Raw genomic sequence first — 40,697 nt, forward strand, 5'->3', positions numbered from 1 at the left:
ACGTGCACCTGAGCACCCTTCTAATACGGCAGGGGATTCCATCCCCTACAACCCCTCTTTTTTTATTGTCTTCCAATATTTTCTCTAACTACTAACCCTTGTATTTATCAATAGTCTAAAACTTTTGTTAAATTAACTTTCCTAGACAATAAAAAAGTCATTTCATTATGAAATGACTTTTTTACCTACACCTGGATATGTTGGCTTATCAGGGTCCGTATCTTCAACTATATAATTGTATGTATATTCTTCTGGTTTAATACCTAAATATTTTAATCCTTCATTTCCAAACAACACATTAAATTCCAATATATAATATTTCCCATCAACTTCAACTACATCAAAACCTGCATGGTTTATTCCTAAAGTTTTTGCTACCCTATCTATTAAATCTACAGCTGGTAATGGTATATTTTCAAAAGAATAACTGCCACCTTGAGCTATATTATTATGAAATTTACCTTCTGCAGCAATTCTCCAATATGCAGATATAACATTATTTCCTATATAAACAATTCTTAAATCTCTATCTATTGGTAAATATTCTTGTATATATATAATATCATTTTTTTCTAAATATCTATTTAAATCACTTCTATTTCTTATCAAAAATACTCCCTGTCCCATAGAATTTTTTATTTCTTTAGCAACTACAGGATATCCAAATTCTTCTTCAACAATATCAGTGGTTGAACTATTTTTGCCCATAATTTTTGTATAAGGTGTATTCTCAGGATATGTTGCAATTAAAGCTCTTGTCATCTCTACTTTATCATGACCTAAATGAAAAGTATTTATATTAGGAAATATTTTTTTCTTAAGTCCATATACTAAGGAATTCACCTGCCAATACTCAGGAAACAAAATGTAATCAGCTTCCTTAATCTTATCTATCTCCTTAAACATATTTTCTGGCTTTATATAAGTTATATCTTTCATACCTATAGTTCTAAATGGATTAAATGATATGATTTTCATTTACAGACCTCTTCTCTATTCTTTAGCATGTAAATATATTACAGAGATTTCTATAAGTTGTCAATACAATTCTTCTTTATTTTCTACTTTATTTAAATAATACTTATAATAATATAATATTTGATTTTTCGCATATATCAATCATTTCCTTAGGCCATATAGAAGACTGAACTTCACCTATATGTGCTTTCCTTAAAAAGAACATGCATAATCTTGATTGTCCAATTCCCCCTCCAATTGTATAAGGAAGTTTATTCTCCAATAATAATCTATGATATTCTAATTTCTTTTTCTCTTCACACTGTCTAGCCTTTAATTGTTTTTCTAAAGCCATTTTATCTACTCTAATTCCCATGGAAGAAAGTTCTAATGCTCTTTCAAGAACAGGATACCAAAATATAATGTCTCCATTTAAATTCCAATCATCATAATCAGGTGCCCTTCCATCATGGGGTTCTCCTGAAGCCAATATATCTCCTATTTCCATTATAAATACAGCACCCTTTTCTTTTGCGATAGCATTTTCCCTTTCTTTAGAAGATAAATCAGGATATTTATCTTCTAATTCTTGAGAAGTAATAAAGAAAATCTCTTCTGGTAAAAATTTTGATAATTTATTATATGACTCATATAGATAATCTTCTGTATCCTTAAATACTTGATATATTTCTTTAACTATTTCCTTTAATGTCTTCTTATTTCTGTCTTCTTTACTAATTATTTTCTCCCAATCCCATTGATCTACATAAATAGAATGAGCATTATCAAAGTCCTCATCTCTTCTTATTGCATTCATATCTGTATAAATTCCTTCTCCTACTTTAAAGTCATATCGCTTCAAAGCCATTCGTTTCCATTTAGCTAGAGAATGTACAATTTCTACTCTTACACCTTTATCACATTTTATATCAAATGATACAGGTCTTTCTACACCATTTAAATTATCATTTAATCCTGACTCTTTTCTCACAAATAAAGGAGCAGAAACTCTTGCTAAATTTAATCTTTCTGCCAATTTCTTTTCAAAAAAATCCTTCGTCTTCTTAATTCCTATTTCTGTTTCTCTCAAATCTAATATCGAACTATAATCTTTGGGTATTATTAATCTTTTTAACATTTTTATCCCTTCCTCCTATATTTTTAAAATAAAAAAAGTCTATCATCTCTATTAAATATAGAGACGAAAGACTTAACTTTCGCGGTACCACTCCAGTTGGTATAAAACCCACTTTATCAGTACAGAAATATATATAAATTTCGATACTGCCCAATCTATAACGGTTTGGCTCCGTCTAAGCCTACTCTCTTAAAAAGATTTCAGTTAGAAATTCAAGGATGTTCTTCATTATAAGTATTATATCGGACTTTCACTATAACCGACTCGCTAATATAAGTTCTTATAATTACTCTTCCCATCATAATCTTTTTCAAATATATTAGTTTTTATATTTAAACTAAATTATAATAATAAATACATTATATGTCAAGAATTTTCTTAATTTATTTTTACATTTAATAAAGCTATATCATCTTGAGGTGCATCATAATGAAACTCATCCATTGCATCTTGAATATGATCAATAAGATTACCTTTTTTATCTTCTATACTATTTTTTAATCTATCTATTCCAAATTCTTCTCCAAATCTATTTCTAAGTTCTATAATTCCATCAGTATAGAAAAGTAATTTATCATTTTTCTTTACCTCTATGGTTTTTTCTTCATATTCTATATTATCAAATAAATAACATATAGGATATCCAGAGTTCTCTAAAATTTGAACTCCTTTTTTGTTTATTAATAAAGGTAAACTATTATGTCCAGCATTGGCGTAAGTAAATGTTTTATATTTATTATCCAATACTCCATATATCATTGTAAAATATTTATCATCATCAAAATTTAAATCTAAGAAACTCTGATGTAACTCAGACAATACTTTTGATGGTTTAGTTGTAGTATCCATTATAGCTTTCATAGTTTGTCTCACAAACATAGTTAAAATTGAAGCAGAAACCCCATGACCTACCACATCACTTATATATATTCCAGTATATCTATTATCTATATTAAATATATCAAACATATCTCCACTTAATACTTCTGATGGTTTATATATATAATCTATAGACACAGATCCATAATTTCCTTTAGCAGGCAACATCTTTTTTTGTATTGCCCTAGAATATTTGAGATCTTTATTCATTTTTTTATTTCTTTTTAATACTTCTTTTTCAAGATTTTTTTCTCTAGTAACATCTCTAAAAACTTCCACAACAGCATATATCTCTCCATTAGAATCCTTTACAGGAGAACTCTTTATAGAAAACACTCTATCTCTAATAACTTGCTCTTTCTCAGATATAGCTCCAGTAGCAAAAGCAGTTTCAGTTATACATTTTTTACATGGACATGATTTTCCTAGAGAAAAATGACATGATTTTCCTAAAGAGTTAAATCCTATTTCTTTTCGCATAGTCTCATTTTCATATATAACTATTCCATTTTTATCTATAACCCTAACCCAATCAGCCATACCATCTAATATATCATGAGACAATTTATCATGTATTTGTTCTTCTTTATTTAAAACCATTTCTGCACTATTACTCATCTTATTACCCCCTCGGATAATATGCCTTAAATCAATATGCGTATTCAATATAACAATTATAACATATAAAGAATTTTATTTATATTATAAATATATTTGAGATATAAAAAATTAAAATTTAATTCTAAAATAAATATAATGGGAAAAAATAAATTAGTAAAGTATATCTTAAAAATGATTTTAGATATTTTTTAATGGGTATAAAATGAATATTATTAGGAGGTGTTTAGTATGAGGGTGTATACAAGAACTGGAGATAAAGGCAAAACTAGTCTCTATGATAGTAAAAGAGTATTCAAAGATAGTGCAAGAGTTGAAAGTTATGGGACAATTGATGAATTAAATTCTACTTTAGGATTAGCTAAAAATTTTATTGATGATAAAAAAATGTATGATTTAATACACAATATTCAAAGAAAATTATTTGATGTAGCAGCAGAATTAGCTACAGAAGATAAAGCTAAATTAAAATTTCAAATTACTAAAGAGGATGTTAAATTTTTAGAGAACAAAATTGATGAATATTTAGATTTAATTAAGACACCAGATCATTTTGTTATACCTGGTTCAGGAAAGGCTGCAGGGTATATGCATGTGAGTCGTACTATATGTAGAAGGGCAGAGCGTAGAATAATAACATTAGCAAGAGAAATAGATGTAAATGAACATTTATTGAAGTATATAAATAGGTTATCAGATTTAATTTATTCTTTGTCTAGATATTTAGAGAATGAATACGAAGAAGTAAAATTTAATAGATAATTAAAACTTTTATATTGATAGGTAAAACAAGTTGTATTTCATTAATGTTACTGGTATAATTTTTGTGTGTTAGTTTATTTATTGGCATATTTAAATTATACACGAAAAACCGGACTCATTTAAGAAAAGCTCCTTGTCCTATATTATATAGGACAAGGAGTTTTTCTTAAGGCCTTAACCATTAAATCTCCCTTGTATATTTTTTTAACCACTCTACTTCTTCTTCATCTAAATATGGGGAAATCTTTTCAAATACAGTCTTATGATAATCGTTTAATAACTTTTTATCTTCATCAGACATGATATCTGGATTTATTGCATCTAAATCCATAGGGATATATGTAATTGGCTCAAAATACATAAACTGTCCATATTCATTCTTATCTCCCTTATGAACAAGAAGCTCATTTTCTAAACGAATTCCATGAGATCCCTCGATATAAATACCTGGTTCGTTTGTAATAATCATATCTTCTTCAAAAGGATGAATTTCATTTGCACGATACTGCCAACGGAAACCTGTTGGACCCTCATGTATATTTAGAAGATAACCTACACCATGTCCCGTTCCATGATTAAAGTTCAATCCTCTATCCCAAAATGGTTTTCTTGCAATATAGTCAAGATTCATACCTGTAACTCCATGTAAAAATTTCGCATTTGTAAGCTGCATATTACTAATTGCTACCAGTGTAAAATGATCTTTTATTTTCTGTGGAATATCTCCTAAAGCATATGTTCTGGTAATGTCTGTAGAACCTTCATAGAATCCGGCACCTGTGTCTGTTAAGAATAAAGCCCCTTCACGTAATTCTACATCTGTTTCTGGAGAAGATGAATAGTGAACAATTGCTGCATGTTCTCCAAAAGAACAAATCGGCTCAAAACTAGGACGTATAAAGTTTCCTTGTTCTTTACGGAACTCATTCAATTTATCAGATGCACTCATTTCTGTAATTGATATATTTCCAACATTCTCTTTTAACCATTTCATAAATTTCACATGTGCCACACTATCTTTAATCTGTGCTTTACGAATATTTTCAACCTCAACTGGATTTTTCATTGCTTTAAATAGTACTTCTGGATTTCTCTTTTCTACCTTTTTAACTTCCTCTGGAATATTATTATAAAGAGCATAATTCAATTTATCTGAATCAATTAAAAGAACTTCTTCTTTACTAGTTCCTTTAATATCTTCATATATATCATTATAAGGATGAAATACAACACCATCTTTTGCAAGATCAGATCTAATTTCATCACTTAATTTTGCTTCATTTATATATAAGTCCACCTTATCCATTTTAATGATCGCATAGGATAATACAAGTGGGAAAAATTCGATATCATTTCCACGAATATTTAAAGTCCAGCAAATATCATCTAATGTTGTTAATACATGAGTAGTGGCACCATTTTCTTTCATAGCTTCACGAATACGCTCTAACTTACTAGAAACCGTTTCCCCAGTATATTTTAAATCCAATGAAAAAACAGATTCTTCAGAAAGCACTGGACGATCTTCCCAAATTTCATCAATTAAATCATAGTCATAAACAATTTTTCCATTTTTCTCATTTATAATGGCTTCATATCTTTGTCCTTCTCCCATGGCAACAACACGTCCATCAAAACCTAATGTTACATCTGTAGAAACTACTTCAGAAAGATATTCTTCTATAGTAGGAACTCCTGGTTCTCCCATTTTCATCAATCCAATTGTAGAACCTTCCAATTGTTTTGCAGCCTGAATAAAATATCTTCCATCTGTCCAAAGATATGCCTCATTTTTTGTGATTACTGCCGTTCCAGCAGAACCTGAAAATCCAGTAATGAACTTTCTTGCTTTAAAATGTTCTCCAACATATTCACTTTGATGGAAATCTGCGGTAGGAACCACATATATATCAATACCTTTTTTCTCCATCAATGTGCGTAATTTCATTAAATTTTCAGTTGCAGTCATTAAAATAACCCCCTTTATATACTAAATACATTATATATTATATCACACTATATATTCATAAAAAATTAACAAATATTAAAGTCTAGGTCCTCAATTTCCTCTATAAAAAAGGCATACCAATTTCATTACGAAATCAGTATACCTTATACCATGTATCATTAATCTTCATATTCTGGTATATAGTTCTCATCTTGATTTTTAAATGCTGATCTAAACATTGTAATTGAAGTATAAAGCACAACCAAAATCACTAGGTAAGTTAATATCTGTAACGGTAAAGATTTAACAATATAAGCTGCAATAAATACTCCAACTAAACCACCTAGTGTAATTCCCAATGCAGCTTTTCTATTATAAGCTCCTTCTTTTATAAATTTAACTGAAGCAACTGGCATTAAGAATGCACAAGAACCCATCATAATTGGAAATGCAACCCTTGGTGACATTCCTAATAAATACACAAGAGCCATACAAGGTGCATATAGACCTATACCAGCAGTCATAAGAGCTCCTAATACAAAGTTAACTATTATAGCTATAACTAATTTTGTGCCACTTACTCCTACTGGTACTCCAACCATTTGTCCATCAACTTCCATATTTCTATATACTAAATTATCTCTTACTCCCTCAAAAGTTTCATTTAATGCAACACCACCACCAGGCATCCAACCAAATTCTCCTGCTGCCATTAGAAAAGCCGTTATTAATAATGCAATTCCCATTATTAATTGTACTTTCTTCTCTGGAAGTTTAGATACTACTCCAGCTCCTACCCAAGCACCTATTGTTGCTGCTGCAAGCATAGCGATCAATGTTACAATATCTACATTTATTACAGTTATAAATATAAAAGCTTCTGCAATAACTGGTAATGAACAACTAACATTCAAAGTTCCAGGTATTACCCTATCTTTTACTTGTTTAAATCCTCTTAATAATGCAGTTGTCGGTGCAAAACTTCCTATACCTAATGTATCAAAAAAGTTAGTAAGAAATCCTATTGTAGATACCTTTATCCATGAATTATCTTCAAAATTTTCCTTATTCTGGACTAAATCCTTTCCAAATATAATAGCAAACCATACTGCAAATGCTCCTAAAACTCCTGTAATAGCACCTACCATCTTAACCCTCCTATGTTTTTTAAATCTATTTTTATTTTTGTTTGAATATTCAAAATGTATCTAATATTATAAAAGTGAACTGCAATTTTAGATGAAATTGTAATTCACTTTTATAGTAAAATGTTAAAAAATATACAAAATCATGTAACAAAAACTAACTTGCATTTTTTATAATGTAAATCCATACTTAACTGGATCATCTTCATCTATTACATATTGGTTTAACCCTGTAATATATGCAGAACCAGTAATCTCAGGTATTATAGCATCAAAATCTCCTACCTTTGTAGTTCCAACTATTTTACCTTTGAATAAAGTCCCCGTGATACTTTCATAAGTGAAAATTTCATTTTCCTTAAGTTCACCTTTAGAGTGTAATGTAGCTAATTTTGCAGAAGTACCTGTTCCACAAGGAGACCTGTCCACTTGACCTTGTCCAAATATAACTACATTTTTATAATCAGCCTCTGGATGAGTAGGCTCATCATATATCTCAACTAAATCAACAGTATTTATATGGCTTAATTCAGGGTGTTTAATTTCTATTGTTTCATTGATTATGTCCCTAATCTTTAAACCAATTTTTAATAATTCTTGACTATATTTAGATTCTACCTTTAAACCTAATTCATTTACATTAACTATTGCAAAGAAACTACCACCAAAGGATATATCTAATTTAATAGTACCGATTTCTGGAACTTCAATCTCAACATCCTTCTTATAGTGGAATGCCGGCACATTAACAACAGAAACTTCCTTAGCCTTTCCATTCTCCACTTTAACCTTACCTGTTACAATACCTGCTGGTGTGTCCATTGTTATTTCAGTAAATGGCTCCTTTGCTTCAACTATTCCACTTTCTACTGCTACTGTCATAGCACCTATTGAACCATGACCACACATATTTAAGTATCCGCCACCATCCATAAATACTATTCCAAAGTCAGCCTCATCATTTGTTGGTGAAGTTAATATTGAACCAAACATATCCCTATGTCCCCTTGGCTCTAACATCAATGATGTTCTTAAATGATCCAGTTCATTTTGTAAATACTCTTTTTTTTCTGCCATTGTTTTTCCTGGAACTTTAGGTATTCCACCAACTACAATTCTTGTAGGTTCACCCATTGTATGGGAATCAATAGCATTAATACTTCTTATAAACTTCATTACTTAGTCCTCCTTTTTTTGCATCTTTAATTTTAAAAAGGCTAACGCTTTCTTAGAATCTAAACGATTTACGTTATTTTCACCTACAACTTCTGTTTCTATCCCTTTTTTAGATTTATTAAAATCTACTATTGTGTCCATATATTTATTCGATACTACAAATTTTGCTTGATTTCCTATAAAACTCAATCCTACAACTGGTATGTTTTTCTTTCCAATTTCTTCTATAGTATTTGCATAGTCCACATGAGAATTGCCCCAACTATCTACAGATATAATAACTCCATCGGCTCTCATTGACTCCATCCATTGAGCTAATCTCTGTCCTACAAAATACTTACTTACATTATCTTGAGGCGTGCCTACTACTACTACTCCTAAAAGATCTATATCATCATCCTGTGAAACAACATCTAACAATGGGTCTCTAAAATGATGTAGTGTAGTTTCTTTAGTAGATGGACCTATACCCATTTTTATCACCATCCTAAAATTTAAGTCATCGCTCTTAAAGCGCCATCTCTGTATTCATTTGGAGATAATATCATCGGTACATTACCTATATCTATAATAGACTTCCCACCAGCAAAGCCACTGGGATCATCTGCTAATATAATATTATCACTCATAGCTCCCTGTCCTGCTATCTGTTTAACGATTACTACCTTTTTCTTTCCCGGTCTCATCTTGTCATAGTACTCATGTGATTCACTGGCACTTCTGCCATCTATTTCTCTGAGGATCTCTCTAAAATCTTGAATAAACTTATCGCATACTGTATGAGCTGCTAATGGAAGCTTTCTCTCAAAAGGAATTCCTGCTCTTAAAGTCACATCAACATGAATAATATAATCTTCCTTTGAAGGGGTGCCAGCCCTTCCAAATACCATCTGTTCCTCTAGTATTCCCTCTGATGAACCAAATTCAGCCATTTGTTTTCCCTCTGCATCTATCCCGGTAAGCATCACATATACACCAGTTAAAGTATGGGTGACTCCGTCTCCTATTCTTCCCAATACTTTCGTTGATATAGGTATTATATCCATAATACTGTTTACAAACTTGTCATGTTGTCTTGGTTTGATTATGTCAATTTCTATTCTGTCTATCAAATCTTCTGATTCAACCAGTTCACCTAATACATTCCTATCTATAGTGAGCTTATTATCATTAATTGAGTTTTTTGAACCAAACTCTACCTTATTAATATGAAAACACTTAATTACAAGTCTCCTCAATAGTTTTTCTCCATCCACACTTTCACCTTCTTTTAACCCTAACTCAAGACTACTGTAATAAGTTTAAATTTTATAACTTGTCCCCAGTATACTGGAGACAAGTTATATTTTACACTTCAGCTATATATTCATATGGAAGATTAACTATTCTTCCAGGTGTTTGAATTTCAACTAATTGAGCCAAAGTATCCTTTACTATAGCTGTTTGCATTTCTGGATTATTTGGTTCTCCAGCATTTGCTCCCATTGGTACCAATGGTGCAACAACCCTTGGAGCACCATTTTGACGTACTACTGGAGGAAGGGCTGCAATTATTATTGTTGCAATTCCAGCTTCCTCAATCGCTCTCTGCACAATCACGGCAGAGCGGTGGCAAGTACCTCAGCCAGCAGTTAGAAGTACTGCGTCTACTCCCTCTTCTTTTAATTGTCTAGCTATTTCTGGACCTGTTTCTTCAGTAAATACAGAAACATCTCCACCGCCTCCCATAAAACCAAAGTTTATAGGTGCAAGTTCTTTAATATATCCCTCTTCAGCTAATTCTTTCATTCTATCTATTGGGAACATACAATTAATATCCTTATTAACATCTCCATTGTCATATCCTCCGTGGGATACCATTAATTCTTTACTATCAACATCTCCTGGTATCATTCTAAATGAAGTGTCTCCTGCTAAGTTAAATCTTTTATCTGATTTTAAATGCACCCCAGCAGCAGTAGCTAATGCAACTCTCATTTCACTTAGTGGTTTTTCGACAGGAGTCCATACTACTAGAGGTGTAATTGGAACAAATATTTCAGACTGTAATCCTTTTACAACTGTTAAACTCATTGATTTACCTCCTTCAAAATTTTTACTATTTTTCATTTCTTTTTTCTGCTTTTCTTCTTGCTTCAAGTTGTCTTTTGGCACTTTCAGCATAGTCTTCGTCAATTTCTTCACTTATGACTTCAGGGAAAGTCATTAAAAATCCAACTTGTTGACCTACCTTTAAATCATTATTACTAATAACCATTCTTCTAGGTACTTTTAATTGTCCTAGTCTACCTTTAAAATCTATCACTACCGCTGCATCTGTTACTTCAATAATTATTCCTTCATAATAACTTTCTGTAGAGATATATTTTAATTTATCCATTTGGATATCTCCTAACCTATAATTATTTATTAATCATTTTCTACTTCGTATATTTCTCTTCTCTTTTTACTCTTTGGAAGGGACTGCTCATTTTCTTCTAATTCAATCTTTCTTCCAGTTTCCTTCTCTATTAATTCTACATTGTTTAACTTAACATTTGGATTCCATTTTCTTTCAGGTTCCTTTATATCTTCTCCAGCTATTTTAGCCTTAAGCATAGCAACAGCTCTTATAGCATCTTCTGGTGCAAGACAGTTATTTGAAAGTATTTCATTTTCTATACCTTGACTTGATTTATTATTGTCAATCATAGCATCCATGTACTCATTACCAACTACAAGCTGTCCTTGTACTGCTGAATAAGTCACACCTACTACTGGTACTCCTCTCATGCCAACTTGCTCGATATGGCTTGCAAAATCAACATGGTTATTACCAAATCCTTCTGTTGTTATAATGGCACCATCAACATCCATTGCTTCTATAGTCATACCTAAGAATCTAGATACATAGAATTTTTCAGAATTAGCTTGAGGTGAACCCACAAAGATTACTCCTGCTAAGTCTATTTCATCGTCATTCATAGCTTCAATTACTAATGGTTCTCTCCAATAATGTCTTGAAGTTTCTTTAGATGCTGGTCCTATACAAGTTAAAGCATGGATACATCCATCTAATACTTGTAATGGAGATGTAACTACCGGAACATTTCCAAGATCCACATTAGCTTTAGCTCCTATAGTTCCAATTGGTTCAGTAGGCATAATATAATTATCATGCATAGCTCCTTGACCCATAATTTCTTTAATAATAACTACTTTCTTTCTTCCTGGCTTACGCTTTTGAATAAATTCTTCAGAATCAACCACTAAACTTTCATCTGCTTTTTTAAGAGCTTCTCTTATTTCTTGAGTAATTACATCAGTGGCATCGTGAGCAGCCATAGGTCCTGGTCTTTCCATACCTTTACCTGCTTTTATTTTTACTTCAGTCTTGATGAATATTTCACCTTTTTCAGGAGATCCTGGTCTTCCCCACATAATATTTCTATCCATTGAACCTTCTGAAGAACCAAATTCACCTATTTGTACTCCATCTTCATCAGTACCAGTTACAATAACAACTACTCCATCTAAAACTCTAGTAACACCTTCACCAATTTCTCCTTCTTCTTTAGTAGCAATCGGTTGTACATCCATTATAGTTTCACTATATTCACTATATCTATCTTTATCTATGATATCTAATTTCATATCTACAACTAAATTTTGACTGTCTATAGCACCTTCACAAACGTCTTTTCTTATATAAAGAGTATTACCATCTACTTTTGTCTCTTCTGCTAATTCAACCTTATCTATCTTGAAGTGCTTTCTCACGAGTTTTCTTAAAACCTTCTCTTGAGCTTCAGCCTTCTCTTCAGCTTTATCTTCAAAAGTGGTAGTCATCGCTTGATTACTTGCTGACTGATTAATAGATCCTGCTATTGAAAGAGGTATCTCTAAGTTAATATCTCTTCCTTCTCCAATGTGAATCTTAACAGTTTGTCCTGAAAGGTTTCCAATTGGTGCAACTGGTTCAACTGGAGTTACAGGATCAACACTTTTCTCCTCTTCCATTGAAGTATACCCCTCTACCACATCTGGAGTTATTGGAGTTAAAGCGTCAAGAGTTTTAGTTAATTTTGCCCCTAAAACTTCTCCTATCTTTAAGCAATTTTCTGGTATCTCTAATAATCTTGAATCTTCTAAATCTGGAATTATATTTGGGTCTTCTAAATTAGAAGGCTCAACCACTGTTCCAGCTTCAAATCTACAACAAGTTATAGCATTGTCTTTAGCATGCTGCTTTGCAGTCTCGTTAGTAATTGACATATAGTATCCTCCTTTTATTGAATATATATTAAAAATTAATCTTCTTTTTTCCTTCTATAAAGTTTATGTCCTGTTGCTCTCAAGACATGATCTGTACTGTGATATACCGGAACTCCTAACCTAGGAGCTACATTCATAACTGTGTTAGTTCAATCCTCACAAGTTCCAGTTATTATAACCTCTGCTCCTTGTTTTTTCAAAGACAGTACCTTTTCAGCTTGCCCTGGGCAAATTCCTGGTAAATCACATCTATATCTACCATCTACTTCAGTCATTCTCTTACATCTAGTAGAAGCTACAACTTCTCCACCCATTCCTTCTGCTATTTCTTTTAATCTGTCTTTCTGAGCACCACATTCACATTCTAAAACTCCAATTTTTCTTGTTTCATTAGGAAATGGCATTCCCACAAGTATTCCACCTAAAGTTTTGGATACTGGAGTATTTTCTTCTCCATGTCTTCCAGTAAATGGTCCTCCTAAAACAATTTCCCCATGGGGCTCTACATATCTACCACATTCTTCAATGTAATTTACTATAGGCATCCCAATAGGTACATCTAGTATAACTCTTCCATCATGGGCATCTTTGATTCTACCTGCTAATGTGATGTCTTTAGTTATAACAGGTTTCCTCTCTTCTATTGCTAACACCACATTTTTTAATGTCTCCACATTAGAGATGATAGACTTTGCCTCTAGTGGTAATTGTCCAGGCTTTAATTCTACTCCTAACAATTCCCTAACTATTACCCTCTCATCTCCCGCAGGATACATATTTGGTAAGAATTTAACTTCAATATCTTTTTCCCTCTCACATAACTTCTCTAATACCTTAACTGCCTTTTCGTTTTTGGCCTTAATAGCAATGTATCCCTTTGAAGCATTAGAAATCTCCATTACATATTTAATTCCTCTAATGACTATTTCAGGGTTTTCTTCAATCACCTTTATATTGTGTTTAAGATTTGGTTCACACTCTGCAGCATTTGCGATAACATATCCACCGTCTAAGTCCGCATTGTATTTAATATGAGTTGGGAAACCAGCTCCTCCTGCTCCAACTATACCTGCCTCTTTAATTGCTTCAAGATTGTCATCTGTATCCTTGATTCTCACATACTCTTCAGATTGTTCTTTATCAAGCTCTATTACAATTCTGTCTTCTGTAATCTCCACAACTTTACCATATACGCTTGAGTGTATATTTGCCCCTAATCCATTGGGTTCAGCTACTAATTGTCCTTTTTTCACTTCTTCTCCTTCTTTTACTATTGGATTACAAGGTCCTCCCACATGTTGTTTCAATAGTAATTCAATATTCACCCTTTCCACCTCCTTAGTCAAAAATACTTAATAACTATTTCAATTTATGCTTCAACTTTGTTTGTTAAAACATTCACTTATATTAACGCAATATTTATGCCAACTTTTTAAAAAATACTTTAAAATGGCTCTAATACTACTTTATAAAATATAATTATATTAAATATATACTTATCATTTTTATCTATATATTTATTTATAATCAATATAGTCAATTTTTTGACACCATTTTTAAAATTTAATCCTATTAAAGACATGAGATTAACCGCCTTACAATAAATTTTTAAAAAAAATGTCGAAAAATAGACTTAAGTCTATTTTTCGACACTTTTTTTGTCTCATTCTTTTATATCATATTGATTTATCTTATAATGAAGAGTACTTCTTGGTATTTTTAGTAATTTTGCCGCCTTTGCTTTATTCCCTGAAGATTTATTTAAAGCTTTACTAATTAATTTCATTTCTAAATTTGATAAATATTTATTTAAGTCAAAAGATTGTTTTATTTTTTCTTCACTATCTTCTATAATATCTTCATCACTCTTTATATCTTTTTCAACCTCTTCTAATATATGCTTAGGTAACATATCTTCATGAATAATATCATCATTAGATAATACTAAGAGATGTTCTATTGTATTCTTTAATTCTCTTATATTGCCTTTCCAACTATATTTTTTTAATATATCTAAAACCTCTGGACTTATTTCTGGTATCTTTTTACCATTTTTTTTCGATAATTCTTTTAAAAAGTTATATACTAACAATATTATATCTTTTCTTCGCTTTCTTAATGGTGGAAGTTCTATTTCTATTACATTTAATCTATAAAAAAGATCTTCTCTAAAAGTCCCTTTTTTAACCATATCTAATAAATTTTTATTTGTTGCTGAAATAATTCTGACATTTGTATTTATAAACTTTTCTCCACCGACTCTAGTGAATTTATTATCCTGTAGTACCCTCAGTAATTTAGCCTGCATAAACATTGGTAAATCACCAATCTCATCTAAAAACAAAGTCCCATTATTAGCTAATTCAAAAAAACCTATTTTCCCTTTTCTATTTGCTCCTGTAAATGCTCCTTGATCATATCCAAAAAATTCACTTTCAAATAATTCACTTGGAATAGCACTACAATTTACTGGTACAAATAAACCTTTCACTCCACTATGGTCATGTATAGCTCTTGCAAATACTTCCTTTCCAGTTCCACTTTCTCCAGTTACTAATACTGAAACCTCAGTTTTTGCTACCTGTCTAGCAACTTTAATTTTTTCCATCAACTTTGGACTTTTACCTATTATGTTTCCAAAATTATCGCTTTTAAATTTTTTCACTTCATCTTCCAAAAATTTTAATGTATCATTTGCTTTTTCTAATTCATTTAATAAGTTTGTAACTTCAGTTATATCCCTATCTGTAGTCAATACTCCTTCAAATTTATCATTTATAAATATTGGTAAAGCATTTATAATAACTCGATAATCTGCTTTGGGTGAATGACATATGTTATTCATTATTTTTTTTGTTTCTAATACCTTTGAATTTATAGCATCAGGGAAAAAATCTCGTATATTTTCACCTATTATTTCTTCTTGAGATACATCATATAATTTTTCAGCATTTTTATTCCATATTAATACTTTACCATTCTTATCTATTAAGCATAAAGCCTCATGGATATTTTCCACGATATGATGTAGCATTATGCTGATCCTCTCTAAATTCATATAAAAGTGATCTCTTATCTGTTCTACCCTTATTACCCCTATCAATTTGTCATCTTCCATAACGGGTAGTCTTCCAATTTCATTTTCCATCATTATATCTCTACATTCCAATAATCTATTATCTTTAGATATAGTAATAAGATTATTTACAATAAATCTCTTTAATAAGATATCTTTACTTAAATCATCATATACATTAGATATATCAGCTAAAGTTACAACACCTTGTATTTTATTATTCCTATTTTCTATAAAAATTTCTTGGATATTATTCTCAAGCATAAGATTTATAGCTTCTTTAAGTGTATGATCTTCTTTTAAAGTAATATATTTACTGTCCATAACATCCTTAACAAGGACCTCCTGAAATTCAAACAGCATAACCTACCCACCTTTATTTAAACATAAATTGTAACTAACCTTTACATAACTTTATCATATAACAATAAAAAAATATACTAAAAATAAACATAAAACCCACAGATATCTGTGGGTTTTATGTTTATATAAAACAATTATAATTATTACTCTGTAGCTTTTTCGTCTTCTACAACTAAACCTTTTAAGTTTTTGTCCATTGCCCAGAGTATAACTCCTGCAACAATAGCAATGGCTGCAATTACACTATATACATGTACAAATTCAAACTTTAATGTGAATTCATATACCCATCCATAGGATTTGCCTGCAATAAATACTGCAAACGTCCAAACAGCCATCATAGTTGACAATAATCTAGGTGGTGAAAATTTACTTATAAATGAGTTTCCAAGTGGCGAGAATAACATTTCACCAAGGGATAACACTATACCAAATGCAACAATCCAAGCTAAGTGTGCAAGGTTTTCACCCCTTAAAATATCAGCTGCTGCAAATATAACATAGGATATACCTAATGTAATCATACCTAAAGCAGTTTTCTTAAACATGCTCAAATCACCTTGAGGTCTAGCAGCTAATTTAGTCCATAATTTACCAAGTATTGGCCCTAATGTAATACATATTAAAGCATTTAAAGAGTCAAACCAAATAGTTGGAACTTCAAAATTACCTATCATCCAGTTCGCATTAGGAGCTGCTCCACCATCAGCGCCCCAGTAAAAATATACTGGCATATAAGCTAAGTACCAGAATACCCAGAATATAACAGAAAAGAAAGATACTAATACAATAGCTGCAACTCTTTTCTTTTCGATTGTAGTAAGTGGTTTCTTTTCTTCTTTCTTTTCTTCAACTTTTTCAACTCCTACTTCATTTTCGTCATACTTAAATGGCTTCTTACCAGCTTCTCCTAAGAATCTCCATCCAAATATAAACCAAACTGCACCAACAAACATCATGATTCCACAAATTGTAAAACTGAATGAATATCCTTGAACATGAGTAATTACACCAATAATTGTAGTTCCAATAAATGAACCAACATTAACGAATGAGTACTGAGTAGAGAATGCTGAGTCCAATTGATCTTTGTTCTTAAAAAGTCTACCTGTGATAGCATTTGTCTGAGGTTTGAATAATCCAGTACCGATAGATACTATTACTATCATTAGATTAATCATAGCAGCACTTGTTGCATTAGCTCCTATTAAATAACCTACACCCATCAATACCATTCCAACAGGTGCTAGATATCTTGCTCCTACGAAACGGTCTGATATAACAGATCCTATAAGTGGCGCAAGATAAGTAAATGCAATTAAGTTAGCAGACATCTTTGCACCATCTGCAGGAGTAAGCCCTAGTCCACCATCTGCTATGCTGGCAACTACGAATACAGTTAGTAACCATTTTGCTGAATAGAATGCAAATCTTTCAAAGGTGAAAGCAAGTGAGCATACATAAAAGCCAAATGGTCTTCTCACTTTTGTGTTTTCCATTTTAATTCCTCCCTAGTAGTTTATTATTTTGTATTTAAAAAAACATAAGCAATATTAATATAGAATAAATGCGAATGTTTTCTAACACCATTACTTAAAAATAAAACAACTAACCGAAAATAATAATACAGTATTGACAAAATAAAGTCAATTTATTTTGTCAGACTCTTCACAAATATGAAAATCTTATATAATTCTTTTATTATTTGGAAAATTTTAATACTATTTCTCGAGTTTTTTCAGAAATAATAACTTTATTTCATTATTATCAGTATATTACCACAGAATAATAGGTTTATACAATAAAAATTTCATTATTTTTATAATTTTTTTATTTATAAGAAAAATATATTTCTTGGAATTTATTCCCTACCTTTTATTAAATGTCTAAATAATGGGAGTTATTATCTAATCAATTTGTAGACGATTGATATATTATTGACATATTTTGATAAACGTATTATGATGTTTAATGTATTAGAAACTTAAAAAATGTTAGGAGGCACTAGTATGAATCGAAGTAGGGTTAACAGAGTTTTAAAATCAATGGAAGATAATAGTATTCCTCAATTAATTATCTCTGATCCAACAGCTATTTTCTATTTAACAGGAAAGTGGATTCATCCAGGAGAAAGATTATTAGCATTATATCTAAATATTAATGGTAACCACAAAATAGTTATCAATGAATTATTTCCACAGGAAGAAGATCTTGGTGTTGAAATCATATGGTATAACGATATTCAAGATGGAGTTGAAATTTTATCTAAACATGTAGACAAAGATAAAGTTATAGGCATAGATAAGACTTGGCCTGCTAAGTTCCTATTAAGATTACAAGAACTTGGAGCCGGAAGTAAATTCGTAAATGGTTCTTTTATAATTGACTACGTTAGAATGATTAAAGCCGAAGAAGAAAGGGCTATCTTAAGAGAATCTTCTAGATTAAATGATCTAGTAATGGAAGAATTAATTCCATGGTCAGGAAAAGGTTTAACAGAAAAAGAATTACACGATAAGGTACTTGAAATTTATAAAAACCATGGTATCACTGAGGTTTCTTTCGATCCAATTACAGCATATGCTAAAGGAGCAGCAGATCCTCACCATGTAACTGATGACTCTAAAGGAAAACATGGAGACTGTGTTGTTCTTGATATCGGTGGATTCTACAAAAACTATGCATCAGATATGACAAGAACAGTATTTATAGGTGAAGTTTCTGAAAGACAAAAAGAAATATATAACATCGTTCTAGAAGCAAACTTAAGAGGTATAGCTGCAGCAAAACCAGGAAATAGAATGTGTGATGTAGACTTAGCTGCTAGAAACTACATAGAAGAAATGGGATATGGTGAATATTTCACCCATAGAACTGGCCATTCTATCGGTTTAGAAGACCATGAATTTGGTGATGTTTCTTCTGTAAATGAAGACATTATAAAACCTGGACAAGTTTTCTCAGTAGAACCAGGAATTTATCTACCAAAAGAAGGTATTGGTGTTCGTATTGAAGACCTAGTAATAGTTACTGAAGATGGTTGTGAAGTTATAAATAAATTCACTAAGGATATAATCATTGTTCCTGAATCTAAATAGAAAAGGATGATTTTTTTATGGAAATTACTGAAGGATATATGCCTTTTAGAGAATACAAAACTTATTATCGTATAGTAGGTGAATGTAAAGATGGTAAGAAACCATTAGTTTTATTACATGGAGGTCCAGGTTCTACTCATAATTATTTTGAAATACTAGATAGAATTGCAGAAGATGGACGAGCTATTATCATGTATGACCAAATCGGTTGCGGATTATCCTCAATGCCTGATCGTCCGGAACTGTGGAATGCAGAGACATGGACTGAAGAGTTAATCCAATTACGTGAACATCTAGGATTAGATGAAATCCACTTATTAGGACAATCCTGGGGAGGAATGTTAGCAATCCACTACGCTTGTGAATATAAACCTAAGGGAATCAAGAGTTATATTTTATCCAGTACTCTACCATCTGCTTCTCTATGGGAAAAAGATCAACGTAGAAGAATTAAATATCTTCCCCAACACATGCAAGATGCTATTGATAAAGCAGAAGAAACTGGAGATTACTCCTCAAAGGAATACCAAGAAGCTGAAGCAGAATTTATGCTTCGCTATTGTGCAGATGAAGTTGGACCAGATTCGCCAGAGTGCCTAAGACGTGAAAAAAACGCTGGCACGCAAGCTTATATAGCTGGATGGGGTCAAAATGAATTCACTCCTACTGGTTCATTGAAAGACTTTAACTTTATGGATGAAATTAAATATATCCAAGAACCTACTTTAATTATTAGCGGTTCAATTGACCTTTGTTCTCCATTTATTGCAAAGACAATGTATGATAAAATTCCAAATTCCGAATGGGAATTATTTCAGTACAGTCGTCATATGCCTTTTGTAGAAGAAAATGATAAATATATAAAAGTACTTACTGATTGGTTAAACAAAAACGACTAATTGAGTAGTATATAAATAGTAATAGCAGATATTTCATGAAATACCTACTATTACTATTTTTTAATTACTATTTATATTCTTAAATCCATTCCCTAAAACCTCATGAATATCTGTTATCATTACAAAAGCATTGGGATCTAACCTATGTATTAAATCCTTTAGCTTAACTATTTGTACCCTATTAACTACACATAATAAAGTGTCTCTCTCTAATTCAGTATACATTCCCTTTCCTTTTAAAATTGTTGCCCCTCTACCTATTTCACTTAATATAGCAGTTCCTATTTCCTTTGGTCTTTCAGAAATTATTAAAAACGCCTTTGAATAGCTAAATCCACTCATTATTTGATCAATTGCTTTTACTGAAATATATAGTGCAATTAGAGAATATAATGCTGTATCAATTTTTTTATCAACCAATCCAGCAAATATTACAACCATAAAGTCAACAGCCATCATCAATTTAGATGTACTTATACTTGGAAAGTATTTGTGCAATATAGCTCCTGCTAAATCTGTTCCTCCAGTAGTACCTCCAAATTTAAATATAATTCCTACCCCAATACCTAAAAGTAACCCTCCAAATATTGAAGATAATAATAAATTATTTGTAGCCACAGTATTAGATATAATCCTTATGAAAAAAAACAACCCTAAGATTGCATATAAAGTCTTGATTCCAAAGGTTTTACCTAAAATTATTACTCCTATTGTAAACAATAAAATATTTATCATTAAATTAACTATTTCCATTTTCAAAAAACCATCAGTTACTTTCTCAATAACTATCGCAAAACCACTTATCCCTCCTGGCGCAATGGTATTTGGCTCTAAAAACATATTTAATGCTATTGCCATCACCATTGTACCTACCGTTATAGCTACATAATCTATAATGTAATTATACCACTTTTTTTTAACCATTTTTCTCAACCCCCTATATAATATATTTAGGTTAATGAAACTAATCTATAATCCTTTATTAAATAACCCAAAATAATTATTATAAATTCCAGAAAAATTATCCTTACATTCTATTAGCCCAGGCTTCTCAAAAAGAATCTCCTGGACTAATAAAAATATTTTATCTTAAGCTACCATATAAAATTTTAAAAATATAAAAGGCAAACAAGAAGCATGTTCTCTAGGGAAACCTAGTTTCCCTTCGACGATGCATAAAACATGCACCTAAGTACCCTTCTAATACAGCAGGGGATTTCATCCCCTACAACCCGTCATTTTTTATTGTATTCCAATATTTTCTATAACTATTAACCTTTGTATCTATCAATAATCTAAAAGCTTTATTAAATTAACTTACCTAGACAATGAATAAGATGTCCCATAGCATCTAAATAAAATACTAATTTCAGTTTAGATTAAAAATATATGATTTTCAAGCATTTTAAAAAAATTTTTTATACATAAAATTCGATAATAAATCCTTGCCCTGTATAGGACAAGGATTTATTATATATTTCAATTAATTTATGAATTTTTTAAAGTTCTTTAGATTTTTTTACACAACCTCTAACTGCTTCAATCATAGCACTTCTTAGTCCTTTATTTTCTAATATACTTACTGCTTCAATAGTAGTTCCTCCTGGAGAACAAACCATATCCTTTAATTCACCTGGATGTTTCCCTGTTTTTAAAACCATTTGAGCTGAACCCAATACCGTTGCAGCTGCCATCTTATAAGCCTTATCCCTAGGCATACCTTCCAGCACTCCTCCATCAGCTAATGCTTCTATAAACATATATACATATGCAGGAGAAGAACCACTTATCCCTGTAACCACATCCATAAGTTTCTCTTCTATCAACTCTGCTTCTCCAAAACTTTCAAATATTTCAAGTACTTCTTTTAATTCACCTTCAGAAACCCTTTCATTAGATGATATTGCTGACATACCTTTCCCTACTAAAGCTGGAGTATTGGGCATTACTCTAATTAATTTTACATCCCTTTCAAATCTCTCTTCTAATTGAGATATTTTCTTCCCAGCTGCAATAGATATTATCAATGTATCCTTCTTCACATTATCCTTAATTTGGTCAATTACTATATCACATATATGGGGTTTCACAGCTAAAATAACTATTTGAGCCTTCCTGACAACCTCATTATTATCTGTAGTAGTATTTACACCATAATTTTTTTCTAACACCTTCAATGAATCTTTATTTAAATCCCCCACAATTATATTCTCTGGTGAAAATATCTTACTATCAATTATACCTGCCATCATGGCTTGAGCCATATTTCCTCCGCCTATAAATCCTAAAGTTTCTTCCATTTATATTCCCCCTAAATTATATTGATTGTTCTGTTCTAGCTATTATCTCATCCTGTAATTCTTTACTTAAATTTGAGAAATAATCACTATATCCTGCTACACGAACTATAAGATTCTTGTATTCCTCTGGTCTCTCTTGAGCCTCTAATAATGTCTCTCTAGTTACTACATTAAATTGTATATGATGTCCATCTAATTTAAAATATCCGCGTACTAAATTGGCTAATTTATCTAAACCTTCCTCCCCTTCTATGACTGAAGGAGTAACTTTTTGATTTAATAATGTTCCTCCTGTAATTAAATGATCCATTTTAGAAGCAGATTTTATCACTCCTGTAGGTCCATTTAAGTCTGCACCCTTAGCAGGAGATATACCATCGGCTAAAGCTTCCTCTGATTTTTTTCCACTAGGTAAAGCTCCTATCACTGATCCAAAATACACATGACATGTTGTAGGTAACATATTTATTCTGTGTTCTCCACCTCTAGTATTAGGCCTTCCTGTAACCTCATTATAATAGGCCTTAAATACACTTCCCATTATTTCATCTGCATAATCATCATCATTACCATATTTAGGAGTTTTCTTTTTAATTAGATTAAATACATCATCATGACCTTCAAAATTATCCTTTAAAGCATCTAATAGTTCCTTCATAGACATATTTCTATTATCAAATACATGATACTTTATAGTAGATAAACTATCTGTTATATCTCCTATCCCTACGCCCTGAATATAAGTTACATTATACCTTGCACCCCCGGCATTATAGTCCTTACCATTCTTTATACAGTCATCTATGATTATAGATAAAAATGGTACAGGCATATTCTCAGCATATAATCTTTCTATAACTCTATTTCCTCTAACCTTAATATCTATAAAATAATCAAGTTGTTTTTTAAAGGCTTCAAATAACTCATCATAACTGCTAAATTCAGTGGGGTCTCCTGTTTCTATTCCTAGTTTCTTTCCAATCATTGGATCAACACCATTATTAAGGGTTATCTCAAGAACCTTAGGAATATTGAAGTATCCTGTCAAAATATAAGCCTCTTTACCAAAGGCCCCTGTTTCAACACAACCACTGGTACCTCCACATCTAGCATCCACTATATCCTTACCAGCATTTAATAACTCTTGAACAACAGCATCAGCATTAAATAATGATGGTTGCCCCCATCCCTTTCTAACTATACTTAATGCCTTTTTTAAAAATCTCTGAGGAGTCTTTTTACTTATCTGAACATTTGAGCTAGGTTGTAAAAGTCTCATTTGATCTATTACATCCAATACTAAATAACTAACTTCATTTACCCCATCGGAGCCATCAGCCTTTAATCCGCCACTATTTATATTAGCAAAATCCGTATATGTAGCACTCTCTTTTAAAGTTATTCCAACCTTAGGTGGGGCCGGTTGATTATTAAATTTAACCCATAAACACTGAAGTAATTCCTCAGCTCTATCTCTAGTTAAAGTACCTTCCTCTATTTCCCTTTCATAGAAAGAATTAAGATGTTGATCTAATCTACCAGGATTAAATGAATCCCAAGGATTTAACTCAGATATAACACATAAGTGTACAAACCAATACATTTGAATGGCTTCCCTAAAGGTTCTTGGGGCATTGGCTGGAATCCAACTACAGGTCTCTGTTATATCTATTAATTCTTCTTTTCTCTTAGGGTCATCTTCCCTTTCTGCCATCTCCCTAGCTAATTCTGAATATCTTTTTCCTAATATAATTATAGCATCACAGGCTATCTTCATAGCTTCCAGTTGATTTATTTTATTTAAAGCATCATCATCATTATGAAAATCCAGATTTTTTATTGATTCATCTATTTCCTTTTTAAAATCTAAAAATCCCTTTTTATATATTTTATTATCTCCAACAGTATGTCCTGGTCCCCTTTGTTCTTGAAATTCAGTAAATATGCCTGCTTCATAACAGTCCTTCCATTCCTGAGTCATATTTTCAAATATATGATATCTCATTGATCTTTTTTTCCAGTAAGGTATTATGGTCTCCTTTTGTATTTCCTTTGCCTGTTCATCCACCTTAAAAAATACCTTTTCCCTATCATTCATTGTCTCCATATCTTCTATTGTATGACAGCATAACTCAGGATAAGTTGGTGTGGCAGCAGGAGATTCTCCCCTTTCACCTACAATAAGTTCTCCATCATTTATACTTATTTTTTTCTTAGACATGAATTCCTTCAAAACTAAAGCTCTTAAAACAGGCTTCGAAACAGTTCCTTCATATTTTTTATACACTTCATCTACTATCTTAGCCCTTTCCATTGAAATATAAGGTACTGCATTTAAACTTTCTTCCCTTAATTTCTTAACCCTTTCACAAATCATAAATATTAACCCCCTACCTTTATTTTTCTATTTAATATTTTAAATTTCTCAACTAAATTATCCATCTCTTCCTCTGAAGGCTTTTCATCACCTATAAGATTATACTCTTTAGAAAGTCTCTCATACTTCTCCATTCCCATTCTATGATAAGGGAGGAGGTTAACTTGACTAATATTAAGTTTCTCTAAAAACTTAATTGTACCTTCGATATTTTCCATATCATCATTTATACCTTTGATAATAGGTATTCTCACATATATATTAGCTCCAGTTTCAGATAACTTTTCTAAATTTTTTAATATATTTTTATTGGAAACCCCTATATATTTTTTATGTCTCTCATCATCTAAAAGCTTTAAATCATAGAGGAATAAATCTGTATAATCTACTATTTTCTTGATATTTTCCCATTTGCTATAGCCACTAGTATCAACAGTAGTATGTACTCCTTCAGTTTTTGATTTTTTTAGCATTTCTTCTAAAAAATCTATCTGAGATAAAGGTTCTCCACCAGAAAATGTAACTCCACCACCGGATTCTTCATAGAATATTTCATCCTTCTTTATTTCCTTCATCAATTCTGAACTTGTAAATTTCCTTCCTACCAGCTTCCAACCTTCATTTAAACATAAATCTGCACATTTACCACACAAAGTGCACTTATCTTCATCCCTAATAGGCACCCTTGATTCCATCTTTATAGTCCTTTCAGGACATCTTTCTTCACACCTGCCACAGCCACTACATTTATCTCTAAAAAACATTAAATCACTATTAAAATTTTGACTTTCAGGGTTATGGCACCACCAGCAACTTAAGGGACAGCCTTTAAAAAACACAGTAGTCCTAATACCTGGGCCATCATGAACCGAGTACTTCTGTATATTCATTATCATACCTTTACTCATCTTCATTAATCCCTTTATTATCTTTAAAATAATTAGGAGTACTAACAACTAAAACTTTAACTACTTTATTGGTATAATTAGCCCAGTTATGCATTCTTTCTGAATCATAATGGGCACTATCTCCAGGATATAAATGATATTCCTTAGAATCTAACATCAGGGTGAGAATTCCTTCAATCACATATACAAATTCTTCCCCCTTATGACTGTACTCATTGATATCCTCTTCTACACTCATAGGCAAAATATCTATCCTCCTTGGATAAATATTTGCTTTATCTAAAGAATTACTTAAATGATAATTAATGAATTTATTATTCATAACTTCATATACTTCATTTTCATAACTTTTTAATATCATTTTTTCGTCAGATTTAGGTTTCAATAAAAAACGGGATAAATCTACTTTCAAAGCATCAGATATAACTTGTAAAGAATCTATAGCTATAGTAGTTAATCCCCTTTCAAACTGAGATAAAAACCCTATAGATAAACCTGTTTTTTCACTTAAATCTTTCAAAGTCATATTATTTGATTTTCTTATTTCTTTAACTTCACTACCTATATTTTCAATCATAAAACAACCATTAAACTAAATTCCAATAATGGTCTTCAATCCCCCTTTTACATATATATAATTTTTTTTATATCTATAAATATTTTAATCCCTTGTATAGTACTTGTCAATATCATTTATGTAATTTTTAATAAATAATGGATATAATAATGGATATATTATTAATATGACCGGGTAAGGGATTAAAAAATCTATTGATCAATTTCATAATAGTGAAATTTTCCTTCTAAAGAAATTTATTATAGGAATGTAAGTAAATCATTTAGTAATAGTGATATTACAAGTGGCAGAAAGACAATACAAAGAATTATAGAACAAAGAACAATTAATAATTTAAACTTTATTTAACACTATAACAATATTTATTCATTAATTGAATATATGAAAGGAATAATATAAAATAATATTAAAGAAATGAGGTTGATAAAATGCCTAATAAAGAAGATATTATAAAAACCCTTAAAGAAAAGGGACACAGATGTACTAATCAAAGAGAAGCCATATTAGATGTATTAATAAATAATAAAAGCCACTTTATAAGTGCTGAAGATATATATATAAAAACTAAAAAAATATATCCTAAAACAAATTTCTCTACAGTATATCGAACTCTAGAATTATTAGATAGATTAGAAATTATCCACTCTACTACAACAGATGGCAAAAAAACTATATACGAAATAATATGTAAAGATAGCCATCACCATCATATTATTTGCAAAAATTGTGGAAAAACTAAAGTAGTAGACTTTTGTCCCTACACAAATATAAAAGAAAATTTAGCTAAAGAAGGTTTTAAGCTTACAGATCATAAGTTTGAACTATATGGATATTGTGAGAATTGTAATGATGATGACTAATAAAAAGAAAAGCATAATTCTCATAATACTTTTACTTCTGATCATAATATTTATTACTAACTTATACTATCCATTACGGAGTTATAGCATAATGTATCCACTAAAAACTTATTATAAAAAAACAGGACTTTTTAATGATATACCTCTAAGAGTCCCTAGTAGAACAATTAATGATAAAGAAAACTTTTATCCTTTTGTTCTTTACTTTAATTCTAATAAAGGCTTTAGTCAGTATATAAATCAAGATGTAGAACTAAGTATAATATATAATTTCGGTAATTTTAGTTCTAATAAGAAATACTCTAATTATTTTAATTCTAATTCTGATTATTATTCATCTTTCTATGGAGTCTATGGAATAAAAACAAATGATGGTACTCCATTTGGATTTAATCAAGATGATATTGACATAGATTTATTGTCAAAAATGCCAGAATATGATCAGAAATATTTAGTTCTGCCCTCCATAGGACTTCTCCCAAAAAACGTTACATTTAAATACAAAATAAAAAATATAAAAGAAAATATTAATTATATCGATTCTAATAATTGGATAAAAGTAGATTCTATAATAAAAACTAATTCTCCGTTACATAAATATAAAAAACATCATAATGGTTATATCCAATATGGTATTCCCCCAGAATCAAACAACATAAAAGAAGATTATCCTATCATAGATTTATATGGTAGAATGTATATAAAATTCTTTGAAGAATATGATTCCACTATTGTTTTTTATATTTTGGCTAACGACAAATCCACAGTAAATAAAATTGATAAATATATATTATCTAATTCATATATAAATAAAAATAAATAAGAATTGGAATATTCCAATTCTTATTTATCATTTAAGCTAAATCTTCTAATTTATTTAATTCCTTTATAATTATTTTTTTATTGCCTATTAATTCTATAATTCCTTCATCCTGAAAAACACTTAATTTTCTACTTACAGTTTCTCTAGTAGAACCTATATAATTAGCCATATCCTCTCTACTTAAAGGTATATCTAATTCCACAATCCTCTCTTTAGGTGTTCCAAAATCTTTTATAAGACCTAGAAGTAATCCTGCTAATCTAGATTCAATATCCTTCGTACCAAGACGCTGAACTTGTTCTTCTAAACTAACAACCCTATCATGAATTACCCTTAAAGTCTTTAAAGCTATATCAGGATTTTCTAAGAGTATTTTATCAAAATCTTTCTTAGTAAGTATACATACATTGCTATCTTCCATAGCTTCAGCATTAAATTTAAATTCTTCTTCTTTTATAAGACTCATATCTCCTACAAAATCACCTTCAGCTAATATATATATAATCTGTTCTTTACCATCTTTAGTATACCTAAAAGCTTTTACTTTTCCTTTATTTATTAAAAATAATTTATCTGATATATCTCCTTCAAAAAAGAGCATTTCACCTTTTTTAAAAGTCTTTATATTTATTTTATCTGTTATTTCAGATAATTGTTCTTCCGGAAGTACTGAAAATATAGATACTTTTCTTGCACAATATCTACCCTGGCATAGATTACAAACTTGTTTGCATTGCTTCATGTTCTCTCCCACCTACCTTATTCAATCCGCTTGAATCTATTATACCATATAAACTAAATTTGAAAAAAATAAATAGAATGTTAACATCCTATTTATGTCCTTCCTCCGGTACTATACATATAAATTTAAATCTATCTTCTCCAATATTTTTAAATTGATGTATTTTATCTGCAGGTACATAGGCAAAAGAACCTGCTTTAACTTCATTATCTTCACCATCAATATGTAATATACCTTTGCCCTCTAATATATAATTAATGTGGGGCCATGGATGACTGTGTTTTGGAGTATATCCTTCTTTCCCAACTTCCATAACTCTCATCACATGTCCATCCCATCCTTCTTTAGGTGAAATCAATGCTTTCATGATAGCATTTTTAACCTCAGAGTTATTAAATTTTATGGTTTTAACATTCTTTTCATGTGATACTATCATCATAAAGACCTCCTATATATTAAATATATATACATTATATACTAATATTCACTCTAATTCATACAATATTAATACCCATTAGATATAATATTAAATAATTTATTTATAATATTTTTTATTAGAGTTTACATGTTCACTTACTCCCCTTATTATTGCTTATCTTCTAAACTCTTGAAGCAATTTTCACATCTTCCTATCCACTTCACTTCATATTCTTTTCGATTTATGAGTCTGCTAGATAAATCCTTAATACTTGTGATGTTTTCATCCCTGCACCAATCAACAAATACTCTAGAAGTTTCAGAATCTATATCTTTATCCATGTAAATATATACATTTTTATATCCATTGATGAATGCTTGTACTAATCTAGTATGACCATCAGTAGAAACATACCTTCCATCAATTTCTACTACAGGGATGATTACTTTCTCATAGGAATCTAACCAACTAGACACTTTTCTTATCTTATCTTTACTAATATATAGTTGAGAAGGTTGTATATCTTCAATAGATACCACTTCTAGATCACTGGCATTATGATTATTAAATTCTCCTTTTTCATATCTAATAGTTTTAAGAAATGGATTCCAATATAATATTTCATTAATAAACTTTATAGTAATTTCATGTTCATTTATTTCTTCTATAGCTATATCAATACCTAAATTAGCTTCTTCTTGATTAATTATATCTAATTCCCCTGTAGCTATGATATTATTATTTTTTTCATCAGCAGCTATAAAAAAATTATTACTCTGTATCACTCTTCTATCTTTACAATATTTATCATGTTCTTTTAAAGCCCTTCTAACTTTAATATTATTAATATCTATCATTCCTATTACCTCTTTAATCTAATTCTAACCCCATTTGTATAGAACTATAGTATTTTTCATTCACATAGAAATCCCTAGTAATTATACCTTCTTTTTTAAAACCTAGTTTTTTATACAATTCTATAGCTATTTTATTATCTTCTCTAACCCTTAAATTTATTTTCTTAATTATCTTACCTTCATCTGCCCAATCTATCATATATTTTACTAGTTCCTTCCCTATACCTAATCCCCAATATTTCTTTAAAACACTTACACCAAATTCTCCTGTATGCATAATTCTTGGTCTATGTCCTCCTCCAAAATTTAAGCTACCTACGATTTCATCATCTATTAATGCTACTATATATAGCATATTACCTGAATCAAAATGATTTTGTAGAATATCTTCTTCCTTTTCTACTGTTATATTAAATTCACCTTTACCAAAAGTCAAAAAGTCTGACTCTTTAGCTATTTGATTTACATAGTCTATTAAATCTCTTGCATATTCTTTAATAGCTGTTCTAATAATTAATTTTTTTCCATTATTAAGTTTTATATCTTTCATATTTTCCCCCTTACTTACAATCTCACCTATAAATTTACGGTATCACTCTATTAATTTTACTTCTAAAAACGTTATATGCCTTAAATAACTTCTTCTCTTAAAATTGAATAATACTTACAATCCACTATTTGATCTGATGAATTCTTTAGTATCTTTCTAAGGGTTCCTTCATAAGTTAAACCACACTTTTCCATAACCCTTCCAGAAGCATTATTTCCCACTTGATATCGTGCGGTTATCCGTGTAAACCCTACCTCATTGAAGGCATATTCAATAATAGCTAAAAATGCTTCAGTGGTGATTCCTTTATTCCAATAATCTCTACTAATGCAATAGCCAATCTCACTATTTTCGTTTCGATTATCTACATCTAAAAGACCAATTGTTCCAATAACAGAATTATCTTCTTTTACTTCTATCGCCCAATGATAGTTTTCTATACTTTTATTTTCTTCAATCCATAGGTTAATAATATTCTTACTTTCATCAATGGACTTATGAGGTGGCCAAGTAACATATCTTGTAACCTCTTTATCTGTTGCCCAGTTGTTATACATATCTATTGCATCCTCTTCCTTAAATGGTCTTAATATCAATCTCTCTGTTTCTAGTACCTTAGTTCCCTTATGATTTAACATTTATAATCCCCTCCAGTAAAACTAAAATATTGACTCTGCATCCTTTGGCAACTCTTTTATATGCTTTAAAAAATTAAAAGCTCTTTCTAACTCTTCCTCTGGAAATTCAAATTCACAATTCTCTCCTACATATTTAGCTGTTTCTTCAAACAAATCATGGAATATAAACAAAGATCTCCATATGTTATCATAGTCATAATCTGTATAAGTCTCTTTAAACTGTTCCCATATATTTGGCTCTAATAATTTCTCTAATTTTTTACCACCTTTACCAATACTATATTTATAATCAGTTTTTATACCTATTGACCATTCAAGCATTTTAATTAATGGTTTTCTAAGCACAACTTCTATTAATTCCTTTAGCAACGGTAATTCTTTTCTCCAGATTGTCTTTGGTATATGAGATCCTAAGCCCCATATGAAACTATTACAGCAATCATCATACAGCTTAGGACTAGGTTTTTCTATAATATAACTTTCTTCACTAGGTTCTGGTATATGCGGTATAAAATTATCTTTATCTAGTATTACTTTAGTTAAGCTATCTTCTATCAAATCATGAATTTTATTTATATAAAGTATTTGCATATCTATTCTATTACCATCCATAAACTGCATCAAATAAGTATAACGTCCATCTCCTATTGGTACTGGTAATATTTTATCCTCTGGTTTTTGCATAATCATTATCTGGCCAAAGTAAGATACAATATAATCTTCATCTTTAAACGGTTCTACATCAGTAACCAAATATACAATATCAAAATCTTGAAATATATCCTTTTCTATATTTGGATTTACTCTAGAACCGCTCATCAGAACTCCTCTAATTCTATCATCCTGCTTGGCAAAACTAATAATTAAATCCATCATTTCTTTTTCTGTCCGCATTTACTCATCCTCTCGTACTTATATCTTTACTTATTAGAATATTCTATATACTTCCCTCATATCCTCTTTTATAAAAATGAAACTTAAGGATATAAATTCCCTAAGCCTTATTTGGTCTTGGTCCAAAATATTGATAATAATCCACTTTTATTCTCCCATTATATAATTTTCTTCTTTTTGATGCTTTTTTACCATAGAGTCTTTCAAAATTTTCATCAGAAGTAATAATATATTTTGACCAGGTTCTTAGATTCTTAAACTCTCTTCCCATCTGTTTATATAGATCTTCTACTTCTCTTTTTTCTCCTATTCTCTCCCCATATGGGGGATTTGTTATTATAACTCCATATCTATTTTTTATATTTATTATTGAGAATTTCCTCACTTTAAAATCTATACAATCATCTACCCCTGCTTTAAAAGCATTCTCCTTAGCCACGTCTATTGCTTTTTTATCCTTATCCGAAGCATATATCATTAATTCTCTATCATGTTTTATTGCTTTAAAGGCTTCTACCTTAGCTTGTTTCCATGCCTCTTTGGGAATTCTATCCCATTCTTCCGAGGCAAATTTTCTATTTAATCCTGGAGCTATATTTTTACCTATCATTGCTGCTTCTATAGCTATTGTACCTGAACCACAAAAGGGGTCAAGTAATACTCTATCATGACTCCAAAAGCTTAACTGTACTAAAGCAGCAGCTAAAGTTTCCTTTAATGGAGCTTCCACAGCTTCTTCTCTATATCCTCTTTTATGTAATCCAGTACCACTGGTGTCTATGGTAAGTGTTGCGATATCCTTTAATAATGCCACTTGAATTGTATACTTTGCTCCTGTTTCTTTAAACCATTCTGTTTTATATTTAGATTTCATTTTATCCACTACTGCTTTTTTTACTATAGATTGGCAGTCTGGAACACTATATAATGTTGATTTTATTGATTTTCCTGTTACGGTAAATTCTCCATCTTCACTTATCCATTCTTCCCAGGGAAGGGCTTTTGTCTTTTCATATAATTCTTCAAAGGATAGTACCTTGAATTCTCCCAATAGTAATAATACTCTATCTGCTGTTCTTAGCCATAAATTTGCCTTAGGAATATCCTCTACATTTGCAGAAAATATAACCTTTCCATTCTCTACTTCTATATCAGTAAATCCTAAACTTTCTACTTCTCTTTTTACTACTGCTTCTAAACCAAATGTAGCAGTAGCTATCAACTTTATTTTAGACATCGTATCTCTCCTATTTTAAAATATGTATTCATTCTATCAGAAATGAATTTTATTATCCATTATAATGATTCCTTAAAAACATACTATTTAACACGAATGTCTAAAAAAATTATAGAAAACTAATTTTTTTGTGTTAAAAATGGTTTAAAGGGTATATAGATTTATGAAAGAGAATTTTAATATTAAAGGAGGAATTTTTTACAATGAAGAGTTTAGGTAATTTTTTACAAACAGGAGATTGGAAAGGCGAAAAACACGTTCCAGTTATACATATTAATGATACAGTTAAAGCTGGAGAATTAACAGAACTTAAAGTATCTATTGGAGATGAAATAGCTCATCCTAATACTTTAGAACATCATATTAAATGGTTTAAAGTATTCTTTAAGCCAGAGGGAGGAAAATTCCCTATAGAAATATATACAGCTTCTTTTGATGCTCATGGTGAATCTAATGTATTTGATGAACCTCAAATTGCAACTTATTTTAAAACTGATAAGCCTGGTACAATCCATGTAATTAGCTATTGTAATATCCATGGATTATGGGAAAATAGCAAAGATATTAATGTAAAATAATATTAGGAACCCTCTCTTGGGTTCTTTTTCATTTACCTTTTTACTATTTGCAATGCAAACAGATCCTCTACTTTATCACTCATGTATGTATGGGCATCATTTACCCCTTGATTATATATATCAGGACCTAATTTATCTATAAAGAAATTTAATATCAATTCTGCCGCCAAGTCTCCTAAATCTTCATCTCGTTCCTTTACAAAATAATCCTTTACTTCATTTATCATTTGTTCTTTTACATTTTTATCAATTTGAATTTTATTCTCCATATTATCTTCTCCCCTTATATTAATATCTTGATTATATCATATAAATATAAAATTATTTTATTTTGCTGAAGATAGAAAATTCCCTATTCAATTAACTAGTTTTAAATTCACTGTCCATGGAAAATTTGATACTTTTATTGAACCAATAGGCGTTACTAATGCAATATTAGATAAGCCTGGTATTATATATGCTTTAAGTTATTGTAATATCCATGATCTATGGGAAAATAGTATAGAAATAAAAATACACTAAAAAACCCTTGACAATTTCAATATGTTTGTATATCATGTAGTAAAATTCAATATATAAAGCATAAACATTGAAAGAGATAGTAGCTTTTTTTAAGGACAATAGAGACAGATTGGTTGGTGAAAAATCTGCCTTAAATATAAGCGAATTACGACTCTAGAGTTTCAGTAGGAAACTACTGCGATTAGTCATATGATACATGACTTAATGAGGCATTTTATTAAATGTGAATTAAGGTGGTAACACGGGTTTTCTCGTCCTTTTGGACTAGAAAACCCTTTTTATTTTTATATGAAAATATTTAAAGGAGGTATGAAAAATGAAAAATGCATATGATACTCTTGTTGAAAGAGGATTTATTGAACAAACTACTCATGAAGAAGAAATTAGAGAACTTTTAGAAAAGGAATCTGTAACATTTTATACTGGTTTTGACCCTACTGCAGATAGCCTACATCTAGGACACTTTGTTCAAATAATGGTTATGATGCATATGCAGCAAGCAGGTCATAAACCAGTAGCTCTTATTGGTGGTGGTACTGCTATGGTTGGTGATCCATCCGGTAAGACTGAAATGAGAAAAATGCTTACAGAAGAAGATATAGATAAGAACGCTGAATCTCTTAAGAATCAAATTTCGAAATATTTAGATTTAGACGGTGAAAAAGGTTATGCAATTAATAATAAGGAATGGCTCAAAGGTTTAAACTATATTGATTTTATCAGAGATATAGGTAAACATTTCTCAGTAAATAGAATGCTTACAGCAGAATGTTTCAAATCCAGAATGGAAAAAGGACTATCATTCCTTGAATTTAATTATATGCTTATGCAATCCTATGATTTCTTAGAACTCCATAAAAGATATAATTGTAAATTGGAACTTGGAGGAAACGATCAATGGTCTAATATACTTAGTGGTGCGGATTTAGTAAGAAGAGTTGAATCTGAATCAGCATACGGACTAACATTCAAATTATTAACTACTAGTGAAGGTAAAAAAATGGGAAAAACTGAATCTGGAGCTATTTGGGTTGATCCTAATAAAACACCTCCATTTGAAATGTACCAATACTTAAGAAATATAGATGATACTAATGTAGAAAATACTTTAGCATTACTAACTTTCTTACCTATGGATGAAGTTAAACGATTAGGTTCATTAGAAGGAGCAGAAATAAATAAAGCAAAGGAAATATTGGCATTTGAATTTACTAAAATTGTTCATGGAGAAGAAGAAGCTATAAAAGCTCAAAAAGCTGCTAAAGCATTATTCTCTGATGGAGCAGATATGTCTAATATACCATCTACAGATATGGATAAAAGTATATTTGAAAAAGGTATTGGTCTTTTAGATCTTATGACTGATTTAGGTCTTACCTCATCAAATGGTGAAGCTAGACGTCTAGTAAAACAAGGTGGCGTGTCAGTTAATGACGAAAAGATAACTGACTTCAAAAAAGAAATTACTTCAGATGACTTTGAAGATGGAAAACTTATGATAAGAAAAGGAAAGAAAAAATATCATCAAGTAAAAATTTAAATATTAAAGGTAGCCAAATGGCTACCTTTAATTTATATCATTCCAGTTTATATATTTATTTAGTGTTTCTACAAATTTTTCTAAATACTTACCATCTTCTTCATTAAATCTGTTTAATACAGGACTATCTATATCCAATACACCTATGAGCTTATCATCTTTAACAATAGGTATTACTATCTCTGATTTAGAAACTACATCACAAGCAATATGGCCCTCAAACTCATCTACATTTCCTATTATTTGTATTTCTCTTTTTTTGGCGGCTGTTCCGCACACACCATTACCTATTTGAATATGAGTACATGCTGGTTTCCCCTGAAAAGGTCCCAATATGAGTTCACCATTTTTATACAAATAAAATCCAGCCCAATTTATATTATCTAATAACAACCAGATCAATCCAGAAGCATTAGATAAATTAGCCAGCCAATCTTCTTCATCACATATTAAACCAGTTAATTTTAAGTTTAAATATCCATAAAATTTCTTTTTATCTTTAGTATCTATCTTTTTTATTTTTTCCATATTAAATTCCTCCTAACATTAGTTATCCACATTATACAACTTTTTTATATTTAATTTCAAATATATATTGACTTTTCTTTGAAAAATGATTAGAATTCTAATAGTAAGAATTCTAACTAATAGTGACTCTAAATAAAAGGGGTGATCTTTTGAAAGAAACAGATATAGATGATATTAATAAAAATATGTTAGAATTTAATAATCTATTCCATAGTAAAATAAGTAAAGTATTTAGGGGAAATATGGATAACAAATATAGATGTAACAAAAATCAAAATAAAGCTATTATGACTATTGGTAAATATGACAATATCTCTCCTTCTACATTAGGTAAATACCTAGATATGAGAAAAGGAAGTTTAACTACATTAATAGATTCTTTAGTGGAAAAAAATTTAATTTTAAAAGAAATGGATAATAATGATAGAAGAAGATATTTATTATCTTTAACTGATGAAGGAAAAAAATATTTTGAAAACCAACGAGAGATATTCAAAAATTCTATTCATACTATTTTTGGAAAACTAAATGAAGATGAAATAAAAATCTTTTCAGAAAACATGAATAAAATTGTTGAAATAATGAAGAAAGTATGAGGTGAAATATATGAATGAACAAAAAAGATTAGGTAATGAACCAGTCGGTAAATTGCTACTTAAGTTTTCCATACCAGCTATAATAGGTATGATGGTAAATGCACTATATAATACAATCGATAGAATATATATAGGTAAAAGCATGGGAGAATTGGGTCTAGCAGGAATAACTATAGGTTTTCCTATAATGATTATTATAATGGCATTTAGTATGCTTATAGGTCTTGGAGCTACTTCTTTAATATCTATAAAATTAGGAGAACATAAAAAAGATGAAGCGGAAAAAATATTAGGTAATGCTACTGTTTTGCTTTTTCTTATATCTTTAATAATTTCAATTTTAGGATTAGTCTTCCTTAATCCACTATTAAAATTATTTGGTGCAAGTGAAACAGTATTACCTTATTCTCAAGCATATCTAAGAATAATATTATCAGGAGCTATATTTCAAACGATAGGTTTTGGTATGAATAATTTTATTAGAGCGGAAGGAAATCCTAGAACGGCAATGTTAACCATGCTTATAGGTGCTGTATTAAACATTATTCTTGATCCAATATTTATATTTGTATTTGATTTAGGCATTAGAGGAGCCGCTTTTGCTACTATATTATCTCAAGCAATAGCTGCTATATGGGTTCTTTCCTACTTCTTTGGAGGAAAAAGCTCTTTAAATATTTATATATCTAACTTTAAGTTAAAACTTCCTATAGTAGGTAAAATTCTTGCAATAGGATCAGCTCCATTTCTAATGCAAGTAGCCTCTAGTGGTATAAATGCTTTGCTTAATAATAGCTTACAAACTTATGGTGGAGATACTGCTATCGCAGCATTTGGTATTATAAATAGTGTGACTATGTTTATATTAATGCCTATATTTGGTATAAATCAAGGAGCCCAGCCTATTATTGGTTACAATTATGGAGCTAAACAATATGACAGGGTAAAATCTACTCTTAAATTAGCAATACTTGGTGCAACCTTTATCACTATTACAGGTTATATTGCTACAAGAGTATTCCCTGAGACTATAATTAGTTTCTTTGGTGGTGAAGATAAAAATCTTGTTAACATAGCTAAAAATGGACTAAATGTATTTCTATTTATGTTACCTATCATAGGAATGCAAATTGTTTCATCTAACTATTTCCAAGCAGTAGGTAAACCAAAACATGCTATGTTTTTAAGTTTATCAAGACAAGTTTTATTCTTAATTCCTTCTATACTAATATTGCCAAGATTCTTTGAACTTAAAGGTGTTTGGATGGCAGCTCCAGTATCTGACGTCCTTGCATCTATAATAACAGGAATATGGATAACCTTAGAAATGAAAAAATTAAATAATGATTATAATATTGAACAAAATAATTTTGACCCATTAATTGAAGATGAGTAAGTCCAATTGGACTTACTCATTTATTATATCTATAAAATTTTTTGTCATTCTTGCTGTCATTCCCCATATAATATAATCTTTATATTTATAAAAAAACACGGGATAAATTCCTGTTCTCCAGTCATATGCCTTACCATTATTTATTAAATGATAAGGAAAATCTTCTCCTACCTTAGGATCTATTATCATATCATATTGCTTAGGTTTATTTTCTAAAAAGAAATCTAATGGTACTGTAAATATCTCATGAACTTCATCTCCATTAAAATCTATATCTTCAAACTCAATTCCTTTAATTATACCTAAAAAAGGATATATACCTATATTAAAAGGCATTAGGATATAGTCTGTCTGACTTATCACTTCAATATTTTCCTTATCTATATTTAATTCTTCCATGGTTTCCCTTATTGCTGCATCTAAGAAAAATTCTCCCTTCTCAACTTTACCTCCAGGAAAAGATATTTCTCCAGGTTGAGTTCTTAGATTATAAGCTCTTATTTCATATAAAATCTGTAATTCTCCATTCCTATATATAAGAGGGATAAGTATAGCAAAGTCTGCATTAATTCCCATTGGTTTTGCATCCCTATTTTTTACTAAATTAATTATATCATTTAATCTCTTCATATTATCACCCTAATATATTTTATCATATACTTTAAATGTATAACTAATACTTTATAATAAATTTAAGTAAAACTTAACCCCTCGGTTATAACCAAGGGGTTAGTCTATGTTATAATAAATCTTCTCCTTCATCCCAATCTACTGGGCATAATCCACCAGTTTTAAGGGCTTTAAGCACACGAAGAGTTTCATCTATACTACGTCCAACATTTAAATCATGTACTGCTGCATATTTCACGATCCCTTCAGGATCTATTATAAATAGTCCTCTTAAAGCAACTCCATCTTCTTCTACTAATATTCCATAATTTCTTGATATATTCATAGTTTTATCTGCAGCTAATGGAAAATTGAGCTTTCCTAAGTCTCCATTAATCCATGCTTTGTGAGAATGTTCACTATCTGTACTTACTCCTAATACTTCTGCATCTTCCTTTACAAAGTCTTCATATCTTTTACTATATCCTGTTATTTCTGTTGGACATACAAATGTAAAATCTGCTGGATAAAAGAACATCACTAACCATTTACCTTTATAATCATTAAGAGATACTTCTCCAAAATTTTCACCATTTCCGTCTATTGTTGACATTTTAAAGTCAGGTGCAGATTTTCCTACCAATCTTTCCATTCAAAATTCCTCCTTATAATCAAATTTCTTTAACACTATATTCATTCCCAATAAAAAAACTTTTAAACAAATAAATAATAATTATTTTCATTTATTTATCACTATCTTCTATCAATTTTACTATTTTCTTATAATCAACTTCTAGCAATTCTTCAACAGTACACTCTAAACCCGCACAAACTTTCAATATAGTTTCTAAACTAAGAGATTCTAGTTTTCTATCATTATTCAATTTTGTAATCGTAGGATTAGATACTTTACAAATATCCCCCACATCAGAAACATTTTTTATTCCTCTTTTTGCCATTATTAATCTTAAATTAGATTTGATCATAAAAACTCTCCTAAAAATATTCTTAATTACTATTATACATAATTTTTAAATCAAAGTATAGTTTTAATATTATTAATTATAACTTGTTTTTACCAAACTATACCTTGATTTTTTCAAGTTATAATTATATAATGATATTAAAGTTAAATAAATGACGGACAAGGGGGATAATTAATTATGTATAAACAAAATATATTTTTAAACATGAATGATAAAAGAAATAGTCTAAATGCATTAATAAATAATAATTCCAATAACCTTACTAGTTTAGATATAATAAATGCCAGTAAAGAATTAGACAAGCTTATAATTGTATGTCAAATAAAAATGAATAAAAAACTAAATAAAGTACATTAGTTCATATAAAAAAGGCGGACTAGAAACATGTCCGCTTCGCTAGGGAAACCTAGTTTCCCTTCGACGGTGCATAAAACGTGCACCTGAGCAC

43 protein-coding genes and 2 other annotated features are annotated in these 40,697 nt (G+C 30.1%); of the genes, 11 read left to right on the forward strand and 32 right to left on the reverse strand.

The genetic code is table 11. From position 1 onward, the window contains the following. Positions 1-165 precede the first annotated feature (165 nt). The 3 genes from GOQ29_RS11920 to GOQ29_RS11930 all read right to left on the reverse strand — a co-directional run bounded on the left by GOQ29_RS11920 (position 166) and on the right by GOQ29_RS11930 (position 3,592). Positions 166-978: an ATP-grasp domain-containing protein gene (locus tag GOQ29_RS11920; RefSeq protein ID WP_203372887.1), complete on the reverse strand. Its 813-nt coding sequence runs from the start codon at positions 976-978 to the stop codon at positions 166-168. Between the two features lie 103 nt (positions 979-1,081). Next, the gene (gene asnA, locus GOQ29_RS11925) at positions 1,082-2,095 is read right to left on the reverse strand and encodes an aspartate--ammonia ligase (RefSeq protein WP_203372888.1); all 1,014 of its coding nucleotides are present in this window, start codon (positions 2,093-2,095) and stop codon (positions 1,082-1,084) included. Positions 2,096-2,151: 56 nt separating this feature from the next. Further along, positions 2,152-2,406, reverse strand: a binding site (T-box leader). Positions 2,407-2,473: 67 nt separating this feature from the next. Next, positions 2,474-3,592: a SpoIIE family protein phosphatase gene (locus GOQ29_RS11930; protein ID WP_203372889.1), complete on the reverse strand. Its 1,119-nt coding sequence runs from the start codon at positions 3,590-3,592 to the stop codon at positions 2,474-2,476. 231 nt (positions 3,593-3,823) lie between these two features. On the opposite strand from GOQ29_RS11930, the gene GOQ29_RS11935 reads away from it, so the two are divergent. Next, positions 3,824-4,354: a cob(I)yrinic acid a,c-diamide adenosyltransferase gene (locus GOQ29_RS11935; RefSeq protein WP_203372890.1), complete on the forward strand. Its 531-nt coding sequence runs from the start codon at positions 3,824-3,826 to the stop codon at positions 4,352-4,354. A 181-nt stretch (positions 4,355-4,535) separates the two neighbouring features. Here the strand turns inward: GOQ29_RS11935 and GOQ29_RS11940 are convergent, their stop codons facing one another. From GOQ29_RS11940 to GOQ29_RS11990, 12 genes are all read right to left on the reverse strand, one after another. Continuing rightward, on the reverse strand, positions 4,536-6,323 hold the full coding sequence (locus GOQ29_RS11940; protein ID WP_203372891.1) for an aminopeptidase P family N-terminal domain-containing protein: 1,788 nt from the start codon (positions 6,321-6,323) through the stop codon (positions 4,536-4,538). 158 nt (positions 6,324-6,481) lie between these two features. Next, positions 6,482-7,450, reverse strand: coding sequence for a sulfite exporter TauE/SafE family protein (locus GOQ29_RS11945; RefSeq protein ID WP_203372892.1), 969 nt, complete (start codon positions 7,448-7,450; stop codon positions 6,482-6,484). 168 nt (positions 7,451-7,618) lie between these two features. Continuing rightward, the gene (locus tag GOQ29_RS11950; protein ID WP_203372893.1) at positions 7,619-8,623 is read right to left on the reverse strand and encodes a proline racemase; all 1,005 of its coding nucleotides are present in this window, start codon (positions 8,621-8,623) and stop codon (positions 7,619-7,621) included. A 3-nt stretch (positions 8,624-8,626) separates the two neighbouring features. Then, positions 8,627-9,097, reverse strand: a complete 471-nt coding sequence (locus tag GOQ29_RS11955; protein WP_203372894.1) for a glycine/sarcosine/betaine reductase component B subunit — start codon at positions 9,095-9,097, stop codon at positions 8,627-8,629. A gap of 20 nt (positions 9,098-9,117) precedes the next feature. Further along, entirely contained in the window at positions 9,118-9,879 is a 762-nt protein-coding gene (prdD, locus tag GOQ29_RS11960) for a proline reductase cluster protein PrdD (RefSeq protein WP_203372895.1), read from the reverse strand. A 91-nt stretch (positions 9,880-9,970) separates the two neighbouring features. After that, a complete protein-coding gene (locus tag GOQ29_RS15245) occupies positions 9,971-10,216 on the reverse strand; it encodes a hypothetical protein (protein WP_484477087.1) in 246 nt (81 codons plus the stop codon). Between the two features lie 27 nt (positions 10,217-10,243). Beyond that, positions 10,244-10,696, reverse strand: a complete 453-nt coding sequence (locus GOQ29_RS15250) for a glycine/sarcosine/betaine reductase selenoprotein B family protein (RefSeq protein WP_484477088.1) — start codon at positions 10,694-10,696, stop codon at positions 10,244-10,246. A 25-nt stretch (positions 10,697-10,721) separates the two neighbouring features. After that, a complete protein-coding gene (locus GOQ29_RS11970; RefSeq protein ID WP_203372897.1) occupies positions 10,722-11,003 on the reverse strand; it encodes a CBO2463/CBO2479 domain-containing protein in 282 nt (93 codons plus the stop codon). A gap of 29 nt (positions 11,004-11,032) precedes the next feature. Further along, entirely contained in the window at positions 11,033-12,877 is a 1,845-nt protein-coding gene (gene prdA, locus GOQ29_RS11975) for a D-proline reductase (dithiol) proprotein PrdA (protein ID WP_203372898.1), read from the reverse strand. A 35-nt stretch (positions 12,878-12,912) separates the two neighbouring features. Next, entirely contained in the window at positions 12,913-14,202 is a 1,290-nt protein-coding gene (prdC, locus tag GOQ29_RS11980; RefSeq protein ID WP_350446021.1) for a proline reductase-associated electron transfer protein PrdC, read from the reverse strand. A 338-nt stretch (positions 14,203-14,540) separates the two neighbouring features. Continuing rightward, on the reverse strand, positions 14,541-16,316 hold the full coding sequence (gene prdR / locus GOQ29_RS11985; protein WP_203372900.1) for a sigma-54 dependent transcriptional regulator PrdR: 1,776 nt from the start codon (positions 16,314-16,316) through the stop codon (positions 14,541-14,543). Positions 16,317-16,459: 143 nt separating this feature from the next. Next, positions 16,460-17,815, reverse strand: a complete 1,356-nt coding sequence (locus tag GOQ29_RS11990; RefSeq protein WP_203372901.1) for a peptide MFS transporter — start codon at positions 17,813-17,815, stop codon at positions 16,460-16,462. A gap of 510 nt (positions 17,816-18,325) precedes the next feature. Between GOQ29_RS11990 and GOQ29_RS11995 the strand changes: the two genes are divergently transcribed. Both GOQ29_RS11995 and pepI read left to right on the forward strand, forming a co-directional pair. Further along, a complete protein-coding gene (locus GOQ29_RS11995) occupies positions 18,326-19,414 on the forward strand; it encodes a M24 family metallopeptidase (protein WP_203372902.1) in 1,089 nt (362 codons plus the stop codon). Positions 19,415-19,431: 17 nt separating this feature from the next. Then, positions 19,432-20,313 carry a proline iminopeptidase gene (gene pepI, locus GOQ29_RS12000; protein WP_203372903.1) on the forward strand — a complete coding sequence of 294 codons (882 nt, stop codon included), beginning with the start codon at positions 19,432-19,434 and terminating at the stop codon, positions 20,311-20,313. Between the two features lie 60 nt (positions 20,314-20,373). Here the strand turns inward: pepI and GOQ29_RS12005 are convergent, their stop codons facing one another. The 5 genes from GOQ29_RS12005 to GOQ29_RS12025 all read right to left on the reverse strand — a co-directional run bounded on the left by GOQ29_RS12005 (position 20,374) and on the right by GOQ29_RS12025 (position 26,475). Next, positions 20,374-21,237, reverse strand: coding sequence for a YitT family protein (locus GOQ29_RS12005; RefSeq protein WP_203372904.1), 864 nt, complete (start codon positions 21,235-21,237; stop codon positions 20,374-20,376). Positions 21,238-21,812: 575 nt separating this feature from the next. After that, a complete protein-coding gene (gene proC / locus GOQ29_RS12010; protein WP_203372905.1) occupies positions 21,813-22,613 on the reverse strand; it encodes a pyrroline-5-carboxylate reductase in 801 nt (266 codons plus the stop codon). Positions 22,614-22,629: 16 nt separating this feature from the next. Then, entirely contained in the window at positions 22,630-24,990 is a 2,361-nt protein-coding gene (gene hypD / locus GOQ29_RS12015; RefSeq protein WP_203372906.1) for a trans-4-hydroxy-L-proline dehydratase, read from the reverse strand. Between the two features lie 5 nt (positions 24,991-24,995). Then, complete coding sequence (locus tag GOQ29_RS12020; RefSeq protein ID WP_203372907.1) at positions 24,996-25,898, reverse strand: trans-4-hydroxy-L-proline dehydratase activase; 903 nt, start codon at positions 25,896-25,898, stop codon at positions 24,996-24,998. Further along, positions 25,891-26,475 carry a helix-turn-helix domain-containing protein gene (locus GOQ29_RS12025; RefSeq protein WP_203372908.1) on the reverse strand — a complete coding sequence of 195 codons (585 nt, stop codon included), beginning with the start codon at positions 26,473-26,475 and terminating at the stop codon, positions 25,891-25,893. The genes GOQ29_RS12020 and GOQ29_RS12025 overlap by 8 nt, the downstream gene beginning before the upstream one ends. A gap of 428 nt (positions 26,476-26,903) precedes the next feature. Here GOQ29_RS12025 and GOQ29_RS12030 point away from each other — a divergent pair, with 428 nt between their 5' ends. Continuing rightward, positions 26,904-27,335, forward strand: coding sequence for a Fur family transcriptional regulator (locus tag GOQ29_RS12030; RefSeq protein ID WP_203372909.1), 432 nt, complete (start codon positions 26,904-26,906; stop codon positions 27,333-27,335). Positions 27,336-27,426: 91 nt separating this feature from the next. Continuing rightward, positions 27,427-28,158 carry a hypothetical protein gene (locus GOQ29_RS12035; RefSeq protein WP_203372910.1) on the forward strand — a complete coding sequence of 244 codons (732 nt, stop codon included), beginning with the start codon at positions 27,427-27,429 and terminating at the stop codon, positions 28,156-28,158. A 31-nt stretch (positions 28,159-28,189) separates the two neighbouring features. Here GOQ29_RS12035 and GOQ29_RS12040 read toward each other — a convergent pair whose 3' ends face one another. The 7 genes from GOQ29_RS12040 to GOQ29_RS12070 all read right to left on the reverse strand — a co-directional run bounded on the left by GOQ29_RS12040 (position 28,190) and on the right by GOQ29_RS12070 (position 33,494). After that, positions 28,190-28,900, reverse strand: coding sequence for a Crp/Fnr family transcriptional regulator (locus GOQ29_RS12040; protein WP_203372911.1), 711 nt, complete (start codon positions 28,898-28,900; stop codon positions 28,190-28,192). 88 nt (positions 28,901-28,988) lie between these two features. Further along, positions 28,989-29,339 carry a cupin domain-containing protein gene (locus GOQ29_RS12045; protein ID WP_350446022.1) on the reverse strand — a complete coding sequence of 117 codons (351 nt, stop codon included), beginning with the start codon at positions 29,337-29,339 and terminating at the stop codon, positions 28,989-28,991. A gap of 146 nt (positions 29,340-29,485) precedes the next feature. Continuing rightward, positions 29,486-30,175, reverse strand: coding sequence for a hypothetical protein (locus tag GOQ29_RS12050; RefSeq protein WP_203372912.1), 690 nt, complete (start codon positions 30,173-30,175; stop codon positions 29,486-29,488). 13 nt (positions 30,176-30,188) lie between these two features. Continuing rightward, the gene (locus tag GOQ29_RS12055; protein WP_203372913.1) at positions 30,189-30,725 is read right to left on the reverse strand and encodes a GNAT family N-acetyltransferase; all 537 of its coding nucleotides are present in this window, start codon (positions 30,723-30,725) and stop codon (positions 30,189-30,191) included. 80 nt (positions 30,726-30,805) lie between these two features. Beyond that, positions 30,806-31,363 carry a GNAT family N-acetyltransferase gene (locus tag GOQ29_RS12060; protein WP_203372914.1) on the reverse strand — a complete coding sequence of 186 codons (558 nt, stop codon included), beginning with the start codon at positions 31,361-31,363 and terminating at the stop codon, positions 30,806-30,808. A gap of 21 nt (positions 31,364-31,384) precedes the next feature. Beyond that, positions 31,385-32,257, reverse strand: a complete 873-nt coding sequence (locus GOQ29_RS12065; RefSeq protein ID WP_203372915.1) for an aminoglycoside 6-adenylyltransferase — start codon at positions 32,255-32,257, stop codon at positions 31,385-31,387. 100 nt (positions 32,258-32,357) lie between these two features. Next, a complete protein-coding gene (locus GOQ29_RS12070; RefSeq protein WP_203372916.1) occupies positions 32,358-33,494 on the reverse strand; it encodes a THUMP domain-containing class I SAM-dependent RNA methyltransferase in 1,137 nt (378 codons plus the stop codon). A gap of 203 nt (positions 33,495-33,697) precedes the next feature. Between GOQ29_RS12070 and GOQ29_RS12075 the strand changes: the two genes are divergently transcribed. After that, positions 33,698-34,072 carry a class II SORL domain-containing protein gene (locus GOQ29_RS12075; protein WP_203372917.1) on the forward strand — a complete coding sequence of 125 codons (375 nt, stop codon included), beginning with the start codon at positions 33,698-33,700 and terminating at the stop codon, positions 34,070-34,072. Positions 34,073-34,104: 32 nt separating this feature from the next. Here the strand turns inward: GOQ29_RS12075 and GOQ29_RS12080 are convergent, their stop codons facing one another. Next, entirely contained in the window at positions 34,105-34,341 is a 237-nt protein-coding gene (locus GOQ29_RS12080) for a DUF2164 domain-containing protein (protein WP_203372918.1), read from the reverse strand. Positions 34,342-34,387: 46 nt separating this feature from the next. Here GOQ29_RS12080 and GOQ29_RS15100 point away from each other — a divergent pair, with 46 nt between their 5' ends. Both GOQ29_RS15100 and tyrS read left to right on the forward strand, forming a co-directional pair. Further along, positions 34,388-34,594, forward strand: a complete 207-nt coding sequence (locus GOQ29_RS15100) for a desulfoferrodoxin family protein (RefSeq protein ID WP_350446023.1) — start codon at positions 34,388-34,390, stop codon at positions 34,592-34,594. 58 nt (positions 34,595-34,652) lie between these two features. Next, positions 34,653-34,856: a binding site (T-box leader), on the forward strand. 54 nt (positions 34,857-34,910) lie between these two features. Further along, positions 34,911-36,134: a tyrosine--tRNA ligase gene (gene tyrS / locus GOQ29_RS12090; protein ID WP_203372919.1), complete on the forward strand. Its 1,224-nt coding sequence runs from the start codon at positions 34,911-34,913 to the stop codon at positions 36,132-36,134. Between the two features lie 27 nt (positions 36,135-36,161). Here tyrS and GOQ29_RS12095 read toward each other — a convergent pair whose 3' ends face one another. Next, the gene (locus GOQ29_RS12095) at positions 36,162-36,662 is read right to left on the reverse strand and encodes a GAF domain-containing protein (RefSeq protein ID WP_203372920.1); all 501 of its coding nucleotides are present in this window, start codon (positions 36,660-36,662) and stop codon (positions 36,162-36,164) included. Positions 36,663-36,811: 149 nt separating this feature from the next. On the opposite strand from GOQ29_RS12095, the gene GOQ29_RS12100 reads away from it, so the two are divergent. After that, positions 36,812-37,258: a MarR family winged helix-turn-helix transcriptional regulator gene (locus GOQ29_RS12100; RefSeq protein WP_203372921.1), complete on the forward strand. Its 447-nt coding sequence runs from the start codon at positions 36,812-36,814 to the stop codon at positions 37,256-37,258. A 10-nt stretch (positions 37,259-37,268) separates the two neighbouring features. Further along, the gene (locus tag GOQ29_RS12105; protein ID WP_203372922.1) at positions 37,269-38,654 is read left to right on the forward strand and encodes an MATE family efflux transporter; all 1,386 of its coding nucleotides are present in this window, start codon (positions 37,269-37,271) and stop codon (positions 38,652-38,654) included. A 12-nt stretch (positions 38,655-38,666) separates the two neighbouring features. On the opposite strand, the gene GOQ29_RS12110 is transcribed toward GOQ29_RS12105, so the two are convergent. The 3 genes from GOQ29_RS12110 to GOQ29_RS12120 form a co-directional block, all read right to left on the reverse strand. Next, positions 38,667-39,284: an NUDIX hydrolase gene (locus GOQ29_RS12110; RefSeq protein WP_203372923.1), complete on the reverse strand. Its 618-nt coding sequence runs from the start codon at positions 39,282-39,284 to the stop codon at positions 38,667-38,669. A gap of 109 nt (positions 39,285-39,393) precedes the next feature. After that, entirely contained in the window at positions 39,394-39,915 is a 522-nt protein-coding gene (locus GOQ29_RS12115) for a peroxiredoxin (protein WP_203372924.1), read from the reverse strand. A 91-nt stretch (positions 39,916-40,006) separates the two neighbouring features. Beyond that, positions 40,007-40,249, reverse strand: a complete 243-nt coding sequence (locus tag GOQ29_RS12120; protein WP_203372925.1) for a helix-turn-helix domain-containing protein — start codon at positions 40,247-40,249, stop codon at positions 40,007-40,009. A 177-nt stretch (positions 40,250-40,426) separates the two neighbouring features. Here GOQ29_RS12120 and GOQ29_RS12125 point away from each other — a divergent pair, with 177 nt between their 5' ends. Then, on the forward strand, positions 40,427-40,606 hold the full coding sequence (locus GOQ29_RS12125; RefSeq protein WP_203372926.1) for a Spo0E family sporulation regulatory protein-aspartic acid phosphatase: 180 nt from the start codon (positions 40,427-40,429) through the stop codon (positions 40,604-40,606). Positions 40,607-40,697: the final 91 nt, after the last annotated feature.

It is taken from the genome of Anaeromonas gelatinilytica (assembly GCF_016820635.1).
GTDB lineage: Bacteria > Bacillota > Clostridia > Tissierellales > SIT17 > Anaeromonas > Anaeromonas gelatinilytica.

Excerpts from the sequence above, each read along its gene's own strand:
- GOQ29_RS12115 (WP_203372924.1), bottom strand. The coding sequence starts at position 39,915 with ATGGAAAGATTGGTAGGAAAATCTGCACCTGACTTTAAAATGTCAACA.
- GOQ29_RS12025 (WP_203372908.1), bottom strand. The coding sequence starts at position 26,475 with ATGATTGAAAATATAGGTAGTGAAGTTAAAGAAATAAGAAAATCAAAT.
- GOQ29_RS12070 (WP_203372916.1), bottom strand. The coding sequence starts at position 33,494 with ATGTCTAAAATAAAGTTGATAGCTACTGCTACATTTGGTTTAGAAGCA.
- GOQ29_RS12035 (WP_203372910.1), top strand. The coding sequence starts at position 27,427 with ATGTATCCACTAAAAACTTATTATAAAAAAACAGGACTTTTTAATGAT.
- GOQ29_RS12125 (WP_203372926.1), top strand. The coding sequence starts at position 40,427 with ATGTATAAACAAAATATATTTTTAAACATGAATGATAAAAGAAATAGT.
- GOQ29_RS11945 (WP_203372892.1), bottom strand. The coding sequence starts at position 7,450 with ATGGTAGGTGCTATTACAGGAGTTTTAGGAGCATTTGCAGTATGGTTT.
- GOQ29_RS11920 (WP_203372887.1), bottom strand. The coding sequence starts at position 978 with ATGAAAATCATATCATTTAATCCATTTAGAACTATAGGTATGAAAGAT.
- GOQ29_RS11955 (WP_203372894.1), bottom strand. The coding sequence starts at position 9,097 with ATGGGTATAGGTCCATCTACTAAAGAAACTACACTACATCATTTTAGA.
- GOQ29_RS12080 (WP_203372918.1), bottom strand. The coding sequence starts at position 34,341 with ATGGAGAATAAAATTCAAATTGATAAAAATGTAAAAGAACAAATGATA.
- GOQ29_RS15250 (WP_484477088.1), bottom strand. The coding sequence starts at position 10,696 with ATGAGTTTAACAGTTGTAAAAGGATTACAGTCTGAAATATTTGTTCCA.
- GOQ29_RS12055 (WP_203372913.1), bottom strand. The coding sequence starts at position 30,725 with ATGAAAGATATAAAACTTAATAATGGAAAAAAATTAATTATTAGAACA.
- hypD (WP_203372906.1), bottom strand. The coding sequence starts at position 24,990 with ATGATTTGTGAAAGGGTTAAGAAATTAAGGGAAGAAAGTTTAAATGCA.
- GOQ29_RS11940 (WP_203372891.1), bottom strand. The coding sequence starts at position 6,323 with ATGACTGCAACTGAAAATTTAATGAAATTACGCACATTGATGGAGAAA.
- GOQ29_RS11990 (WP_203372901.1), bottom strand. The coding sequence starts at position 17,815 with ATGGAAAACACAAAAGTGAGAAGACCATTTGGCTTTTATGTATGCTCA.
- GOQ29_RS12020 (WP_203372907.1), bottom strand. The coding sequence starts at position 25,898 with ATGAGTAAAGGTATGATAATGAATATACAGAAGTACTCGGTTCATGAT.
- GOQ29_RS12045 (WP_350446022.1), bottom strand. The coding sequence starts at position 29,339 with ATGATGATAGTATCACATGAAAAGAATGTTAAAACCATAAAATTTAAT.
- GOQ29_RS11995 (WP_203372902.1), top strand. The coding sequence starts at position 18,326 with ATGAATCGAAGTAGGGTTAACAGAGTTTTAAAATCAATGGAAGATAAT.
- GOQ29_RS12040 (WP_203372911.1), bottom strand. The coding sequence starts at position 28,900 with ATGAAGCAATGCAAACAAGTTTGTAATCTATGCCAGGGTAGATATTGT.
- GOQ29_RS12065 (WP_203372915.1), bottom strand. The coding sequence starts at position 32,257 with ATGCGGACAGAAAAAGAAATGATGGATTTAATTATTAGTTTTGCCAAG.
- prdA (WP_203372898.1), bottom strand. The coding sequence starts at position 12,877 with ATGTCAATTACTAACGAGACTGCAAAGCAGCATGCTAAAGACAATGCT.
- GOQ29_RS12110 (WP_203372923.1), bottom strand. The coding sequence starts at position 39,284 with ATGAAGAGATTAAATGATATAATTAATTTAGTAAAAAATAGGGATGCA.
- GOQ29_RS12095 (WP_203372920.1), bottom strand. The coding sequence starts at position 36,662 with ATGGAAAAAATAAAAAAGATAGATACTAAAGATAAAAAGAAATTTTAT.
- GOQ29_RS11930 (WP_203372889.1), bottom strand. The coding sequence starts at position 3,592 with ATGAGTAATAGTGCAGAAATGGTTTTAAATAAAGAAGAACAAATACAT.
- GOQ29_RS12075 (WP_203372917.1), top strand. The coding sequence starts at position 33,698 with ATGAAGAGTTTAGGTAATTTTTTACAAACAGGAGATTGGAAAGGCGAA.
- GOQ29_RS12105 (WP_203372922.1), top strand. The coding sequence starts at position 37,269 with ATGAATGAACAAAAAAGATTAGGTAATGAACCAGTCGGTAAATTGCTA.
- GOQ29_RS12005 (WP_203372904.1), bottom strand. The coding sequence starts at position 21,237 with ATGGTTAAAAAAAAGTGGTATAATTACATTATAGATTATGTAGCTATA.
- proC (WP_203372905.1), bottom strand. The coding sequence starts at position 22,613 with ATGGAAGAAACTTTAGGATTTATAGGCGGAGGAAATATGGCTCAAGCC.
- GOQ29_RS11935 (WP_203372890.1), top strand. The coding sequence starts at position 3,824 with ATGAGGGTGTATACAAGAACTGGAGATAAAGGCAAAACTAGTCTCTAT.
- prdR (WP_203372900.1), bottom strand. The coding sequence starts at position 16,316 with ATGCTGTTTGAATTTCAGGAGGTCCTTGTTAAGGATGTTATGGACAGT.
- tyrS (WP_203372919.1), top strand. The coding sequence starts at position 34,911 with ATGAAAAATGCATATGATACTCTTGTTGAAAGAGGATTTATTGAACAA.
- GOQ29_RS12120 (WP_203372925.1), bottom strand. The coding sequence starts at position 40,249 with ATGATCAAATCTAATTTAAGATTAATAATGGCAAAAAGAGGAATAAAA.
- GOQ29_RS12050 (WP_203372912.1), bottom strand. The coding sequence starts at position 30,175 with ATGATAGATATTAATAATATTAAAGTTAGAAGGGCTTTAAAAGAACAT.
- GOQ29_RS11970 (WP_203372897.1), bottom strand. The coding sequence starts at position 11,003 with ATGGATAAATTAAAATATATCTCTACAGAAAGTTATTATGAAGGAATA.
- pepI (WP_203372903.1), top strand. The coding sequence starts at position 19,432 with ATGGAAATTACTGAAGGATATATGCCTTTTAGAGAATACAAAACTTAT.
- GOQ29_RS12060 (WP_203372914.1), bottom strand. The coding sequence starts at position 31,363 with ATGTTAAATCATAAGGGAACTAAGGTACTAGAAACAGAGAGATTGATA.
- GOQ29_RS11950 (WP_203372893.1), bottom strand. The coding sequence starts at position 8,623 with ATGAAGTTTATAAGAAGTATTAATGCTATTGATTCCCATACAATGGGT.
- GOQ29_RS12030 (WP_203372909.1), top strand. The coding sequence starts at position 26,904 with ATGCCTAATAAAGAAGATATTATAAAAACCCTTAAAGAAAAGGGACAC.
- asnA (WP_203372888.1), bottom strand. The coding sequence starts at position 2,095 with ATGTTAAAAAGATTAATAATACCCAAAGATTATAGTTCGATATTAGAT.